General features: G+C 70.5%; 50 protein-coding genes (2 of these 50 cut by a window edge). 22 read left to right on the top strand and 28 right to left on the bottom strand.

Annotation, left to right across the window (positions count from 1 at the left end):
- Positions 1 to 231 carry the 5' end (the start) of a dihydrolipoyllysine-residue acetyltransferase gene (locus I596_RS06595; RefSeq protein ID WP_067645684.1) on the bottom strand. The gene continues 1,173 nt to the left of window position 1, outside the view, so 231 of the gene's 1,404 nt are visible here — the first part of the coding sequence; the start codon lies at positions 229 to 231; the stop codon falls past the left edge of the window.
- A 228-nt stretch (positions 232 to 459) separates the two neighbouring features.
- On the opposite strand from I596_RS06595, the gene I596_RS06590 reads away from it, so the two are divergent.
- From I596_RS06590 to I596_RS06575, 4 genes are all read left to right on the top strand, one after another.
- On the top strand, positions 460 to 1,350 hold the full coding sequence (locus I596_RS06590; RefSeq protein ID WP_067645683.1) for an ABC transporter ATP-binding protein: 891 nt from the start codon (positions 460 to 462) through the stop codon (positions 1,348 to 1,350).
- Between the two features lie 10 nt (positions 1,351 to 1,360).
- Entirely contained in the window at positions 1,361 to 4,939 is a 3,579-nt protein-coding gene (locus I596_RS06585) for an ABC transporter permease/M1 family aminopeptidase (RefSeq protein WP_067645682.1), read from the top strand.
- 119 nt (positions 4,940 to 5,058) lie between these two features.
- Positions 5,059 to 6,060, top strand: a complete 1,002-nt coding sequence (locus tag I596_RS06580; RefSeq protein WP_067645681.1) for a glycosyltransferase family 2 protein — start codon at positions 5,059 to 5,061, stop codon at positions 6,058 to 6,060.
- Positions 6,057 to 6,485: a CBS domain-containing protein gene (locus tag I596_RS06575; protein ID WP_067645680.1), complete on the top strand. Its 429-nt coding sequence runs from the start codon at positions 6,057 to 6,059 to the stop codon at positions 6,483 to 6,485. The genes I596_RS06580 and I596_RS06575 overlap by 4 nt, the downstream gene beginning before the upstream one ends.
- Before the next feature lie 15 nt (positions 6,486 to 6,500).
- Here the strand turns inward: I596_RS06575 and I596_RS06570 are convergent, their stop codons facing one another.
- From I596_RS06570 to I596_RS06555, 4 genes are all read right to left on the bottom strand, one after another.
- The gene (locus tag I596_RS06570; protein ID WP_067645679.1) at positions 6,501 to 7,154 is read right to left on the bottom strand and encodes a class I SAM-dependent methyltransferase; all 654 of its coding nucleotides are present in this window, start codon (positions 7,152 to 7,154) and stop codon (positions 6,501 to 6,503) included.
- Positions 7,155 to 7,335: 181 nt separating this feature from the next.
- The gene (locus I596_RS06565) at positions 7,336 to 7,791 is read right to left on the bottom strand and encodes a hypothetical protein (protein WP_150132053.1); all 456 of its coding nucleotides are present in this window, start codon (positions 7,789 to 7,791) and stop codon (positions 7,336 to 7,338) included.
- 129 nt (positions 7,792 to 7,920) lie between these two features.
- Positions 7,921 to 10,086, bottom strand: coding sequence for a bifunctional 23S rRNA (guanine(2069)-N(7))-methyltransferase RlmK/23S rRNA (guanine(2445)-N(2))-methyltransferase RlmL (gene rlmKL, locus I596_RS06560; RefSeq protein ID WP_067645677.1), 2,166 nt, complete (start codon positions 10,084 to 10,086; stop codon positions 7,921 to 7,923).
- Between the two features lie 2 nt (positions 10,087 to 10,088).
- Positions 10,089 to 10,601 carry an alpha/beta hydrolase gene (locus I596_RS06555; RefSeq protein WP_067645675.1) on the bottom strand — a complete coding sequence of 171 codons (513 nt, stop codon included), beginning with the start codon at positions 10,599 to 10,601 and terminating at the stop codon, positions 10,089 to 10,091.
- A gap of 67 nt (positions 10,602 to 10,668) precedes the next feature.
- On the opposite strand from I596_RS06555, the gene I596_RS06550 reads away from it, so the two are divergent.
- From I596_RS06550 to I596_RS06535, 4 genes are read left to right on the top strand one after another with little or no spacing between them, the layout of a single operon-like run.
- On the top strand, positions 10,669 to 11,250 hold the full coding sequence (locus tag I596_RS06550; protein ID WP_067645667.1) for an N-acetylmuramoyl-L-alanine amidase: 582 nt from the start codon (positions 10,669 to 10,671) through the stop codon (positions 11,248 to 11,250).
- 46 nt (positions 11,251 to 11,296) lie between these two features.
- Complete coding sequence (locus I596_RS06545) at positions 11,297 to 12,160, top strand: acyl-CoA thioesterase (RefSeq protein ID WP_067645665.1); 864 nt, start codon at positions 11,297 to 11,299, stop codon at positions 12,158 to 12,160.
- Positions 12,161 to 12,166: 6 nt separating this feature from the next.
- The gene (locus I596_RS06540; RefSeq protein ID WP_067645662.1) at positions 12,167 to 12,556 is read left to right on the top strand and encodes a hypothetical protein; all 390 of its coding nucleotides are present in this window, start codon (positions 12,167 to 12,169) and stop codon (positions 12,554 to 12,556) included.
- A 54-nt stretch (positions 12,557 to 12,610) separates the two neighbouring features.
- Entirely contained in the window at positions 12,611 to 13,339 is a 729-nt protein-coding gene (locus I596_RS06535) for an arginyltransferase (RefSeq protein WP_067645656.1), read from the top strand.
- On the opposite strand, the gene purT is transcribed toward I596_RS06535, so the two are convergent.
- Complete coding sequence (gene purT / locus I596_RS06530) at positions 13,326 to 14,510, bottom strand: formate-dependent phosphoribosylglycinamide formyltransferase (protein ID WP_067645655.1); 1,185 nt, start codon at positions 14,508 to 14,510, stop codon at positions 13,326 to 13,328. The two genes, I596_RS06535 and purT, sit on opposite strands and share 14 nt — an antisense overlap.
- Before the next feature lie 122 nt (positions 14,511 to 14,632).
- Here purT and I596_RS06525 point away from each other — a divergent pair, with 122 nt between their 5' ends.
- The 4 genes from I596_RS06525 to alkB all read left to right on the top strand — a co-directional run bounded on the left by I596_RS06525 (position 14,633) and on the right by alkB (position 21,295).
- A complete protein-coding gene (locus I596_RS06525; protein ID WP_067645654.1) occupies positions 14,633 to 17,059 on the top strand; it encodes a winged helix-turn-helix domain-containing protein in 2,427 nt (808 codons plus the stop codon).
- 201 nt (positions 17,060 to 17,260) lie between these two features.
- On the top strand, positions 17,261 to 18,856 hold the full coding sequence (locus I596_RS06520; protein ID WP_067645653.1) for a DUF4394 domain-containing protein: 1,596 nt from the start codon (positions 17,261 to 17,263) through the stop codon (positions 18,854 to 18,856).
- Between the two features lie 56 nt (positions 18,857 to 18,912).
- Entirely contained in the window at positions 18,913 to 20,472 is a 1,560-nt protein-coding gene (locus I596_RS06515; RefSeq protein WP_067645652.1) for a choice-of-anchor Q domain-containing protein, read from the top strand.
- Positions 20,473 to 20,650: 178 nt separating this feature from the next.
- Positions 20,651 to 21,295, top strand: coding sequence for a DNA oxidative demethylase AlkB (gene alkB / locus I596_RS06510; protein WP_067645651.1), 645 nt, complete (start codon positions 20,651 to 20,653; stop codon positions 21,293 to 21,295).
- Between the two features lie 121 nt (positions 21,296 to 21,416).
- Here the strand turns inward: alkB and I596_RS18045 are convergent, their stop codons facing one another.
- On the bottom strand, positions 21,417 to 21,926 hold the full coding sequence (locus I596_RS18045) for an HIT family protein (RefSeq protein WP_083965418.1): 510 nt from the start codon (positions 21,924 to 21,926) through the stop codon (positions 21,417 to 21,419).
- A gap of 493 nt (positions 21,927 to 22,419) precedes the next feature.
- Positions 22,420 to 23,316: an AraC family transcriptional regulator gene (locus I596_RS06500; RefSeq protein WP_067645648.1), complete on the bottom strand. Its 897-nt coding sequence runs from the start codon at positions 23,314 to 23,316 to the stop codon at positions 22,420 to 22,422.
- A 101-nt stretch (positions 23,317 to 23,417) separates the two neighbouring features.
- On the opposite strand from I596_RS06500, the gene I596_RS06495 reads away from it, so the two are divergent.
- The gene (locus I596_RS06495; RefSeq protein WP_067645647.1) at positions 23,418 to 24,170 is read left to right on the top strand and encodes an SDR family oxidoreductase; all 753 of its coding nucleotides are present in this window, start codon (positions 23,418 to 23,420) and stop codon (positions 24,168 to 24,170) included.
- Positions 24,171 to 24,328: 158 nt separating this feature from the next.
- Here the strand turns inward: I596_RS06495 and I596_RS06490 are convergent, their stop codons facing one another.
- From I596_RS06490 to guaB, 7 genes are all read right to left on the bottom strand, one after another.
- The gene (locus I596_RS06490; protein WP_067645646.1) at positions 24,329 to 27,490 is read right to left on the bottom strand and encodes an efflux RND transporter permease subunit; all 3,162 of its coding nucleotides are present in this window, start codon (positions 27,488 to 27,490) and stop codon (positions 24,329 to 24,331) included.
- The gene (locus I596_RS06485) at positions 27,487 to 28,983 is read right to left on the bottom strand and encodes an efflux RND transporter periplasmic adaptor subunit (RefSeq protein ID WP_067645644.1); all 1,497 of its coding nucleotides are present in this window, start codon (positions 28,981 to 28,983) and stop codon (positions 27,487 to 27,489) included. Before I596_RS06485 ends, I596_RS06490 begins: the two co-directional genes overlap by 4 nt.
- The gene (locus I596_RS06480) at positions 28,980 to 30,287 is read right to left on the bottom strand and encodes a TolC family protein (protein WP_083965417.1); all 1,308 of its coding nucleotides are present in this window, start codon (positions 30,285 to 30,287) and stop codon (positions 28,980 to 28,982) included. The genes I596_RS06485 and I596_RS06480 overlap by 4 nt, the downstream gene beginning before the upstream one ends.
- Positions 30,288 to 30,358: 71 nt before the next feature.
- Positions 30,359 to 30,754 (bottom strand): hypothetical protein, encoded by a 396-nt coding sequence (locus tag I596_RS06475; protein ID WP_067645636.1) that lies wholly within the window; start codon positions 30,752 to 30,754, stop codon positions 30,359 to 30,361.
- Between the two features lie 619 nt (positions 30,755 to 31,373).
- Positions 31,374 to 32,939, bottom strand: coding sequence for a glutamine-hydrolyzing GMP synthase (guaA, locus tag I596_RS06470; protein ID WP_067645634.1), 1,566 nt, complete (start codon positions 32,937 to 32,939; stop codon positions 31,374 to 31,376).
- A 4-nt stretch (positions 32,940 to 32,943) separates the two neighbouring features.
- Positions 32,944 to 33,543 (bottom strand): hypothetical protein, encoded by a 600-nt coding sequence (locus I596_RS06465; protein ID WP_150132052.1) that lies wholly within the window; start codon positions 33,541 to 33,543, stop codon positions 32,944 to 32,946.
- 8 nt (positions 33,544 to 33,551) lie between these two features.
- Positions 33,552 to 35,006, bottom strand: a complete 1,455-nt coding sequence (gene guaB / locus I596_RS06460) for an IMP dehydrogenase (protein ID WP_067645632.1) — start codon at positions 35,004 to 35,006, stop codon at positions 33,552 to 33,554.
- 166 nt (positions 35,007 to 35,172) lie between these two features.
- Between guaB and I596_RS06455 the strand changes: the two genes are divergently transcribed.
- The gene (locus I596_RS06455) at positions 35,173 to 35,928 is read left to right on the top strand and encodes a S1 family peptidase (RefSeq protein ID WP_067645631.1); all 756 of its coding nucleotides are present in this window, start codon (positions 35,173 to 35,175) and stop codon (positions 35,926 to 35,928) included.
- Positions 35,929 to 35,957: 29 nt separating this feature from the next.
- Here the strand turns inward: I596_RS06455 and I596_RS06450 are convergent, their stop codons facing one another.
- The 5 genes from I596_RS06450 to folD are packed head-to-tail and all read right to left on the bottom strand — an operon-like array spanning position 35,958 to position 40,502.
- Positions 35,958 to 37,238, bottom strand: coding sequence for a TRAP transporter large permease (locus I596_RS06450; protein ID WP_067645629.1), 1,281 nt, complete (start codon positions 37,236 to 37,238; stop codon positions 35,958 to 35,960).
- On the bottom strand, positions 37,235 to 37,738 hold the full coding sequence (locus tag I596_RS06445; protein WP_067645627.1) for a TRAP transporter small permease: 504 nt from the start codon (positions 37,736 to 37,738) through the stop codon (positions 37,235 to 37,237). Before I596_RS06445 ends, I596_RS06450 begins: the two co-directional genes overlap by 4 nt.
- Positions 37,735 to 38,751, bottom strand: coding sequence for a TRAP transporter substrate-binding protein (locus I596_RS06440; protein WP_083965416.1), 1,017 nt, complete (start codon positions 38,749 to 38,751; stop codon positions 37,735 to 37,737). Before I596_RS06440 ends, I596_RS06445 begins: the two co-directional genes overlap by 4 nt.
- An 8-nt stretch (positions 38,752 to 38,759) precedes the next feature.
- Positions 38,760 to 39,617: a TRAP transporter TatT component family protein gene (locus tag I596_RS06435; protein ID WP_067645625.1), complete on the bottom strand. Its 858-nt coding sequence runs from the start codon at positions 39,615 to 39,617 to the stop codon at positions 38,760 to 38,762.
- A gap of 30 nt (positions 39,618 to 39,647) precedes the next feature.
- A complete protein-coding gene (folD, locus tag I596_RS06430) occupies positions 39,648 to 40,502 on the bottom strand; it encodes a bifunctional methylenetetrahydrofolate dehydrogenase/methenyltetrahydrofolate cyclohydrolase FolD (RefSeq protein WP_067645624.1) in 855 nt (284 codons plus the stop codon).
- A gap of 120 nt (positions 40,503 to 40,622) precedes the next feature.
- Here folD and I596_RS06425 point away from each other — a divergent pair, with 120 nt between their 5' ends.
- From I596_RS06425 to I596_RS18720, 8 genes are all read left to right on the top strand, one after another.
- Complete coding sequence (locus I596_RS06425) at positions 40,623 to 41,963, top strand: M12 family metallo-peptidase (RefSeq protein WP_067645622.1); 1,341 nt, start codon at positions 40,623 to 40,625, stop codon at positions 41,961 to 41,963.
- Between the two features lie 81 nt (positions 41,964 to 42,044).
- Positions 42,045 to 42,341 (top strand): DUF1244 domain-containing protein, encoded by a 297-nt coding sequence (locus I596_RS06420; RefSeq protein ID WP_067645620.1) that lies wholly within the window; start codon positions 42,045 to 42,047, stop codon positions 42,339 to 42,341.
- 69 nt (positions 42,342 to 42,410) lie between these two features.
- On the top strand, positions 42,411 to 42,767 hold the full coding sequence (locus I596_RS06415; RefSeq protein ID WP_150132051.1) for a hypothetical protein: 357 nt from the start codon (positions 42,411 to 42,413) through the stop codon (positions 42,765 to 42,767).
- A 144-nt stretch (positions 42,768 to 42,911) separates the two neighbouring features.
- Positions 42,912 to 44,735, top strand: coding sequence for a copper resistance system multicopper oxidase (locus tag I596_RS06410; protein WP_269465540.1), 1,824 nt, complete (start codon positions 42,912 to 42,914; stop codon positions 44,733 to 44,735).
- Positions 44,732 to 45,865, top strand: coding sequence for a copper resistance protein B (locus tag I596_RS06405; RefSeq protein WP_223303928.1), 1,134 nt, complete (start codon positions 44,732 to 44,734; stop codon positions 45,863 to 45,865). The genes I596_RS06410 and I596_RS06405 overlap by 4 nt, the downstream gene beginning before the upstream one ends.
- A 132-nt stretch (positions 45,866 to 45,997) precedes the next feature.
- Entirely contained in the window at positions 45,998 to 46,465 is a 468-nt protein-coding gene (locus tag I596_RS06400) for a MerR family transcriptional regulator (protein ID WP_067645615.1), read from the top strand.
- Complete coding sequence (locus I596_RS06395) at positions 46,462 to 48,870, top strand: heavy metal translocating P-type ATPase (protein WP_425478792.1); 2,409 nt, start codon at positions 46,462 to 46,464, stop codon at positions 48,868 to 48,870. The genes I596_RS06400 and I596_RS06395 overlap by 4 nt, the downstream gene beginning before the upstream one ends.
- A 119-nt stretch (positions 48,871 to 48,989) precedes the next feature.
- The gene (locus I596_RS18720; protein WP_190279004.1) at positions 48,990 to 49,166 is read left to right on the top strand and encodes a hypothetical protein; all 177 of its coding nucleotides are present in this window, start codon (positions 48,990 to 48,992) and stop codon (positions 49,164 to 49,166) included.
- 33 nt (positions 49,167 to 49,199) lie between these two features.
- Here the strand turns inward: I596_RS18720 and moeB are convergent, their stop codons facing one another.
- The 8 genes from moeB to I596_RS18040 all read right to left on the bottom strand — a co-directional run.
- Entirely contained in the window at positions 49,200 to 50,360 is a 1,161-nt protein-coding gene (gene moeB, locus I596_RS06390) for a molybdopterin-synthase adenylyltransferase MoeB (RefSeq protein ID WP_067645611.1), read from the bottom strand.
- Between the two features lie 5 nt (positions 50,361 to 50,365).
- A complete protein-coding gene (locus tag I596_RS06385) occupies positions 50,366 to 51,364 on the bottom strand; it encodes a glycosyltransferase family 2 protein (RefSeq protein WP_067645606.1) in 999 nt (332 codons plus the stop codon).
- On the bottom strand, positions 51,361 to 52,623 hold the full coding sequence (locus tag I596_RS06380; RefSeq protein WP_067645599.1) for a molybdopterin molybdotransferase MoeA: 1,263 nt from the start codon (positions 52,621 to 52,623) through the stop codon (positions 51,361 to 51,363). Before I596_RS06380 ends, I596_RS06385 begins: the two co-directional genes overlap by 4 nt.
- Positions 52,598 to 53,203 carry a molybdenum cofactor guanylyltransferase gene (gene mobA, locus I596_RS06375; protein ID WP_067645597.1) on the bottom strand — a complete coding sequence of 202 codons (606 nt, stop codon included), beginning with the start codon at positions 53,201 to 53,203 and terminating at the stop codon, positions 52,598 to 52,600. Before mobA ends, I596_RS06380 begins: the two co-directional genes overlap by 26 nt.
- A gap of 22 nt (positions 53,204 to 53,225) precedes the next feature.
- Positions 53,226 to 54,626, bottom strand: coding sequence for a ribosome biogenesis GTPase Der (der, locus tag I596_RS06370; protein ID WP_067645593.1), 1,401 nt, complete (start codon positions 54,624 to 54,626; stop codon positions 53,226 to 53,228).
- Between the two features lie 97 nt (positions 54,627 to 54,723).
- Positions 54,724 to 55,923, bottom strand: a complete 1,200-nt coding sequence (gene bamB / locus I596_RS06365) for an outer membrane protein assembly factor BamB (RefSeq protein WP_150132050.1) — start codon at positions 55,921 to 55,923, stop codon at positions 54,724 to 54,726.
- Positions 55,923 to 56,582: a YfgM family protein gene (locus tag I596_RS06360; RefSeq protein ID WP_067645589.1), complete on the bottom strand. Its 660-nt coding sequence runs from the start codon at positions 56,580 to 56,582 to the stop codon at positions 55,923 to 55,925. The genes bamB and I596_RS06360 overlap by 1 nt, the downstream gene beginning before the upstream one ends.
- A gap of 132 nt (positions 56,583 to 56,714) precedes the next feature.
- Positions 56,715 to 57,461, bottom strand: partial view of a helix-turn-helix domain-containing protein gene (locus I596_RS18040; RefSeq protein ID WP_190279003.1) — the 3' portion only. It continues 192 nt past the right edge of the window; only the last 747 of its 939 coding nucleotides appear in the window; its start codon lies beyond the right edge, outside the window; its stop codon occupies positions 56,715 to 56,717.

The raw sequence follows: 57,461 nt of genomic DNA, 5'->3' as shown, positions 1-57,461 counted from the left end.
TTCGATGATCGCGACCACCGAGCCCTCGCTGACCGTGTCGCCGATCTTCACCGTGATCGCCTTGACCACGCCCTCGGCCGACGAAGGCACTTCCATCGTCGCCTTGTCCGACTCCAGCGTCACCAGCCCCTGGTCCTTGCGCACGCTGTCGCCCGGCTTGACCAGCAGCTCGATGACGGGGATGTCGGTGTAGTTGCCGATGTCGGGGACTTTGACTTCTTGGCTGGCCATCAAAACTGCTCCGGAAGATCGCCGGCGCGGACGCGTTCGGCGGTGCACGATCCGGCTATTGTGGCGCCGAAGGGCGGCCCCGCCAACCGCGAGCCGTCCGTCCCGGGTCCGGAGCCACTGGACGCGAGCCGGGAAGCACCGCAGCGGCCTGCCATGACGTCCGGCCAATGCCGCGGTGCGATAGAGCGGTTATGGTCACCGCCTGCGTCCATCCAGGAGACCTCCCGCATGCTGGCGATCCGCGATCTATCCAAGACCTACGCCAACGGCGTCCAGGCGCTCAAGAATGTCTCGTTGGACATCCCCAACGGCATGTTCGGCCTGCTCGGCCCCAACGGTGCCGGCAAGTCGACCCTGATGCGGACGATCGCCACGCTGCAGGACGCCGACAGCGGCAGCGTCACCCTGGACGAACTGGACGTGCTGGCCAACAAGGACGAGGCCCGGCGGCGGCTGGGCTACCTGCCGCAGGAGTTCGGCGTCTACCCGAAGGTCCGCGCCGAGGACATGCTCGACCATTTCGCGATCCTCAAGGGCGTGGTCGACCGCAAGCAGCGCAAGGAGGTCGTGCAGGGCCTGCTCAAGCAGGTCAACCTCTGGGACGCCCGTGCACGCAAGCTCGGCGGCTTCTCCGGCGGCATGCGCCAGCGCTTCGGCATCGCCCAGGCGCTGATCGGCCAGCCCAGCCTCATCATCGTCGACGAGCCGACCGCCGGCCTCGACCCGGAGGAGCGCAACCGCTTCCTCAACCTGCTCGCCGAGATCGGCGAGAAGGTCGTCGTGATCCTCTCCACCCACATCGTCGAGGACGTGACCGACCTGTGCCCGCGCATGGCGATCATCGCCAGCGGCCAGGTCCGCCTGGCCGGCCAGCCGCACGAGACGATCCGTTCGCTCGACGGCCGGGTCTGGCGCAAGACCGTGCGCAAGCAGGAACTCGAAGCGATCCAGGCGGCGCACACCGTGCTGTCCACGCGCCTGGTCGGCGGTCAGCCGGTGATCCACGTGCTGAGCGACAGCTACCCCGGCGACGGCTTCGAGGCCGTCGCGCCGGACCTGGAAGACGTCTACTTCGGCGAGCTGCGCCGCCAGGCCGCGCCCGTCGCGGCCGCGGCCTGAGGACCGGCTGATGCTGAGGCACCTCCTGCAGTTCGAACGCCGCCTGCTGCTCGGCAGCGGCCTGTTCTGGATCGTCGCCCTGGTCTACGGCGCGATCGGCTTCGCGACGATGGCGTCGGACAACGTCAGCTTCGGCGGCGGCGTCGGCAACGTGCTGCGCAACGCGCCGGCCGTGGTCGTCACCGTGCTCGGCTCGTTCAGCGTGATCAGCGTGCTGCTGGCCACGATCTTCGTCGCCGGCATCGCGCTGCGCGATTTCGAGCAGGGCACGGCCGAGCTGTTCTTCGTCACGCCGATGAAGCGGCGCGACTACCTGCTCGGCCGCTTCGGCGGCGGCCTGCTGGCCTCGGTCGGCATCATGGTCACGCTGGCACTGGGCCTGTGGGTCGGGACGCTGATGCCGTGGCTGGACGCGGCCCGGCTGGGCCCCACGCCGTGGAGCGCGTACCTGTGGTCGTTCGTGGTGCTGGTGATACCGAACCTGCTGTTCGTCTCGGCGCTGATGTTCCTGCTGGCGACCGCGACCCGGTCGATGCTCTACACGTACCTGGGCGTGATCGCGTTCTTCGTGCTGTGGCAGATGTCGGACTTCCTGACGCGCGACCTCGACTCGCGCTGGATCGCGGCACTGGTCGACCCCTCGGGCAGCAACGCGATCTACGACCACATGCGCTACTGGTCCAGCGCCGAGCTCAATTCGAAGCTGCCCGACCTGACCGGCCTGCTGCTGGCCAACCGCGCGCTGTGGCTGGTCGTCACCGCGCTGATGCTGGCCGCTGCGTTCGTGCTGTTCCGTTCCGATCGCGAAGGGCTGGTCCTGCGCCGCCGCAAGGCGGTCGACACCGCCCCGGCCGCCAGCGCCGCCGTGGCGGTCGCGCTGCCGCAGGTGGTGCTGCGGACCGACCGCGCGGCGCAGTGGAAGCAGTACCTCCACCAGGCCGCATTCGACCTGCGCGGTGCGCTCACCGGCGCGCCGTTCCTGGTGATGCTGCTGCTCGGCCTGCTGCTGACGTTCAGCGTGCTCAAGTTCAGCGGCATGATGTACGGCACCGAGGTCTATCCGGTCACGCGCCAGATGCTGACCACGATCAGCGGCAGCCTCAACCTGTTCCTGATCATCATCGTGACGTTCTACGCCGGCGAGCTGATCTGGCGCGAACGCACGATGCGCGTCTCCGAGGCGACCGACGCGTTCCCCGTGCCCAACTGGGTGCCGCTGGCCGGCAAGCTGACCGCCCTGCTCGGCATCGTCGTGGTGTTCTTCGCCGCCGGCAGCCTGTTCACGATGGGCTACCAGGTCGCCCAGGGCTATACCCAGCTCGAGCCGCTGCTGTATCTCAAGGGCCTGCTGCTCGAAGCGCTGCCGTTCGTGCTGATGGCGGTGCTGGCGGTGTTCCTGCAAGTGGTCAGCGGCAACAAGTTCCTTGGCTACCTGCTGATGATCGTCTACCTCGTCGGCCGCACCGCGCTGGCGATGAACGACTTCGACCACCTGCTCTACCGGTACGGCGGCGCCTCGCCCACGCCGTATTCGGACATGAACGGCTATGGCCACTTCATCGGCCCGCACCTGTGGTTCCGCGCCTACTGGGGCGCCTTCGCGCTGGCGCTGCTGGCACTGGCCGCGGCGTTCTGGCCGCGCGGCACCTCGCTGGCCTGGAAGGACCGGGTCCGCGAGGCGCGGGCACGGCTGCGGCACGGCCCGGGCCGCTTCGTGCTGGCCGCGGGCCTGGCGGCCTTCGTCGCGCTCGGCGGCTGGATCTTCTACAACACCAACGTCCTCAACGACTACGTGCCCGGCGACCTGGCCGAGCAGCGCCAGGCCGACTACGAAAAGACCTACCGCCAGTACAAGGACATGGCCAAGCCGCGGATCACGGCGATCCGGTCGGACGTGGACATCTACCCCGACGCACGCAAGGTCGCGATCCGCGGCCACTACACCCTGGTCAACAAGACCGCCGAGACGATCAGCGAGCTGCACGTGACGCTGGACCCGCGCGTGGAGGTCAAGCGGCTGGACTTCGGGCCGCACAGCGTCGTCAAGGCCGATACCGTGCACGGCTACACCATCTACCGGCTGGACACGCCGCTGCCGCCCGGTGCGTCGATGGACTTCGCGTTCGAACTGGCCAGCGAGCCGCACGGCTTCCCGCTCAACGGCGGCGACACGCAGGTGGTCGACAACGGCACGTTCTTCAACAACATGGCACTGCCGCAGTTCGGCTACGCCGAGGGCCGCCAGCTCACCGACCGCAACGACCGGCGCAAGTACGGCCTGCCGGACCTGCCGCGCATGCCCAAGATCGACGACGAGGCCGCCCGCGCCAACACCTACATCAGCGACAGCGCCGACTGGGTCGACTTCGAGACGATCGTCTCGACCGCCGGCGACCAGATCGCGCTGGCGCCGGGCTACCTGCAGCGCGAATGGACCGAGGGCGGCCGCCGCTTCTTCCACTACAAGTCCGAGGCCAAGCTGCTGCCGTTCTTCTCGTGGCTGTCGGCACGCTGGCAGGTCAAGCGCGACGCCTGGAACGGCATCCCGATCGAGATCTACTACGACGCCAAGCATCCCTACAACGTCGATCGCATGATCGAGTCGACGAAGAAGTCGCTCGAGTACTTCACGCGCAACTTCTCGCCGTACCAGTTCCGCCAGTTCCGGATCCTGGAGTTCCCGGGCTACGCCAGCTTCGCCCAGGCCTTCGCCGGGACGATCCCGTACTCCGAGTCGATCGGCTTCATCGCCGACCTGCGCGACAAGGAGGACATCGACTACGTGTTCTACGTGACCGCCCACGAGGCTGCACACCAGTGGTGGGCGCACCAGGTGATCGGGGCCAACGTCCAGGGCGCGACGATGCTGTCCGAATCGCTGGCCCAGTACTCCGCCCTGATGGTCATGGAGCACGAGTACGGCCCGCAGAAGATGCGCAAGTTCCTCAAGTACGAGCTGGACCGGTACCTGATGAGCCGCGCCACCGAGCGCGTCGAGGAACTGCCGCTGGCCCTGAACGAGAACCAGGACTACATCCACTACCGCAAGGGCTCGGTGGTGTTCTACGCGCTGCGCGACATGATCGGCGAGGACACCCTCAACGCGGTGCTGGCGCGCTTCCTGAAGGACAAGGGCTTCCAGCAGCCGCCGTACACGACCACGCGCGAGTTCCTGGCCTACCTGCGCGAGGGTACCGACCCGAAGTTCCACCCGTTCATCGAGAACCTGTTCGAGAAGATCACCTTCTGGGACAACCGGGCGGTCGAGGCGAATGCGGTCAAGCGCGAGGACGGCAAGTACACCGTCACGCTCAAGCTGCATTCGGCGATGCTGCAGACCGACGGCAAGGGCGCCGAGACCGAGGCCACGCTCGACCAATGGGTCGACATCGGCGTGTTCGCCCGCCCGCCGGGCGGCAAGGAGTCGGACGAGACCGTGCTGTACCTGCAGAAGCACCACGTCACCGAGAAGGAAACCACGCTGGAGCTGGTCGTCGACGGCGAACCGTTCGAGGCCGGCATCGACCCGTACAACAAGCTGGTCGACCGCAGCTCCGAGGACAACCGCAAGCGGGTGTCGATCAAGTAGCGCCGTCCCGACCCGCCGGCCGCAGCGGCTGAATCGCCGTTGCGGCCGGCTCCGGTCACGACATTCCACCGCAACCGACGCTCGGCTACGATGCGCAGGTCCCTCCTGCGGGTGTGCCCATGTCCTCCCTGGCCGTCGTCGTCCCTGCCTATAACGAGAGCGAGGGTCTCAACACCTTCCACCAGCGCCTGGCCGCGACGTTCGACACGCTCGACCTCGACTGCTCGGTGCTCTATGTCGACGACGGCAGCCGCGACGACACCTGGCAGGTGATGGAGGCGCTGCGCGCGCGCGACCCGCGCGTCGCCACGCTGCGGCTGTCGCGCAACTTCGGCAAGGAGCTGGCGCTGACCGCCGGGCTCGACCACGTCGACGCCGATGCGGTGGTGGTCATCGACGCGGACCTGCAGGATCCGCCCGAGCTGATCGGGACCTTCATCGAGCACTGGCGCGAAGGCTACGACGTGGTCTACGGCACCCGTGCCTCGCGCGCCGGGGAGACCGGCTTCAAGAAGCTCACGTCCTCGGCGTTCTACCGCGTCATGGACCGCCTCAGCCAGACGCCGATCCCGCGCGACACCGGCGATTTCCGCCTGCTTTCCCGGCGCGCCCTGGCGGCCCTCGGCCAGGTGCGCGAGCGCCAGCGCTTCATGAAGGGGCTGTTCACCTGGGTCGGCTATCGCCAGAAGGCGGTGGTCTACGACCGCGATCCGCGCTTCGCCGGCGAAAGCAAGTGGAACTACTGGCGCCTGTGGAACTTCGCGCTCGACGGCATCACATCGTTCTCGAGCGCACCGCTGAAGATCGCCACCTATTTCGGCTTCGCGGTGGCGCTGGTGGCCTTCGTCTTCGGCGCCTGGGTGCTGTTGAAGGCGATCCTCTACGGCGACCCGGTCCAGGGCTATCCGTCGCTGATGGTGGTGATCCTGTTCCTCGGCGGCGTCCAGCTGATGGCGCTCGGCGTGCTCGGCGAATACATCGGCAGGCTCTACGTCGAGGCCAAGCAGCGCCCGCTGTATTTCATCGACGTCTGGCATCCTCCGCACGAGGCCGAGGACGGCACCGCGACGCGCAGTAGTAGACTGTCACCCGACCCAGTACACGCGAGGGAGGTCCCATGATCCTGGTCAGGCAGCTTCTCAACGACAAGGGCAACGCGATCTACTCGGTCGCGCCGGATGCCCCGGTGCTGGCGGCGATCCGCACGATGGCCGAGCACAACGTCGGCGCCCTGCTGGTGCTGCGCGACGGCGTCATCGTCGGCATGGTTTCCGAGCGCGACTACACGCGCAAGATCATCCTCAAGGGTCGCTCGTCGGCCGATACGCCGGTCTCGGACATCATGTCGTCCCCGGTGATCACCGTATCCTCGGCCGACAGCGTCGGCCACTGCATGCACGTGTGCACGCGCAGCCACGTGCGCCACCTGCCGGTGATCGACGACGGCGAGATCGTCGGCGTGCTGTCGATCGGCGACCTGGTCAAGGCGGTCATCAGCGAGCAGGCCGAGGAAATCGAGCAGCTGCAGCGCTACATCGCCGGCTGACGCCGCTGCCCGGGCTCAGCGCGGCGCGGCCGCCTGCGCCGGTATCGCCGTGGAGCGGCTGCGCGTATAGGTATAGACGGTCGCCGGCGGCACGTTGATCCAGGCCATCGTCCCGCGTCGCGCGTGCAGCCCCAGCTCGCCGAGCAGCTCGCGCGAGACCGGGCTGACCGGCCCGTAGGTGAACTGGATGAAGCGGCCGTGCGGGGCCAGCACCGAGAACGCGGCGTTCAGGATGTCGCGCTGCATGCCGCGGGACATCGACAGCAGGCCCAGGCCGCTGACCACGGCATCGGCCGGGCCTTCTTCGAGGAAATGCTCGCCGGCCGCCAGTTCCGTGAGCCGGCGGGCATCGCCGCGGACCACGTGGACGCCGGGAAAGCGGTGCTGGAGCAGCCGGTGCAGGGGCTCGTTGAGTTCGACCACCAGCAGGTCCGACGCGCGGATGCCGTGGTCGAGCAGGGCGCGGGTGAACACGCCGGTCCCGCCGCCCAGCTCGACGATGCGCCGGGCGCCCGGCGGCAGCTGGGAAACCATCGCACGTGCGAGCTGCTTGCCCGATGGCGAAAACGCCGCCATCGAAAGCGGGTTCTTCAACCATTGCCGAAAGAACGTCCAGGCCACGGGCGACTCGGCGGCCGCGGTGGCGTTCTTGCGGCGGAAGTGGCTCATTCGCGATTCCGGTGGCTGGGAGGCGGCATCATACCGCCGCGGCTCATACCGGTTGCAAGCGGCATAAAAAGAAGGCCCCGCGATGATCAGGGGAAATCATCGCGGGGCCGAACGCCGGGCGGCATGAAGGGGAGGAGCCACGCCGGCGTTGAACCGGAAAACCTGGAAGGACCGGGCCGGATCAGCGGTCGTAGTAGCGCGCGCGGCGCCCGTAGTCCCGATCGCGGTAGTAGCGGTCGTCCGAATAGCGGCGGCCGCCACGATCGTCGTCGTAGTACACCGTGCGGTGCACCACGCGGCGCACGACCGGACGGTCGCGGTAGACCACGCCGTAGCTCGGGTAGTAGCCGCCGTAGTACGGGTCGTCGTACCGGTACGGGCCGCCGTAGTGGCGCCCGCCGTAATAGCGCGGATAGGCGTTGACGTACCCGCCCCAGTAGCCGCCGCGGTGGCCGTCCACGTAGCTGAGGCCGATACCGGGCAGGCCGATGCTGACGCCCCACCCGCCGTGGTGGCCGTGGCCGTGGCCGTGGTGATGGCGGCCACCCGCCTGGGCAGCCGGCGCCGCCAGCAGCAGGGCGGCCAGGACGAGGGCTGCCATGCCGAATGACGCGCGCTTGGATACCTGCACAGCCATGAATCTGTCTCCACATTCGCTATCCGAACGGCCGCATGCTGGGGCCGAGGCGCTGAATGCGGACTGAGCATCGGCGTTCAGGAAAACCGCTGTAAAGCGGCTGCGCAGCGTCGTTTCCCAGGCCCCGCGCTAGCCCGCGTGACGCAGCTCGAAGCACTGGTGGATGCGCGGGTTGCGTGCGAAATCGAACGGGATCGTCGCGGCGGTGATGTCCCGGATCGCCAGGCCGGGAAGCGCCTCGGCGTCGAGCCGGAAGCGCCGGTTGTTGTTCGAGAACACGATCAGGCCGTCCGGCGCCAGCCGCTGCCGGCACAGCTCCAGCAGGCGGACGTGGTCGCGCTGGACGTCGAAGTCATCGGCGCGCTTGGAGTTGGAGAAGGTGGGCGGGTCGACGAAGACCAGGTCGTAGTGGCCGCGGTCGTGCGCCAGCCATTGCATCGAATCGGCCTGCAGCAGGCGATGCGACGGGCCGCCGATGCCGTTCAGCGCGAAATTGCGGGCGGCCCAGTCCAGGTAGGTGGCCGACAGGTCCACGCTGGTGGTCGCGGCGGCACCGCCGCCCGCGGCGTGGACGCTGGCCGACGCGGTGTAGCAGAACAGGTTGAGCACGCTCCGTCCGCGTGCCTCGGCCTGGATGCGCAGGCGCACCGGGCGGTGATCGAGGAACAGGCCGGTGTCGAGGTAGTCGTGCAGGTTGACCAGGAACTTCAACCCGCCCTCCTCCACCACCAGGAACTCGCCGCGCGCGTCGTGACGGCCGTACTGGCTTCCGCCCTTGGCGCGGTAGCGGGTCTTGGTCGCGATGCGCTCGCGCGGGATGTCCAGCGCGCGTCCGGCGCCGCGCACCAGGTCGGCCAGGCGCGTGCGCGCCACCGCCTCCGGGATCTCGCGCGGCGGCGCGTACTCCTGCACGTGCAGGTAGGCCTGCGCGGCGGTCGCCGGCTGGCCTTCCGGCTGGCCGACGTAGACGTCGATCGCCGCCGCGTACTCGGGCAGGTCGGCGTCGTAGACGCGCCAGCAGTGCACGGCCTCGCGCTCCAGACGCTTGCGCAGGTGGCGCGCCGTCTTGGTCACGCGATTGGCGACCGCCTCGGCGCCGGGACCCAGCGGCTTGTCCGGCTGGGCGCGCGGCGCCGCCTCGCCGCCGAGCCCGAACACGAACAGGCGGCATTCCAGCGCCCCGTTGAACAGCACGTAGCGCTTGTCGGCACGCAGGCCGATGGCGTGGGCCAGGCCGTCGTCGGAGGTGATCACCGCCAGGCGCCAGCCGTCGAATCCGGCCAGCGCATGGGCGCCCAGGGTCCGATAGACCGGCACCAGCGCCTCGTGCTGGCCGATGCGTTCACCGTACGGCGGATTGCAGATGATCAGCCCCGGCGCATCGCCGCCTTCCGGGCGCTCCAGGTGGGCGACGTCGCGGCGGGCCAGGTGCACGAAGCCGGCCACGCCGGCCTGCTGGGCGTTGCGCTTGGCTTCCTCGAGCACCCGCGCATCCTGGTCGTAGCCGAAGAACACCGCCGGCAACGCCGACAAGCCGGCGTGCGCGCGGGTCTCCGCCTCGGTCTTCAAGCGTGCCCAGGTTTCGGCGTCGTGGCCGCGCCAGCCGAGGAAACCGAAGTAGCTGCGCCGGAGGCCGGGCGCGGCGTCGGCCGCCATCCATGCCGCCTCGATCAGCAAGGTGCCCGAGCCGCACATCGGATCGACCAGCGCGCCGCCGGCGGCGAAGATCGCCGGCCAGCCCGCGCGCAGCAGCAGCGCACAGGCGAGGTTCTCCTTGAGAGGTGCCTCGCCCTGGCCGACGCGATAGCCGCGCCGATGCAGCGGCGTGCCCGACAGGTCCAGCGACAGCGTCGCCCGGTCCTTGCGCAGCAGCAGGTTCAGGCGGATCGACGGCTCGCGCGTGTCGACGCCCGGACGCGCACCTTCGCGATCACGGAACTGGTCGACCACCGCGTCCTTGACGCGCTGCGCCAGGTAGCGCGTGTGCCGGAGCGCATCGGTTCCGCCATGCGCATCGACCGCCAGCGTGGCGTCCACGGCCAGGTGCTCGGACCAGTCGATCGCGGCCACGCCGTCGTAGAGCGCGTCCTCCGTCGCCGCGCCGAACTCGGCCAGCGGCATCAGCACGCGGCTGGCCAGGCGCGACCACAGGCAGGCGCGGTAGCCGGTCTCGAGCGGCCCCTGGAAATGCACGCCGGCCAGGCCCTCGCGCACGGCCTCGGCGCCGAGCGCGACCAGTTCGTCGCGCAACAGGTACTCCAGGCCTTTCGGGCAGGTCGCGAAGAAGCGGCGCATGCTCAACCGAGCGTCCGCAGCAGGCGGTCGAACGCATCGGCGCAGTAGTCCACGTGCGCGCCGAGCCGGTGGTCGTCCGCGACCAGGTGCAGCGTGTCGCCGCGGCCGCGCGCGAACGCGATGGCGTCCTCCACCGGGCACAACTCGTCCTGCCAGGCGTGCACCAGCACGGTCGGGATCGGCGCCGCCGCGAACGGGTGCGGATAGTCCGGGATCGCCACCGGCAGCGCCATCAGGAACAGGGCCTCGGCCGGGCGCCGGCACGAGGCGAAGCCGGAAACGAACGCGCCCATGCTCGAACCGGCGAACACGATGCGCCCGGAAGCCGGCGCGTGGTCCAGCGCGCGCGCGATGCGATCGTCGATCGCCAGCGGATCGCGCGTGGCGTCGATGTCGCGGTAGTCGGGCCGGACGCTGCCCCAGCCGTGCGCAGCGGCCACCTCGGCCAGGGCCGACACCTTGCTGGCCTGCGGGCCGCTGTCGAGCCCATGGGAAAGAATGACCGTGCCTTTCATCGCTGCCGCCGCGTGCAAAGTCGGGCATGCTAACACCCGTTGCGTCCCCACCCGGATACCGGCCGCCATGTCCGTCCCGCCCATCGAAGACTGGCTGCTGCCGTACACCGCCCGGCTGGCCCCGCGCCCGGACGATGCCGTCGACCTGGTGGTGATCCACTGCACCGAGCTGCCGGACATGGCGATGGCGCGGGCGTTCGGCGAGCAGGTCCGCTACCCGGCCAGCGGCACCGGCAACAGCGGCCACTACTACCTCGACCGCGACGGCCGCTGCTGGCGCTTCGTGGAAGCGGCGCGCATCGCGCATCACGTCTCCGGCTGGAACGAGCGGTCGGTCGGCATCGAGCTGGTCAACCGCGGCCGCTACCCGCACTGGACCGACTCGCGCCACCAGCGCTTCGAGGAGCCCTACCCGCCGGCGCAGATCCAGGCGCTGACCGGCCTGCTGCGCCAGCTCGCCGCGGCGCTGCCGAGCCTGCGCTGGATCGCCGGCCACGAGGACCTGGACCGCCGGCTGGAACCGGCCAGCGACGATCCGGCGATCCTGCTGCCGCGCCGCCGCGATCCCGGACCGCTGTTTCCGTGGGATGCCGTGCTGCCGGCGATCCCGCTCGAACGCTGGCACGGCGACGGCGCGCCGCTGCCGTAGGTGCGCACCGCTATACTCCGGCCCTTCGCCCGCTGCCGTACCGCCCATGAGCCATACCGTCGTCGCCGAACTCGTCGAGCTGCTCCAGCTGGAACGGCTGGAAGACAACCTGTTCCGCGGCCAGAGCCGCGACATCGGCACGCGCTGCGTGTTCGGCGGCCAGGTGCTCGGCCAGGCCCTGTCGGCCGCCCAGCAGACGGTGGCGGCGGACCGCGCCGCGCATTCGCTGCACGCCTACTTCCTGCGGCCCGGCGACATGGAGGCACCGATCGTCTACAACGTGGAACGCACCCGCGACGGCCAGAGCTTCTCGGTGCGGCGGGTGGTCGCGATCCAGCACGGCCAGCCGATCCTCAACGGCACGGTGTCGTTCCACATCGCCGAGGACGGCGTCGAGCACCAGGCGTCGATGCCCGACGTGCCCGGCCCGGAAGACCTGGAGCCGCCGCCCCTGCCCTCGCCGGAGGAGTTCGAGAAAGCGCCGGCCAAGGTCCAGCGCTGGCTGGCGCGCCGGGGCCCGTTCGAGTTCCGCCCGGTCTATCCGCGCAGCGACCTGCATCCGCCCCGGCGCCCGCCGTACCAGCCGGTGTGGTTCCGCCTGGTGGGACCGGTGGCCGACCACGCCGTCCTGCACCGCACGCTGCTGGCGTACGCGTCGGACTTCCACCTGATCGGCACCACGCTGTTCCCGCACGGCGTCTCCTACCTCCAGCCCAACGTGACGGTCGCCAGCCTCGACCACGCGCTGTGGTTCCACCGGCCGTTCCGGGTCGACGAGTGGCTGCTCTACTCGTGCGACAGCCCCACCGCGCAGAGCGCGCGCGGCCTGGCGCGCGGCCAGGTCTTCTCGCGTGACGGGCGGCTGGTCGCCTCGACGGCGCAGGAAGGCCTGATCCGGATGCAGGACTGAGCGTCGATGCGCCAGATCTATACCTCGCCCCGGGCCGAGAACGTCGAGCGTGTCGTCGCGCTGATGCAGCAGCACGGCATCGAGACCACCACGGTCAACCGCAGCGGCTGGCGCGGCGGCAGCTGGAAGCGCTTCAGCTACAGCGCGGGCGGCCGCGACCGCGACGACTGGCCGCAGGTCTGGGTGGTCCGCGCCGACGACCAGGTCCGGGCGCGTCAGGTCCTGCGCGATTCGGGCCTGGAGCCGGCGATCCGGTTCGCCGACGAGCTGGCCGCCTCGCGCGGCACCATCGAGCCCGGCCGCCACGGCGCCGTGTCCAAGCGCATGAAGCTGGTGCTGCTGGGCCTGATCGCCGGTGTCGTGGTGCTGATCGTGCTGAACCGCCTGGCGAGCTGAACGCCCGCTGCGGATGCCCCCGCGGCGGCGCCCGCCGATGGATAGAATCGGCGCATGCGCTCGGATGTCGTCCGCCTGTTCCAGACCCTTCCGCACCGCTGCGGCTACTACGAGGCCCGCAGCGCGCAGAACCTCGTGATCGACCCGAGCGTGCCGCAGCTGCCGCAGCTGTACGACTTGGCGCTGAGCCGCGGCTACCGGCGCGCCGGCGGCCACGTCTACTTTCCGCACTGCACCGGCTGCCGCGCCTGCGTCGCCTGCCGCATCCCGGTCGACCGCTTCACGCCCGACCGCGGCCAGCGCCGCTGCATCCGCCGCAACGCCGACCTGGAAGCCGACGTCCAGCCGGCCGGCTACAGCGACGAGCGCTTCGCGCTGTACCAGGACTACCTGCGCTCGCGCCACCTCAACGGCGGCATGGACGATGCGACGCCCGAGGACTTCGCGCGCTTCCTCTACACCGACTGGAGCCCGACGCGCTTCGTCGAGTGGCGCCTGCGCGGCCGCCTGGTCGCGGTCGCCGTCACCGACTTCTGCACCACCGGCCTGTCGGCGGTCTATACCTATTTCGACCCGGCCGAGCAGGACCGCGGGCTGGGCACGTTCGCGATCACCGAGCAGGTGCGGATCGCGCGCGAACGCGGCCTGCCGCACCTGTACCTGGGCTTCTGGATCAACGGCCACCCGAAGATGGACTACAAGCGCCGCTACCGCCCGCTCGAACTGCTGCGCTCGGGGCGCTGGGTCGCCGACGAGAGCCGCGCCGCCGTCACGCCACCGTGACGGACAGCCGCGCCGCGGCCGCGACCGCCTTGGCGCGCGCCGCCTCGATCGTGTCGGCCCGGGCCAGCGTGACCGCCATGCGCCGCCGGCCCTTGACCTCGGGCTTGCCGAACAGCCGCAGCGCCGTGTCGGCCTCGGCCAGCGCATCGGCCACGCCGGCATAGCGGATCGTCCGCCCGTCGCCCTCGGCCAGCACGGCGCACGAGGCCGACGGCCCGGCCGCGCGGATCGCCGGGATCGGCAAGCCGAGGATCGCACGCGCATGCAGCGCGAACTCCGACAGGTCCTGCGAGATCAGCGTCACCAGGCCGGTGTCGTGCGGCCGCGGGCTGACCTCCGAGAAGATCACCGCGTCGCCGCGGACGAAGAACTCCACGCCGAACACGCCACGGCCGCCCAGCGCGGCGGTGACCGCCTGTGCCTGGCGCTCGGCCTCGGCCAGCGCCACCGCGCTCATCGGCTGCGGCTGCCAGGACTCGCGATAGTCGCCGTCCTCCTGGCGATGGCCGATCGGCGCACAGAACGCGGTCCCGCCGACGTGGCGCACCGTCAGCAGCGTGATCTCGTAGTCGAACGCGACGAAGCCTTCGACGATGCAGCGCCCGCGGCCGGCACGGCCGCCCGATTGCGCGTAGGCCCAGGCCGCCTCCGCCTCGTCCGCGCTGCGGACGATGCTCTGCCCCTTGCCCGACGAGCTCATGACCGGCTTGATGACGAACGGGAGGCCGATCTCGGCGACGGCCGCGCGGTACTCATCGACCGTATCGACGAAGCGGTACGGCGAGGTCGGCAGCCCCAGTTCCTCCGCGGCCAGCCGGCGGATACCCTCGCGATCCATCGTCAGCCAGGCCGCGCGCGCGGTCGGCACCACGGTGAACCCCTCGCGCTCCAGCTCGATCAGGGTCGGCGTGTGGATTGCCTCGATCTCGGGCACGATCAGGTCGGGCTGCTCCTGCTCGACCAGGCGGCGGATCGCAGCGCCGTCGAGCATGTCCACGACGTGGCTGCGGTGGGCCACCTGCATCGCCGGCGCGTCGGCGTAGCGATCGACCGCGATCACCTCCACGGCGAAGCGCTGCAGCTCGATCGCGACCTCCTTGCCGAGCTCGCCCGAGCCGAGCAGCATCGCACGGATCGCAGTGCCGGTATGCGGCGTGCCGAACGGTTTCATCGCGGGTCTCCTGGAAGCGGACGGCGATTGTAGCGGCCGATGCCGCACCGCAGCGCCTGCGCGGCGCTGCGCGCGGCAAGCCAGGGTGTACACGGCAACGGCGCGCCGCCTATCCTGCGACGATGAGCCGCTACGCCATCCCCTCCGCCGACTGCACGGTCGACCTGATCGCGCGGGAATGCCGGCGCAACGGCGTATTGCAGCCGCTCTCGCCCAAGGTCTTCGACGGCCTGGCCTACCTGATCACCCACCGCGAACGCGCGATCGGACGCGACGAGCTGATCGCGGCGGTGTGGGGCAAGGCGGACGTCAGCGACGACCTGCTCGGCCAGCTGGTGGTCAAGATCCGCCGCACGGTCGGCGACTCCGGCGGCGAACAGGCCCTGGTCCGGACCATTCCGGGATTCGGCTACCGCTGGGTCGGCGCGATCGAGCCGCTGTCCGCCGATGCGCCACCGCTCGCGGCTTCTGCACCGGCACCGGCATCAACGCCGGCATCGACGCCGGAGCCGTCCTCCGCGCCGGCCCTGCCGTCGCCCGTCGTGTCGCCACGCCGCCACCTGCGCCTGGCCGCGGCCGGCCTGCTGCTGGCGATCGCGGGCGTGGCCGCGGTTGCGGTGTGGAAACCGGGCGCTCCCGGACCTGTACGCGACGCGGCGCCGGCCGCCTCCGCACCGCAGCCGCTGCCGACCGCCGATGCCCTGGCGGTGGTGCTGCCGGTGGCGGTGAACGCCGACGGCGACTGGGACTGGCTGCGCCTGGGCATGATGGACCTGATCGCCGGCAAGCTGCGCCGCGGCGGCCTGCGCGTGGTGTCCAGCGACGCGGTGGTATCGCTCAGCCGCATCCGGCCAGACGACCTGCCGCAAGCAGCCCACCTGGCCACCGGCGCGCAACTGGTCTTCACTCCGGAAGCCGAACGCCAGGGCGGCGCCTGGAACGTGCGCCTGACGGTCAGTGCGGCAGACGGCCGCCGGCTGTTCCAGGCCGCGGCCGGCGACGGCGACGTGACGACGGCCGCCTACCAGGCCGTGCAGCAGGCGCTGGTCCGGCTCGGGCGCGGCCCGATCGCCGACGCGGTGGATCCCGCATCGGGCATGCCGGTGCACGAGCGCCTGTCGCGGATCGAGTCGGCGATGCTGGCCGACGACCTGGCGACGGCGCAGCGCCTGATCGACGCGACGCCGCCGGCGCTGATGGAATCGCCGGAAATCCGCCTGCGGCTGGCCGACATCGACGAGCGCCTCGGCCGCTACGGCGAGGCGCACCAACGCCTGGAACGCCTGGCTGCCGAAGTCCCGGCCGAACGCGACCCGGTGCTGCGCGCGCAGATCCTCTACCGGTACGGCATCGTCGCGGTGCGTCTGGACCACCCCGACGAGGCGCTGCAGCACTTCGCGGAGGGCCTGCCGCTGCTGGACGGCCGCAACCAGCCGGGCATCACCGGCAAGCTGCTGGCCGGCCGCGGCATCGCCCATGCGCTGCAGGGCAAGTACGACCAGACCGAGGCCGACTTCTCCAAGGCCCGCGTGGCCTACGAGCTGGCCGGCGACCTGTTCTCGCTGGCGGCGCTGGAATCGAACGTCGGCAACCTCGAGATCCTGCGCCACCGGCCGGCCAATGCCTTGAGTGCGCTCGACCAGGCGATCGGCCGCATGCAGTCGATCCGCACCTTCAACGGCCTGCCGCAGGCCTACGCCGCCAAGGTCCAGGCCCAGTTGCTGCTGCTGTCGCCGGCCGATGCGCTCGCCACCGCCGAGGAGTTCGCGGTGCGCTACCCCGATGCCCCGGACGTACCGGCACGGATCGGCCTGGACATGATCACCGCCTACGCGCTGGCCGCCAACGGCAAGATGGACCGGGCCCAGGCCTTGCTCGGGCGCCTGGAAGCCGACCCGCGCGTGCTCGCCAGCGGCGACCTGCAGGGGCGGGTGCAGACGATGCAGGCGCAGATGCAGCGGGAAACCGGGGACCCGGCCCGGGCCGTGCGCCTGGCGCAGGCCGCACTGGCGCGTTTCACGCAGGCCGACGACAGCGGGCCGCGCAGCAATGCCTGGCAGGAGCACGTGGACGCATTGCTGGCGCTCGGCCGGATCGAGGAGGCCCGGGTCGAGGCGGAGGCCTTCGCCGACTGGGCCGATGCCGGCGGCGACGACCGTGCCCGGATCAAGGCCTGGCTGGTGCTGGCCCAGGCCGCCGATGCCGCCGGGCAGGCCGAAAGCGCCGCGTCCTGGTTCGACAAGGCTTTGCAGCTGGCCCTGCAGCTGGGGGTGCCCGCCTATACCGCGGAAGCGGCCCTCACCTATGCCAATGCCCTGCTCGACCACGACCGCACCGGCCCGGCCACCGAGATCGCCAGTCGCGTCTTTCCCTGGGCCGACCGCGATTTCGACTGCGCGCTGCTGAAACTGCGGCTCTACCACCGCCTCGCGCAGGCCGACGGCTGGCGCAAGGCGCTGATCCAGGCCCAGGCACTGGCCGGCGAACGCCCGATTCCCTCGCCGCTGGCGGTTTCGCCCGATGCCGTGAAGCCGCCCGCGCCCCGCTGAAGCGGCGTCCCCGCATCCGGCGGCGGTGTCCGCGGCACGCGCAACTGTCCGCCGCCGCTGGCTTTTCATGCAGCCGTCATGCGTCGCTCATGCCGCGTTCTTGCAACGGCCATGCAATGTTCTTGTCGCAGCTTCGTCGCTGGCGGAGGCTGCAGGGGTCCGCCGCCGTCCCGCCCGCCTTCTGCCGAGAGAGACCGATCGATGTTTCGTACCGCCTTCCTGCGGATGCTGCTGCTCGCGCTGACGAGCCCCCTGATCGCCGGCACCGCCGCCGGCCAGTCGATCGACCTGTACGTGACGCTCTACCACGTCGAGTACCCGTTCGAGGCCCCGCGCTACTGCGCCTCGCTGACCAACGACGCGCAGGTGACCGCGCTGGCCGGCGACTACTACAACCTGTGCTTCATCGTCCGCAACCAGTCCGGCACGCCGCTCACGCACCACGAGTTCCGCGCCGACGGCGTCCTGATCAAGACGATCGACTACACGATCGCCCAAGGCGGCCTGGAGATCACCTACGAGCAGCGCATGCTCGCCACCCGCAACATGGACGTCACCTACACGGTAACCTCCTCGGCGGGCGCCGGCGGGCCGTCGTACACGTCGACCGCACGGCTCCGGCTCGACACGCAGGTGCCGGAGATCGCGCTCAGCCGCACGGCGGTGGCGGTGACGACGGTCGCCGGGCGCGTCGCCAACGATGCCCTGACGATCACCAACCTCGGCCGCGGCGCGCTGGCCTGGCACCTCGGCGAAGCGCAGGCCGCCGACGGTCCGCAAAGCGACACCGCGCCGGCCGGCGGTACCCCGGCGCCGCGGACCGCCTATGCGATCGAATCGATCGGCGGACAGCAGCGCCACGTCCGGTTCGACCTCGAATCGCCGCAGGTCTCCACGCCGCTGACCGCAACGCTCGCCGACATTCGCGCCGGCACTTTCGTCGACGGCGACTTCAGCCGGCAGATCCTGCTCGACGGCAGCGGCCAGATGCTCGCGCTCGACCTCGCCAGCGGCCAGACCAGTGTGCTGTCGACCAACACGCGCCCGGTCGCCGCCGACCAGGCCTGGCGCGGCCTCGCCTGGGATCCGGTCGAGCGCCTGCTGTACGGGCTGTCGGCGCGCGACGACGCCGCCTCGATCTACCGCATCAACCCGGCCACCGGCGCGGCCAGCCGCGTCGGCAACATCAACGTCTACCGGCGCGCGATGCGCGGCATCTACGGCGCCATCACGGTCGACAGCGACGGCCGCATCTACGCGATCGACACCGCCAACGACCTGCTGATCCGCATCATGTTCGACCCGTATGCGGAGCCCGGCAACGTCAGCGGCTACACGGTCGGCCCGCTGGGATTCGACGTCGAGGACATCGCCGGGCTGGCGATCGACGCCGCCGACCACAGCCTCTACCTGTCGGCGCTCGACGCCGGCACCGGCCAGGCCGGCATGTACCGCGTCGACACCGCATCGGGCGCTGCGACACCGGCCGCGACGCTCGCCTCGGCGAGTCCGCGCATCGCGATGGCCGCGGTCGGAACCGCGCGGCCGTGCAGCACCGAGCAGGACGTGGCCTGGCTGTCGCTGAGCCCCTACACGGCGGTGCCGCTGGCGCAGGGACAGTCGAGCGAGGTCCAGCTGTTCCTCGATGCGCGCCGCCTGCCCGCCGGCGTCTACGAATCGCACGCCTGCATCCACAGCAACGATCCGCGACGCAACAAGATACCGGTGCCGGTCCGCCTGACGGTCCTGCCCGAAGCCCAGGGCGACCCGATCTTCGCCGACGGATTCGAACCATGAGCCGGCCGCCGTCCGATGTCTTGCGCCACCGGTCCCCGAACACGACGAGCCCTGCGATGAAACCGACGCCGACCTCCTTTGCCTCCCTGCCGCGACGCACCGCGCTGGCCACCTGCCTCGGCGCGATCATCGCCGCCGCCGGCACCTGCGCACCGGTGACGGCCGCCGCCCGGCCGCTGGCCGGCGCCAGCCCCGCCGAGACGCTCGCGCTGCGCCGGCAGCTGTTCTCGGCGCCGCGCGCGCCGCGCGCGGCACGGCATCCGGCACCGGCCGGCGGAACGACGCGGCCGGTCACCAGCTGTGCCGACGACGGCAGCCCCGGCAGCCTCCGCGCGGTCGTCGCTGGTGCCGGCGACGGCGACACGATCGACCTGAGCGCGCTGACCTGCTCGACGATCACGCTCGCCGGCGGCGAGATCGTCGCCACCGCCGAGAATCTGACGCTGGTCGGTCCCGGCAGCGCCGCCCTGGCGATCGACGGTGACGGCCAGGGACGCGTGCTGGTCCACCAGGGCGAAGGCCAGCTGGCCGTGTCCGGACTGTCGCTGGTCAACGGCGTGGTCGCCACCGGATCGGACTACGAGGGCGGCTGCCTGTGGTCCTACGGCGACGTCGCGCTCGACCAGGTCACGATCAGCGGTTGCCGGATCACCGATGCACCGTTCGGTATCGGCGCCGGCGTGCGCGCGCTCGGGAGCGTCAGCGCGACCGACACCACGATCAGCGACTGCCGGATCCTGGTGGGCGGTGCCGCCGGCGCCTCGGCGATCTCCGCCGAGGAGAACGTCACCCTGGTCGACAGCCGCCTCAGCGGCAACATCGTGGCGGTGACGGGCACCTACGACTACGGCTACATCTACTTCGGCGCGGTCAACACCTGGGGCCAGCTGACGATGACGCGCAGTACGGTCAGCGCCAATCGCTCCTACCTGACGAACCCCGACCTGTCGGACAGCCACGTCTGGGGCGGCGGTGTCACCACCCATGGCGGCGGCACCATCGTCGCCTCGACGATCGACGACAACCATGCGCGCGATCTCGGCGGCGGCGTCACGATCGACGGCTCGCAGGGGTTGACGATCATCAGCAGCACGATCTCCGGCAACTCGGCCGCCCGCGGCGGCGGCGTGCTGGTGATGCCGCTGTCGCGATCGGTGGCGATCCGCAACAGCACCATCACCCGCAACACCGCCCAAACCGGCGGCGGCGTCTACTTCGACGAGCCCTACGACCCGCTGCTGGTCGAGCTGCAGAGCACGATCCTGGCCGGCAACACCGCACCCGGCGGTGCCGACATCGGCAAGCGCGACCGCCTGTCGATCTACGGCGCGAACAACCTCGTCCTCGCCGTGGGGAACGGCGTCGTGCTGCCGGCCGACACGCTGCAGGCCGATCCGAAGCTGGCACCGCTGGCCGAGAACGGCGGCCCGACGCGCACGCACGCGCTGGCCGCCGGCAGCCCCGCGCGCGACGCCGGCAACGACTACTTCGGCCTCGGCACCGATCAGCGCGGCCCCGGCCACGCCCGTGTCGCCGGCGCCGAAGCCGACATCGGCAGCTACGAGGCGCAGGCCGCCACGGACGCGATCTTCCGGTCCGGGCTCGACGCGGACTGAGCGAGCGGCGCCGCCCCCACCGCCCGATCGCGGCGACGGGCGGCCACGCGCGGGAACGTCTCGCGCTCCCATCGACCTCCACCGGCGCCGGCCACCTCGCCGGCGCGTGCGCGACATCGCGTGCCGCGCGGCATACTCGCAGGCTCGCACTGCCGTGCCGCGTGCGGAGGAGCGCGCAATGCCGGACCTGTTCGCCGCCATCGACGAAGGCCGTATCGAGGCCATCGGCCCACGCGCCTGCGTGCTGCGCGGCTTCGCGCTCGCGCAGGCCGATGCACTGGCAGCGGCGGTCGTCGACGTGGCGCGCGCCGCGCCCTTCCGGCACCTGGTGACCCCGGGCGGCTACACGATGTCGGTGGCGATGACCAATTGCGGCGCGCTCGGCTGGATCGCCGATCGCCGCGGCTACCGCTACGCGGCCGTCGATCCGCAGACCGGCCGTCCCTGGCCGGCGATGCCGCCGGTCTTCGCGCACCTGGCCGGCACGGCCGCGGCCGCGGCCGGTTTCGCCGGCTTCGCGCCGGATGCCTGCCTGATCAACCGCTACCAGCCCGGCACGCGCCTGTCGCTGCACCAGGACCGCGACGAGCGCGACTACGCGGCGCCGATCGTGTCGGTCTCGCTCGGCATGGACGCGGTGTTCCTGTTCGGCGGCCTGGCCCGCTCGGACACGCCGGCCAAGGTGCCGCTGCGGCACGGCGACGTCGTGGTCTGGGGCGGCGAGGATCGCTTGCGCTTCCACGGCGTGCTGCCGCTGCGGGACGATCCCCACCCACAACTCGGCAGCCAGCGCATCAACCTGACGTTTCGCAAGGCCGCCTGAGCCGGTTGCAGGCCGGATCGCCGCGACCGGACGGCCGTGGCACTGTTGGGCCGCCACCGGCGGGTACCTCCCCCAAGCCCGCCGCAGCCAACACCTGAGCCGGATCGCCACGACGCTCCAGCTACTCCGGTAGATTCGAACGAATCAGGTCCGCAGTTTCGGCAAGTTGCCTGGCAGAAACCTGAACTCGCTCTCGGCGCCGTGCATCCCCGCTTGGATCGTGCGGGATACCCCGTTGGCGTCCGGCGCCATCGAATGTCGCGAGCTGCGGCGGACCTATACCCCAGTCACTGCCCTGCTGCCGAGGCACGACATGGAAATGGAAGTGCGGCGTTTCCTGTCCGCTGAAGACGCCGTTGTTCTGGAACGTAAGTATTCCGAGGGGGCGATACGTCTTGACGAGCGCCTCTGCGACTCTCTTGGCCGAGGCCAGTATGGCCCCGCACTCGTGGTCAGAGAGATCGAGTAGCGTCGCGATGTGCCGGCGTGTGATGACGCAGCACTGGCCAACCTCGAATTGCCACGGATTGATCACGGTCAAGGTGTGTTCGCCTTCGTCGATGATCTTCCAGCGTTCTTCGCGAGCTGCCACACAAAGGTCGCACGGATCTCTTATGGGAAGTTCGATCATCTGTCCTCTCCGAATCAGCCGGTTTGCCCAAGCGGCCCAACTGTAACGCGCTCGGGCGTGACGATCCGACGGATCACGACCGGCAACGGCTCACCCTGCGTTTCGCACGCCTTTGCCGAGGCCGCCCCCCACGGGGTCTGAAGCATGTCCGCATGCGCCCCGGCACGCCTCGTACCAGCAGCAAGGCCGAGCGCTTCATCCAGACCGCCCTGCGCGAATGAGCGAATGTGACTTCATTCGAGACTTCGGCTCAGCGCCAACAGGCACTGGATCACTGGCTTCATCACTGCAACTGGCGCCGGCCGCATACCGCTGCAGCGGCCTGACACCTGTCTCCCGACGGGGGCCGAGCCGAAACGACCTAGTGAAGCTTCATCGCCAGTCCGCGCCTGCCCCGCTCTGGACGGTATCGCCGGGACCGTCGGCAGGAGCCACCGGCGGCGCGACTTAGCTGCGACCCTGGCGGCTTCGCACCGAACGGCGCACTCGTGCGCTAGTCCATGCGTGCGTACCGGCTCGGCGATTGCCCGACGTGCCTGGCGAACGCGACGCTGAACGCACTCGTGGACCCGTACCCCACGCGTTCGGCCACCTCGGATACCGCCAGGCCATCGGCACGAAGCAACTCCTTGGCGATCGCCATGCGCCATGCCAGCAGGTACGCCATCGGCGCCACCCCGACCCGGCGCGTGAAGCGCTCGAAGAACACGGAACGCGAAAGTGCCGCGATCTTCGCCAACTGGTCGATGGTCCACGGCCGCTCCACCTGGGCATGCAACTGCCGCAGGGCGCGTGCCAGCCGCTCGTCGCCCAGGCCCCGTAGCAACCCCGGCGGCGCGCTTCCGGCCGCGGCCGCACGCATCGCCTCGACCAGCAGCAGTTCCACCAGCCGCGAGCGCATGAACTCGCTGCCCGGCTTCGGGTCCGCCGATTCCTCGCCCACCATCTGCACCAGCTGCGACAGCCGCGCCGAACCCTGGACGTGCACGACGATCGGCAGCAGCGACACCAGCAATCCCGGATCCACGCAATCGAACACGAACGCGCCGCCCAGTGAACGCATGTCCGGTTCGCCTTCCGGCTCGCCGTAGCGCAGCTCGCCCTGGCCGCCGGCGACCTGGTCGGGATCCAGGTGCACCGGCGGCGCCGGCGCGAAGCTCGACAGCGTGAAGGCCGGCGTCGTCGGCAACAGGACGAAGTCGCCGGCGCCGATGGCGACCGGCTGGTGCCCGTCGATCGCCAGCAGGCAACGCCCGTCCAGCACGATGCAGAAGCTGGGTTTTCCATACTCGGAATAGCGCACGGCCCAGCTGCCTTTGCCGCTGATGACGTTGGCGAACACCGCACGGGGCCGCAAAAGCCGGACCACCTCGGATAGCGGATCGCTCATATCAGGACTATTGCTAAACTAATAAGGACTTTACATCATCGATCATCCTTCGATGTGCGTCTATCGTTCGCTCCGAGTCCACCCAACCTCGGAGCTGAAAAATGAAGACCGTACTGATCACCGGCTGTTCGTCCGGCTATGGCCTGGAAACCGCCCGCCGTTTCCTCGCGCAGGGCTGGAACGTCATCGCCACGATGCGCACGCCGCGCGAAGACCTCCTCCCCGCATCCGACCGGTTGCGTGTCCTGGCACTGGACGTCACCGATCCCGACAGCATCGCGCGCGCGCTGGAAGCCGCCGGCCCGATCGACGTGCTGGTGAACAACGCCGGCATCGGCCTGTTCGGCGCATTCGAGGCCACGCCGATGGCGACCGTGCGCGAGATCTTCGAGACCAATACCTTCGGCGTGATGGCCCTGTGCCAGGCGATCATCCCCGCGTTCCGCCAGCGCCGCGCCGGCACCCTCGTCAACGTCACGTCGAGCGCGACGCTGGCTCCGTTTCCGCTGGTCGCCGCCTACACCGCCAGCAAGACCGCGATCGAAGGATTCACCGCCTCCCTCCGGCACGAACTCCAGGGCTTCGGCGTGCACGTGAAACTCGTCGAACCCGGTTACGGCCCAACGACCCGCTTCACCGCCAACGGCCAGCAGCGCATGCAGGGATTGATTCCCGAAGCCTACGCGCCGTTCGCACACAGCGTGTTCGCCGGCTTCGCCAAGGTCACGGCGACGACCGAAGCGGCCGACGTCGCCGAAGCGGTCTGGAGCGCAGCCAACGATGCCTCGGGCCACCTGCACTTTCCGGCCGGTGCCGACGCCGTTGCGCTGGCCGGGCAGCGCCGGCTCTGCTGAGTTCGTGGGCATGGCCGGTCGGACTGCAGTGCCGGTGAAGAAACGTGCCGATCAGTTCGCTGGGATGGTCACTGTGCTTCCGGTCTCCAGGAAGGGATACGACTGGGCGAATCCTGACGAATCTCCAACCGAACGAAGCGAGCAATCCAACGCTTCGCTCACGTTGCGGTCTCTGCCGGCGATCCGGCCGACGCGGAGCGGGACAAGGTGCGCCCACGCAGCAGGCGGTACGCCGCCGGGATGACCAGCATCGACAGCAGCGGCGCGGTCACCATGCCGCCGAGCATCGGCGCGGCGATGCGCTGCATCACTTCCGAGCCGGCGCCGGCGCCGATGAACAGCGGAAACAGGCCGGCCAGGATGACCGCGACGGTCATCGCTTTCGGGCGCACCCGCAGCACCGCGCCCTCGCGAATCGCCGCCTCCAGCGTGGCGATCGTGGCCGGTTCGCCCGCAGCCAGTCGGCGCTCCCAGGCCTGACGCAGGTACAGCAGCATGATCACGCCGAACTCGGCGGCGACGCCGCCCAGCGCGATGAAACCGATCATCGTCGCGATCGACGTCGCATGGCCCAGCATCCAGATCAGCCAGAGCCCGCCGACCAGCGCCAGCGGCAGGCTGAGCAGGATGATCGCGACCTCGCCGACGCGGCGGAACACCAGCCAGATCACCAGGAAGATGATCGCCAGCGCCGACGGCACCACCCATTGCAATCGCGCCTGGGCGCGCTGCAGGTATTCGTACTGGCCCGACCACGCAATGCCATAGCCCGAAGGCAGCTGCACCTGCTGGCCGACCGCGCGCTGCAGGTCGGCCACGACGGACCCCAGATCGCGGCCTGCGACATCGACATAGACGTAGCCGACCAGGCGGCCGTTGTCGCTCTTGAGCATCGGCGGCCCCGGACTGAGCGACACGTCGGCCACCTGCCCGAGCGTCAACTGCACGCCGCCGGGCGCAACGAGCGGCAGCTGCGCCAGTGCGGCCAGCGAGTCGCGCTGACCGCGCGGGTAGCGCAGCACGATCGGGTAGCGCTCCCGGCCTTCGATGGTCTCGCCGATCGGTTCGCCACCGACCACCGTCGCGATCAGTTGCTGCAGATCCGCCTGGCTCAGGCCATAGCGCGCCGCGACCTCGGGACGGATGCGCACATCGACATAGCGCCCACCGGTGACACGTTCGGCCAGCGCCGAGCTCACGCCCGGCACGGTCTTGGCGACATGCTCGACCTCGCTGCTGAGCCGCTCGATGACGCCGATGTCCGGCCCGGACACCTTGATCCCGATCGGGCTCTTGATGCCGGTGGCGAGCATGTCGATGCGATTGCGGATCGGTGGTACCCACAGGTTGGTCAGGCCCGGCACCTTGACCGCGGCATCCAGTTCCTGGCGCAGCTTTTCCGGCGTCATGCCCGGCCGCCACCGGCTGCGCGGCTTGAAGGTCACCGTGGTCTCGAACATCTCGATCGGCGCCGGATCGGTCGCGGTCTCGGCTCGACCGGCCTTGCCGAACACGTGCGCGACCTCGGGCACGGTCTTGATCATGCGGTCGGAGAGTTGCAATAGCTGTCGGGCCTTGTCCGCCGACAGGCCCGGCAAGGCCGTGGGCATGTACAGCAGCGTGCCCTCCTCCAGCGGCGGCATGAACTCGCTGCCGACGCGCAGGTACGGGATCAGCGTCAACGCCAGCACGAGGCCGCTCAGGCCCAGGGTCAGCCACGGGTGCCGCAGCACCCGGTCCAGCACCGGCCGATAGCCGGCGATCAGCCCGCGGCTAATCGGGTTGTCCTGCTCCGGGCGGATCCGGCCACGGATCAGATACCCCATCAGCACCGGAATCAGGGTCACCGACAAGCCGGCGGCGGCCGCCATCGCGTAGGTCTTGGTGTAGGCCAGCGGCGCGAACAGCCGGCCCTCCTGCGCCTGCAAGGCGAACACCGGCACGAACGACAGCGTGATCACCAGCAGACTGGCGAACAGCGCCGGACCGACTTCGGTGGCCGCTTCGCCCATCAACTGCCAGCGCGCTTCTCCTTCGGGCTCTCGGCCGTGCTCCTGGCGCCAATGCTCCAGGTGCTTGTGCGCGTTCTCGATCATCACCACCGCCGCGTCGACCATCGCACCAATGGCGATCGCGATGCCGCCCAGCGACAGCAGGTTGGCGGTGATGCCCTGGTGGCGCATCACGATGAAGGCGACCAGCACGCCCAATGGCAGGGTGATCACCGCGACCAATGCCGAACGCAGGTGCCACAGGAACAGCGCGCACACCAGAGCGACGACCAGAAACTCCTCGCCGAGCTTGCGGGTGAGGTTGCGCACGGCCTCATGGATCAGCTCGGAACGGTCGTAGACCGGCACGATCTCCACACCGCCGGGCAGGCCGGCCTGCAGTTCCTTCAATCGCGCCTTGACGTTCTCGATCGCGGTCAACGCGTCCTTGCCGGTGCGCAGCACGATCACCCCGCCGGCCACTTCGCCTTCGCCATCCAGTTCGGCGACACCTCGCCGAAAGGTGGGGCCGCGGGTGATGGTGGCGACCTCGCCCAACAGCACCGGCACGCCGTCCGCGCTGACCACCGGCACCTGCTCGAACGCAGCCTGGCTGCGCAGGTAGCCCTCGCTGCGCACCATCAGTTCGGCTTCGCCCTGTTCGACGACCGAGCCGCCGGTGGCGCCATTGGCGGCATCGACCGCGTCGATCAGTTGCACGACGGTGAGGCCGCGAGCGGCCAACGCCTGCGGGTCGGGCACGATCTGCCAAGCGCGTATCGCGCCGCCGACGCTGGCCACCTCGGCCACGTCCCGGACCGTCTTGAGTTCGTAGCGCAGGAACCAATCCTGCAACGACCGGAGCTGCCCGACGTCGTGCTGGCCGGTGCGATCGACCAGCGCGTACTGGTAGATCCAGCCCAGCCCGGTGGCGTCCGGACCCAGGGCGGGGCTCACGCCTTTCGGCAACCGGTCGCGGACCTGGCTCAGGTACTCCAGCACGCGCGAACGGGCCCAGTACGGGTCGGTGGAATCGTCGAACAGGAGGTAGACGAACGAGTCGCCGAAGAACGAAAACCCGCGCACGGCTTTCACGCCTGGCACCGACAGCATCGTGGTGGACAGCGGATAGGTGACCTGGTCCTCGACGATGCGCGGGGTCTGTCCGGGCCACTGCGTGCGGATGATGACCTGCGTATCGGACAGATCCGGCAGCGCGTCCAACGGCGTGTGCCGCACCGACCACAGCCCGGCGATGACCAGCAGCAGCGCCGCCATCAGCACCAGCACGCGGTTCGCGATGCAGGCGTGGATCAGGCGCGCGATCATGGCTGCTTCTCCAGACTGGCGGAGGGCACATCGCGGACGGTGCAGTCGGGGGCCGCGCCCGGTGCGAATTTCGGCACCAGTTGCATGTCCATGAAAGGCGACGTGCCGGACTGGTCGAAATGCTGGTCCGGCTTCATCGGGTCGTACCAGTACTGCACGGGGCACGAGCGCGCGGATGCGGGCGCAGCGATCTTCGCCGGCGCCGGTACGGGAGCGGTCTCCGGTGCGTTATCCGGTAAGGGCGCCTCCAGGGGCGTTCCCGGAGGCCCGGCTTCTGGCGCTCCCAGGCGCTCCATTGCACCCGACAGGCTGGCCTCCGAGTCGATCAGGAACTGGCCGGACACGACGACGCGCTCGCCGCCGGCGAGTCCGGCGATGACCTCGGTACGTCCACCGCCACCGCGCCCGGTACGCACCCGCACAGGGCGGAAACTGCCGTCCGCGTCTTGCACGATCACCCGGCTGTCGGTTCCCGTGGCGATCAATGCCTCGGTCGGCACCCAGGGCAGCGGTACATCGGCCTGCGGACGCAACGTCACCTCGGCAAACATGCCCGGTGCGAGCACGCCGTCCGGATTGCGCACTACGATGCGTGCGCGTTGCGTACGGTTGGCGGCATCGACCTGCAGCAGCAACGCTTCGACTTCGCCGACGAAGGTCTGCCCCGGCACGGCGCTGACCGACGCTTCGACCGGCGTTCCGGGTTTCAGGCGCGCCACGCCGGCCTGCGGAATCGCCGCTTCCAGCCACAACGTGGCGGTGCCGTTGATACGGAACAGCGGCGTACCCGGCAGGACCGCCTGCCCCTCTCGCGCCAGCACCTCGGTGACGACGCCCTGGCTCGGCGCGCCAAGCGTCACGCTACCGTCGCGGCCCACGCCGCCAGCGGGAATCCCGAGCACGCGCAGGCGGTGCTGCGCGGCCGATTGCAGGTCGCGCGCCGCGGGCGACTGCACTTGCCGCAACGCCTGCGCCTCGGCCAGCGCACTGCTCCAACTCGGAACCCGCAACGAAACCAGCGGCTGGCCGCGCACCACCGACGTGTACGGCGCCCTGACCTGCACCCGGGTGACGACGCCCTCGGCGCGGGCGCTGACTACCGTTTCCTGACGCAGGTCCCAGGTCAACGTGCCGGGCGCATGCACGATCGATATCCACGGCGCCACCTCGACCTGAGCGGTGCGAATGCCCACGCTCTGTTGCAGACCGGCATCGATGCGCACGCCACCGCCGGCGACCTCATCGGCGTACTTCGGCACCAGTTGCATGTCCATGAAGGGCGACTTGCCGGGTCGCTCGAAGTGCTGGTCGGGCACCATCGGGTCGTACCAGTACAGGACCCTGCGCTCGGCCGTGGTCGTCGCCGATGCGGCGGCCTGGTCCGTGCCACGGTGCGTGCCGCCTTGCGCCCACCAGTAGCCGCCGGCCAAGCCCGCGACCAGCAGTGCGAGCGCGGCGGTGGCCATCGTCAACCACGTCTTCGTGCGCGTCATGGCGAAATCTCCTTCTCCGGCAGCAGATAGGCCAACGCCGCCCAGGCGCGGCCGAGTTCACCCAGATGACGGGCGTGTTCGACGTGCAGTTCGAGCTCGTCGCGGCGCGCTTCCAGCCACGGCTGCAGATCGCCGCCGCCCGCGTAGGCGGCCAGCGCTGCCTGGGCACGGTCATGGGCGAGTGGGAGGCTTTCGGTTTCCTTGCGCGCGACCTGCCGCGCAAGGCCCTGCCATGCGGCCAAGGTGCGGCGCACCGCTTCGGCCTGCGTGCGCCGGGCGTCTTCGCGTTCGGCCGCCACGGCGTCGAGTTCGGCGCGCCGTGCCGCCACGCCACGGTTCTGCCGGTTGCGCGGGAACAGCGGCAGACCGACACCGACTTCGACCATCAACATGTCACTGCGGCGCCTGCCAGTCGGCGTCCGATCGCGTTGTCCGTAGGTCACGCCGAGGCTCCAATCGGGGCGCTTCTCGGCCAGCGCGGCATCGACTTCGGCTTCGGCCACTGCCTCGCGCGAACGCCACGGCAGCAGCGGCCCTTGGCGATCGATCGAGCTCAGCAGCTCGGCCGGGGCGACGGGCAGTTCCGCCAACGCGGGCGGTGCGTCCTCGGCCTCCAGATCCGCCGGCTCCTCACCGAGCCAGCGCGCAAGGCCGGCACGGGCAGCCTCCACGGAAGCCTCGGCGGCATCGATCCGGTTCTCCAGATCGAGCGCAGCCGCTTGCGTGGCCAGGGTGCCGGTCACCGTGTCGGCGCCCCCCGCCAACCGCGCCTTGGCGGTGCTTACGGCCATGGCAGCGGGTTCTCGCAAAGACCGCAGAGCAGCGACCTCGCGCTGGGCCGCCCACAGCGCGATCCAGGCTTCGGCGACGCCGCGCCGCACTGCCAACTGCTCCGCCGTCGACAACGCCTGCGCCTCCTCAATACCTCGATCGGCCACGACCTGACGCGCGCGCCGCTTGGCGCGCGCCGGGATTTCCTGCATCACGCCGATTTGCTTCATGGTCATGTCGTCGGCGCGGAAGTCGAACGCGTCGGCACCGGTGACCGGCCAGTTGCCGAGGCCGAACGTCAGTTTTGGATCGGGCAAGGCGGCGGCGCGAACGGCTTCTTCCTGCGTGGCTGCGACCTGCGACCGACGCGCCTGAAGCATCGGGGCGCGCTCCGCCCCCAGGCGCTGCGCGTCATCGAACGAGACGTCAGTCGCGAAGGACCAGACGGGGGAGAGGACGACGCCGAGAGCCAGCGTCCACGCGTACCAACGGCGAATGCCGCACCGACGGTGCAGCGAGAATGGAAAGGACATGAGACCTCCGAACACGCAACGACGAGCGCGCCACCGGGATCGGCAGCGCGGGAATGGGTCGCGGTCGGGGCCTAGATCTGCAGGCTACAGAAGCGCTGCGCCGGTGGCGGGTCGGACCGGCAGATCGGCACGTCTTCGTAGTACTGGGCCTGCACTGCCGGCAGCAGGGCCGCAGTCAGCGCGAAGTGCAGCGGCGCCAAGGCCAGCGGCGGCACCTGCGGCGTCTTGGAATCGGGATTGGTGATGTGATCGCGCTGGCAATGCTGGTCGCAAAGCACCGGCGCCTCCGGGTCCGGCATCGCCATGCCTTCGCAACCAGCCATCCTCATCGTAAGTTCCGGTGGAACCTCGGCGATCGGACACGCGTAAGCCGCGAGGGCGAACTGCTGGAACAGCAGCGCCAGCAGGGCCAGCGAGGTGAACCGCAGGCGCAGGCGGCGGCCGCGAATGGTGCGCAGCAGGTTCACCGTCCACCCCCGCAAGGCGACGCCCCACCCTCGCGGCGCAAGCGCACCACGGCAGCGGACAACCTCGAAGGAGCGACCAGTCCATGCATAGAGGGGCGAGTGTACCGCTTACAGCATGCTGAATCGGGGCGGTGGCGAAGCACCCTACCCGATCGGCTCCGAAACCTTCGAGTCCTTCCCGGGCTGCCAGTGTGCAAGCTCATCCGCACGCAAGTAGCTGCGGTATCGCCAGAAATCGGACGACTGGCTTTCCAGGTCCGACATTCATCCTGGGTCGTGGACCTAGCCTTGAGGTTACGCAGCGCGGTGTCGGTAAGCAGTGGAGTTTCTCCTGCATTCGTGACGGCTTTTACCGTCAGGAGCCGGGAGACCTGCTGATGCCCGGAAAGCCGCACAAACGAGCTTTCCCGAGGAGAAATTTACCGTCAACGACCGGTTTGGTCTGGATAGCAAACGGCAGGGTCTCAATGCGATCTTCGCCTCTTACCACCACTTCCACCGCCAGCCTGTCCCGCTGGCCGGCGATGGGCACCGATAACTGTCGCGACGTATCTATCCTTGAAACAACACGTTGCGGCAGTTTTTCGATAGCGGGCGATAGTCTTCGAGGGACGTCAATTCATTCCCACTCGATCGTCGCCGGCGGCTTGCCGGAGATGTCGTAGACCACGCGCGAGACGCCGCGCAGCTCGTTGATGATGCGGTTGGAAACCGTGCCGAGGAACTCGTACGGCAGGTGCGCCCAGTGCGCGGTCATGAAGTCGATGGTCTCCACTGCGCGCAACGCGATGACCCACTCGTAGGCGCGGGCGTCGCCGACGACGCCGACGGACTTGACCGGCAGGAACACCGCGAAGGCCTGGCTGGTCGTGTCGTAGAGGTCGGCCTTGCGCAGCTCCTCGATGAAGATCGCGTCGGCGCGGGCCAGCAGCTCGGCATGCTCGCGCTTGACCTCGCCGAGGATCCGCACGCCCAGGCCGGGACCCGGGAACGGATGGCGGTAGACCATCGTGCGCGGCAGGCCGAGCTCGACGCCCAGGCGCCGCACCTCGTCCTTGAACAGCTCGCGCAGCGGCTCGACCAGGCCGAGCTTCATGTGCTCGGGCAGGCCGCCGACGTTGTGGTGGCTCTTGATGACGTGCGCCTTGCCGGTCTTGCTGCCGGCCGATTCGATCACGTCGGGGTAGATCGTGCCCTGCGCCAGCCACTTGGCATTGGAGAGCTTGGCCGACTCCTCCTCGAAGATCTCGATGAAGAGGTTGCCGATGATCTTGCGCTTGGCCTCCGGGTCGGTGACGCCGGCGAGTGCCGCGAAGTAGCGCTCGGCCGCGTTGACGCGGATCACCTTGACGCCCATGTGCTGGGCGAACATCGCCATCACCTGGTCGCCTTCCTGCCAGCGCAGCAGGCCGGTGTCGACGAAGACGCAGGTCAACCGGTCGCCGATCGCCTTGTGCAGCAAGGCGGCGACCACGGAGGAATCGACGCCGCCCGACAGGGCGAGCAGCACCTCGTCGCCGCCGACGCGTTCGCGCACGCGCGCGATCTGATCCTCGATGATGTTGGCGGCGGTCCACAGCGTCCGGCAACCGCAGATGTCGACCACGAAGCGGCGCAGCAGGGTCTGGCCCTGCAGCGTGTGCGTGACTTCGGGATGGAACTGCACGCCGTACCAGCGCTTGGCCTCGTTGGACATCGCCGCGACCGGGATGCGGTCGGTCGTGGCAGTGACGGTGAAGCCGGGCGGCGCGGCGGACACGTGGTCGCCGTGGCTCATCCAGACGTCGAGGCGGGCGGCGCCGCCGTGGTCGGAGAGGCCGGCGAGCAACGCGTCGGGAGCGACCACGTCGACCTCGGCATGGCCGAACTCGCGCTGGTCGGCCGCTTCGGTGGCGCCGCCGAGCTGGGCGGCCAGGGTCTGCATCCCGTAGCAGATGCCGAGCAGCGGCAGGCCGCCGTCGAACACCACCTGCGGTGCGGCCGGCGCACCGGGCAGCGTGGTCGATTCCGGGCCACCGGACAGGATGATGCCCTTGGCGCCAAAGGCGGCGATCTCGGCCGGGTCGTGGTCCCAGGCCCAGATCTCGCAGTACACGCCGATCTCCCGGATACGGCGCGCGATCAGCTGCGTGTACTGCGCGCCGAAATCGAGAATGAGGATCTTGTCGCTGTGCAGGGCGGTCACGCGGTCAGAACTCCAGGGTCTGGGCCAGTTGCTTGCGCATCGCGACGAACTCGGCACTGGCTTGGCCGTCGTCGGTCAGGCTGTCCTGCAGCAGCAGGAGCACGTCGCGGGAGCGCCCCTCGATCCGGTACGCCTCGTTCCGGATCCGGCTGGAGGCCAGCGTCACGGTCATCGCGACGCCGTCGATCGGACCGTTGCGCGTCGCCAGCAGGATCGATTCGCGCGGGGCCGGGCGCTTGGACTTCAGTGTCTGCGCGATGCCGTCGAGCACCGCATCGGGGTCCGCGCCCTCGCCCTTTTCGGCACCGAGCACGATGATGACGGCGCTGTTGCCGTCCAGCGTCCAGGTCGCGGGCGACTCGAATTCCCACGGGAAATGCCGCGGATAGTCGAAGGCGATGCCGGCTTCGGCGAACCGGCGGAACGGCAGCTCGTCCACGCGCAGGCTCACCGGCTTGCCGTCGATGCGGACCTCGACGGACTGGCCGGCGTCGAGGCGGATGTCCTGGTCGCCGAGACGGACACGCAGCTGCGTGGGCGGCTCGGCGCAGATGCCGGCCGATGCGGTGGCGGCCGCGACGATCAATGCCAGCACCCTATGCATGGTCGACCTCAGGTCAGGCGGTAGTTGGGTGCTTCCTTGACGATCTCGATGTCGTGCGGATGTGCTTCGCGCACACCGGCGCCGGTCACCTTGACGAACTGCGGCGTACTGCGCATCTGCTCGATCGTTGCGCAGCCGCAGTAGCCCATCGAGGCGCGCAGGCCGCCGACCAGCTGGTGGACGATGTTGCGCAGCGGCCCCCGGTACGGCACGCGCCCCTCGATACCTTCCGGGACGAGCTTCTCCGGGTCGGAGGCGTCCTGGAAATAGCGATCGCTGGAGCCCTTTTCCATCGCGCCGATGGAACCCATGCCGCGATAGCTCTTGTACGAGCGCCCCTGGTACAGCTCGACCTCGCCGGGTGCTTCCTCGGTGCCGGCGAACATGCTGCCGAGCATCACGGTGGAGGCGCCGGCGACGATCGCCTTGGCGACGTCGCCGGAATAGCGGATGCCGCCGTCGGCGATCAGCGGGATCTCGTCCTTGAGCGCGTTGGCGACCAGGTCGATCGCGGTGATCTGCGGCACGCCGACGCCGGTGACGATGCGCGTGGTGCAGATCGAGCCGGGGCCGACGCCGACCTTGACCGCATCGGCACCGGCGTCGCGCAGCATGCGCGCGGCGTCGCCGGTGACGATGTTGCCGCCGATGACCTGGGTGTCCGGGAAGTGCTTCTTGACCCAGGCGACGCGGTCGATGACCGACTGCGCGTGGCCGTGCGCGGTATCGACGATGATGACGTCGACGCCCGCCTCGACCAGCGCCTCGACGCGCCGCTCGGTGTCGCCGCCGACGCCGACGGCGGCACCGACGCGCAGGCGCTCGGATGCGTCCTTGGCCGAATGCGGGTTGTCGCGCGCCTTCTGGATGTCCTTGACGGTGATCAGGCCGCGCAGCTGGAACGCCTCGTTGACGACCAGCACCTTCTCGATGCGGTGCTTGTGCAGCAGCGCCAGTACGTCCTCGTCGCTGGCACCCTCGCCGACCGTGATCAGGCGGTCCTTGCGCGTCATGATGTTCTTGACCGGATCCTCGGGCTTCTTCTCGAAGCGCAGGTCGCGGCTGGTGACGATGCCGACGAGCTGGTCGCCGTCGACGACCGGCACGCCCGAGATGCCGTGTTCGCGCGTGATGCGGAGCACGTCGCGGATCGAGGTATCCGGCCGCACCGTCAGCGGATCACGGATCACGCCGGCCTCGAACTTCTTGACCTGCCGCACTTCCGCGGCCTGCTGCTCGAGCGACATGTTCTTGTGGATGATGCCGATGCCGCCGCACTGGGCCATCGTGATCGCCAGGCGCGATTCGGTCACCGAATCCATGGCCGCCGACAGCAAGGGGATGTTGAGGCGGATCGAGCGGGTCAGGCGCGAGGACGTATCCACCTCGCGCGGAAGGACGGTGGAATGTCCGGGAACGAGGTAGACGTCGTCGTAGGTGAGCGCTTCGGCCAGGATGCGCATGCGGGACTCCGCGAGCGGCGATGGAAGCCCGCCATTTTACCGGGTTCCGGCGGTCCGGCGCCATGGCCGCCTTGGATGCGCTCCCGGGAGGCAGGCGGTGACGTGGCAACGGCGGCACCACCGGCTACGATGCACGCCCCCGAAATCGCCCGACGGAGCCTGCCCGATGCGCCCCCTGCCCCTGCTGGCCGTCCTGCTGGCCCTCTCCGGCCCCGCGGCCGGTGCCGACGAAGCGCCGACGATCGTCGGCGGCGAGCTTTCCGCCCGCTGGCCCGGCATCGGCGCGCTGATGCACGGCCCTCTCTTCGGCTGCACGGCGTTCCTGGTCGGCCCGGACCTGGTCATCACCGCGGCGCACTGCATCGGCTCGGACACGGTGGCGCCGCCGGACGTCTTCTTCACCGGGCCGGACCGCGACCACGTGCTCAACAGCTATCCGATCGCCACGATCACGCCGCACCCGGCCTACGACCCGGCCACCGCCGCGTTCGACCTGGCCGTGATCCGGCTGGCCGAGCCGGCGGTGGAGGCCGTGATCGAGGTCCGCACGACGCCGCTGACGAACGCCGACATCGGCCTCCCGGTGTGGATGGCCGGCTACGGACGCGACGAGAACGCCCAGTCGGAGCGCAAGCGCATCGGTGCGACGACGATCGCGGAGCTGATCCCCGACAATGTCGTCGTCGACGGCCTGCCGCAGGGATGTTTCGGCGACAGCGGCAGCCCGCTGTTCACGGCCGGGGGCGGTGCGCAGCCGGTGGCGCTCGGCGTCGCCAGCTTCATCAGCCACGAAAACTGCCGCGGCAGCACCTACTACCAGCGGATCGACCGGGCGCTGCCGTTCCTGCTCGGCTTCGAAGGACTCTGCGTCGAAGGCAGCCTCTGCAGTGACGCGCTGTTCGCCGACGATTTCGGCGGCTGATCCCCGCCGGCCGCGGCCGGCGGGAGCGCTCAGACCAGGGCCAGCGACAGCCCCGGCCAGTACGTGATGATCAGCACCGCCAGCAGCAGGATCAGGAAGAACGGCAGGCTGGCGCGCACCAGGGTCATCACCGGCCGGCCGAAGCGCAGGCTGGCGATGAACAGGTTCAGGCCGACTGGCGGCAGGAAGATCGCCAGCTGCAGGTTGGCCAGGAAGATGATGCCGAGGTGGATCGGGTCGATGCCGTAGCCGAGCGCGACCGGCAGCACCAGCGGCACCAGGATCACGATGGCCGGAAAACCTTCGAGCAGCATGCCGAAGACCAGCAGGAACAGGTTCAGCACCAGCAGGAACGTGGTCTTGCTCTCGATGCTGCCCTTGATCGCGTCGAACAGGCGCTCGGGCACGCCGGTGTCGATCAGCCAGTTGGTCAGCGCCAGCGAGAAGCCGAGGATCACCAGGATCGAGCCGACCAGGGTCATCGCCTCGCGCAGCACCGCCGGCAGCCGCCGCAACGGGATCTCCCGGCGGATCACCACGGTGACGACCAGCACGTACAGCGCCATCACCGCTGCCGCCTCCGAGGCGGCCAGCACGCCGGTATAGATGCCGATCAGGATCACGAACGGCAGCGGGATTTCCCAGGCGGCGTCGCGCAGCGCGGCGGCCAGTTCGCGGCCGCTGGTCGATCCGGTGACGACACCGGCCCGGCGCGCGTGCCAGACGCTGTAGACCGACAGCAGCACGACCATCAGCGCACACGGCAGCACGCCGGCACGGAACAGGGCGTCGACGGTGACCGGCGGCGTGGTGTGGAACTGCTGGGCGACGACGCCGTAGAGGATCAGCGGCATCGACGGCACCAGGATCAGGCCCAGGCTGCCGGCCGCGGTCAGCAGGCCCAGCGAGAACCGCTCGCCGTAGCGCGCCTGCATCAGCGCAGGGAACAGCACCGCGCCGAGCGCGACGATCGTCACGCCGGTGGCGCCGGTGAACGCGGTGAACAGCGCGCAGGCGATGATCGCGACGATCGCCAGGCCGCCGGGCAGCCAGCCGAGCAAGGCGTTGCTGACGCGCACCAGGCGCTTGGGCGCGCCGCTCTCGGCGAGCAGGTAGCCGGCCAGCGTGAACAGCGGGATCGCGACCAGGGCCGGCATGTCGGCCAGCCGGTAGAACTCGATCGCGACGACGGCGCCGTCCTGCCCGGCGAAATGGAAGCCGACCAGGGCGATCGCCGCGATCAGCGCGAACAGCGGTGCACCGGCCAGCGCCAGCAGCAGCAGGACGAGCACGAGCAGCACGGTGGTCACGGCGCGATCTCCGGGACCGGCGCATGGTTCGGCGGCGGCAGCAGCGCCTGCACCGCCAGGCGCAGCGCCAGCAGCGCGAAGCCGACCGGCAGGATCGCCTCCACCAGCCACACCGGCACGCCGGCGAATGCCTTCGCGCCGGAATCCAGGTCCAGTTGCACCAGGGTGATGCTGTACCAGGCCATCAGGCCCGAGAGCACCGCGGCGAAGCCGAGCGCGATCACGCGCAGCACGCGCGCGAACCGGCCGCGCGCGAAATAGGTGACGATGTCCAGGCCGATGTGGCGGTTCTCGCGGGCCGCGGCCAGCGCGCCGAGCATCGCCGTCCACAGCACCAGCGCGCGCAGCATCGGGTCGGCCCAGGCGATGCCGGTCTCGAACAGGTTGCGCAGGACGATCTGCGCGCCGGCCACCAGCACCAGCACCAGCACCGCGACGGCGATCAGGCCGTCCTCGAACCGGTGCAGCCAGGCGAGGGCCCGGCGCGCGCCGGGGCTCACCGGGCGGCGCCGCGCACGGCGGCCAGCGCCGCTTCGAGCTGGCGCTGCATGTCGGCCGTGATGCCGCCCTGGCGGATCAGCTCCTGGTACGACTCGTGGCCCAGGGCCTCCCAGCTCTTGCCGTCGGCCGCAGCCGGCTGGTTGATCGTCATGCCGGCTTGCTTGAGCGCATCGAGCGCGGCGGCGTTGTCGAGCCGGTTCTGCGCATCCAGGCGCTTGAAGACGGCGGCGAATTCCTCGCTGACGACCTGCCGGTCGGCCTCGGCGATCTTGTCCCAGCTCTTGCTGTCGACGACCAGGAAGCCGGTCACGTAGCTCAGCGGCAGGTCGATCATGTACTTGAGCTTGGTGTGCCACTGGAAGGCGATGGCACCGGCGGTGGTGTTGGCGGCCGAATCGATCAGGCCGGTCTGCAGGCTGGTGTAGACGTCGGACAGCGCCAGCGGAATCGGCGTGATGCCGGCGGTCCTGAACGCCAGCTCGGCGATCTTGTCGCCCTGCGGAATCCAGACCTTGGCCGCCTTGAGGTCGTCGCGGCTCTTGAGGTCGCGCGTGCTCATCAGGTAGGCGAAGCCGCCACCGCTGATGCCGAGCGGCTCGAAGCCGGCGGCCCGGATCGAGGCCTGGAGGGCCGGGTCGAGCTTGGCGCGGACCTGGTCCACCTCGTCCTGGTTGCGGAACAGGAACGGCAGGCTGTAGATCTGCACGTCCCTGGCCACCTCGGCCAGTTCGCCGGCGGTGAACGCGCCGCCCTGCAGCTGGCCGACCTTGACCTTGCGCAGGACCGTCAGCGAGTCGCCCATCACCCCGCCGGGGAAGTACTTGATCTCGACACGGCCCTCGGTCTTCTGCTTGACCGCATCGGCGCCGGCGCGCATCTCGCGCATCCAGGCGGTGCCGTCGGGCGCGAGGGTCGCGATACGGATCGTCGCGGCCTGCACGGCGGTGCCGGCCAGGGCCAGTACCGCGGCCGCGGCGAGACGCAGCCAGGCCGGGCGGATCGGAAGTTTCATCGTCGCTCCTAGAAGTAGTCGTTGCCGGAGGCCAGCAGCGCAGCGGCCCGCTGCTGCGCCAGCGTGTTGATCAGGGTCAGGCCGGGCGCGTGCGGGTCCGCGTCGATCGCCTCGTTGAGCAGGCGGTCGTGCAGGTCCCGGTCGAAGACCAGCCGTGCGTACTTTTCGGCATACAGAACGCGCACCATCTGGTTGCGCCCCTGCGACAAGGCAAGGGCCTTCTCGAAAAAGGCCTTGCCCTGCTCGGGTTGGCCGCCGAGCGAGGCCGGCCGCAGCGTGGCCAGCACGCCCAGGTACAGGTACGGCTCGCCGCCGGCATGGTTCGGGTCGATCGCGACGACGCGGTCGAGCAGCGCCTGCACCTTCGGGATGTCGGCGATGGCGTTCCAGTCCTCGGCGTTGGCCTGGATGCGGCCGGCCCAGCTGCTGGCCAGCGCGAACAGCAGCGCCGGGTCGCGGGCCTTGGCGACGGCCGCCGCGAACGGCTCGAACGGCTGGTCCAAGGCGGCGCACAGCGGCGCATCGGTGATGCAGGCGGCCCGCCGCGCGTAGTCGAACGCGTGGCCGGACAGGCGCTTGGCGCGAGCCGCGTCCTCCACCAGGCCGCCGCCGTAGGCGCCGTAGAGGCGCGCGCCCGCCAGCAGCAGGCCCGGGTTCTTCGGGTCGCCCTGGATCAGGCCGTCGATCAGCAGCAGGTAGGCCGGGATGCCGTCGCGCGCGGTGGCGACGTCGTCCTGGTTGAGGATGCCGGCCGTCAGGTTGTCGGCCATCCGCTGGCTGGCACGGTTGACGATGCTTGCGCAGCCGGATGCGCCGAGCAGGACGGCGCACAGCAGAAAGGCGTTGAGCGATCGGCGACGAGGCATGGCGCTGGCGTTCCGGTGCGGTGGGGTCGTTCAGGAAAAGAAGGTTTCGGCGGCTTCGAGCGTGTTTTCCATCAAGGTCGCGACCGTCATCGGGCCGACGCCGCCCGGTACCGGCGTGATCCAGGACGCGCGCGCCGCCGCGGCATCGAACTCGACGTCGCCGGTCAGCCGGCCGTCTTCGAGCCGGTTGATGCCGACATCGATCACGACCGCGCCGGGCTTGATCCATTCGCCCTTCACCAGCCCCGGACGCCCGGCGGCGACCACGACGATGTCGCCCTGCGACACGTAGCGCGCCAGGTCGTCGGTGAAGCGGTGGCAGACGGTGGTGGTCGACCCGGCCAGCAGCAGCTCCAGCACCAGCGGCCGGCCGACATGATTGGAGACGCCGACGACGACCGCATGACGGCCGCGCACCGGCTGGTCAGTATGCGCCAGCAGGGTCATGACGCCCTTGGACGTGCACGGACGCAGGCCGCGCTGGCGCAGCAGCAGGCGGCCGACGTTCTCGGCCTGGAAACCGTCGACGTCCTTGCGCGGGTCGATGCGATTGATCAGCGCCGGAGCGTCGACGTGCGCCGGCAGCGGCAGCTGGACCAGGATGCCGTGGACCTCCGGGTCGGCGTTGAGGCGGTCGACCAGGGCGATCAGGTCGCCCTCGGGCGTGGCCGACGGCAGGTCGTAGGCATGCGACGTGAACCCGACGCGCTGGCAGGCACGCCGCTTGTTGCGCACGTAGACCGCCGAGGCGGCATCGTCGCCGACCAGGATCACCGCCAGGCCCGGGCGCGAGCGGCCGCTCTCGACACGGGCCGCCACCCGTACCGCAATGCGGTCGAGCAGTTCGTCGGCGATGCGTTTGCCGTCCAGCAGCCTGGCGCTCATCTGAATGCGTGTCCCGGAAAACCGGCGATTATCCATGTCCGCGAATCCGGTCTCAAATTACCCCCGGGGATTGTCGGACGCTCTCGTAGACTTTGCCGGCCGCGACGGGAGCCCACGAACATGCGCGCACTGATTCTGAACCTGCTGCTGGCGAGCTGCTGCAGCGCCGTCGCCGCCGACCGTCCCGGCACCTCGCTGCTCGATCAGGCCACGCGCGAGCGGCTCGCGCAGGCGCCGGCCGGCACCACGGTCGAGCTGGCGGCGTTCCCGCTGGGCCCGGACGCCTCCGGACCGATCCGGTTCCGCCGCATCGAGATCTACGCAGCCGATGCGCGCATCTACGTAGTTGATGCCGACGGCACGCGCGAGATACCGCGCAGCCGCCGCGTGCACCTGCTCGGTGCCAGCGCCGACGGCGCCACCCGGGTGGGGCTGTCGTTCGACCCGGCATCCGCCGAGCCGCCGACCGGCAGCGGCACCGGCCCGGCCGGCCCGTTCATCCTGACCGCCCGGCGCGACGGCGGCGACTGGGCCCTGCAGGCGGTGTCGCCCGAAGCGGCCTTGCCCGAGGGCGTGGCGCCGGTCTTCACGCCGAACGAGGATACGGCGATCGGGCCCGAATACGTCGCGCCGGTGCTCGACCTCGCCGGCGCGGTTCCGACCGGTACCGGCTATGCCAGCGTGGCCGTCGTCGCGGTCGATACCGACACCGAGCTGCTCGCCGAGCGCTTCTCCGGCAATACCGTCCAGGCCACCGCCTGGATCGCCGACCTGTTCGCGCAGATGAACATCACCTACCAGCGCGACCTCAACGTGGCGCTGAAGCAGGGAACGACTTTCCTGCGCACCGCGAACGACCCCTACAACAACACCGACAGCCCGGCCAGCCAGGCGCAGCTGACCGAGTTCGGCAACTACTGGCAGGCCAACTACAGCGCCGGTGCCACGGCCGTCGCGCGCGGATTCGCGATGCTGCTGTCGGGCAAGTCCCCCAGCGGGAACAGCGCCTCGGGAATCGCCTGGCTCAATGCCTATTGCCGCACGACGAGCAGCGGCGGCAGCTACAGCGTCAACCAGGTGTTCACCAATCCCGGCATCGGCATACCGCTCAGCGCGTTCATCGTCGGGCACGAGCTCGGCCACAACTTCGGCGCGCACCACACCCACTGCGCCAGCACCAGCAACGGCAGCGGCCCGACCGGGACCAACACGATCGACCGCTGCTTCAACGGCGAGAGCGGCTGCTATACCGGCACGCCGACCTGCCCCGCCAGCGGGCCCGGCGCACCGCGCGGCAGCCTGATGAGCTATTGCCACATCGGCGCGCCCAACGGCGCCAACTGCGGGCAGAACGAGCTCCAGTTCCATCCCACCCACGCCATCCAGCTGCGCAGCCTGGTCGCGGCCAACACGCCGAGCTGCCTGCGCTCGGAGCTGATCTTCGCCAACGGCTTCCAGTAGGGCGTCCGGTGACGCCCTGCGTCGATCCATCGGGGCACCGGCTACACTGCACGGCGAACCACGCCCAACCGGAGCCCCGCGATGAGCGACATCACCACCGAGATCGAAGCGGCCGCGTTCCGCCGCCTGCTCGAGCACCTGGACCGGCGCAAGGACGTGCAGAACATCGACCTGATGATCCTGGCCGGCTTCTGCCGCAACTGCCTGGCCGACTGGTACCGGGAGGCGGCCGAGGCCCGCGGCGTGGAGATCGGCCGCGAGCAGGCGCGCGAACGGATCTACGGCGAGCCGTTCGCCGAATGGAAGGCACGCCATCAGCCCGAAGCCACGCCCGAGCAGCTCGCCGCGTTCGAGGCGGCGCGCAAGCAGGCCCATTGAGGCCGGCGGGCCGATACGGCGCCCCTTGAAACCAATCGCCGTCGGTTGCAGTCTGTAGCGGCCATGTCCGTGTCCGCCGTCCTCCTGCGCCTGCTGCTCGCGATCGCCCTGATCGCGAACGGCGTCGGCGTGCCGGTGGTCCCGTCCGCCCAAGCCGGCCCGGCCCGGGACGCGCAGGACCTGCCGTGCCACGGCGCGGCGGCCACGCCGGAAGCACCCGGCACCGCCACCGACCGGCCGGCGCCGGACGATCCCCACGGCTGCTGCCTGAGCGGGCCCTGCGCCTGCCTCCATGCCTGCCCCGCCCTGCCGGCCGCCCTGGCCGCCGCTCCCCCGCTGCCTCCGCGTGTCGCCGGCAGCGCGCTGCCCGGACCGGACTACCGCTTCGAGCCGGCCGACCGGCTGCACCGCCCGCCCATCGCCTAGCGCGGCGTGCCGTCCGCGCGCACCCTGAATGGGTGCCGGCGTGGATACCCATGGGAAACCGGCGGTTGCGCCGGCTTCCGCTGCAGACCTTCCGTGAAGCGGAAACCGGCGCGCCGTGCCGTGCCGGTTCCAAGGAGTTCTCCCGTGAAACACCCCGTTTTCCCGAGCCTGCCCGATGGCGGCCTCGACCTGCGCCGGCGGCGCTTCGTACAAGGCCTGGCGCTCGGAGGCGCCGCAGGCCTGGGCCTGATGCGCGTACCGGCGTTCGCCCGGACCGGTGCCTCGGCACCCACGGCCCTGACCGGCTCGGTGATCGACCTGTCGATCGGCGAGCTGCCGGTCGACTTCACCGGCCGTGCACGGCGCGCGGTCACCGTCAACGGCTCGCTGCCCGCGCCGCTGCTGCGGTTCACCGAGGGCGACAGCGTCACCATCCGCGTCCGCAACACGCTCGACGAGGACACCTCCATCCACTGGCACGGCATCATCCTGCCGGCGAACATGGACGGCGTGCCGGGCTTCAGCTTCCACGGCATCCGCCCGCGCGAGACGTTCACCTACCGCTACACGCTGCGCCAGAGCGGCACCTACTGGTACCACAGCCATTCCGGCTTCCAGGAGCAGAAGGGCCTCTACGGCCCGCTGATCGTCGACCCGCGCGAGCCCGACCCGGTGCGCAGCGATCGCGAGCACGTGATCCTGCTGTCGGACTGGACCGACGAGGACCCGTACCGGATCTTCGCCAAGCTGCGCAAGAACGCCGAGTACTACAACCGCAACAAACGCACGGTGGGCGATGCGATCGCCGACATCCGCCGCCAGGGCTGGGGTGCCACGCTCGACGACCGCCGGCTGTGGGGGGCGATGCGGATGTCGCCGACCGACCTCGCCGACGTCGGCGCCCTGACCTACACCTACCTGGCCAACGGCGTGACGCCGGCCGGCAACTGGACCGGCCTGTTCCGTCCGGGCGAGCGCGTGCGGCTGCGTTTCATCAACGGCTCGGCGATGACGTTCTTCGACGTCCGAATCCCCGGCCTCAAGATGACCGTGGTCGCCGCCGACGGCCAGAACGTCCATCCGGTGACGGTGGACGAATTCCGCATCGGCGTGGCCGAGACCTACGACGTCATGGTCGAGCCGTCCGGGCAGGACGCCTACACGATATTCGCGCAGTCGATGGACCGCGGCGGCTATGCGCGGGCGACGCTGGCGGTCCGGGACGGCCTGGCCGCGCCGGTGCCGGCGCCCGACCCGCGGCCGCTGCTGACGATGGCCGACATGGGTCACGGCGGGCATGGCGGGCATGGCGGGCATGGAACGGCAACGGCCCCGGGCATGGACCACGCCTCGCACGGCACGGCCCATGCCGGCATGGACCACGCGGCCATGGGTCACGGTGCGATGCGCGGCGGCCAGGCCGCCGCCGCGGGCATGCAGGCACACCCGGACAGCGAACGCGGCAACCCCGGCGTGGACATGCAGACGATGACACCCTCGCCGCGCCTGGATGATCCGGGCATCGGCCTGCGCGGCAACGGCCGCCGGGTGCTGACCTATGCCGACCTCCGGAGCCGGTTCGCCGATCCGGACGGGCGCGATCCCGGACGAACGCTCGAACTGCACCTGACCGGCCACATGGAACGCTACATCTGGTCGTTCGACGGCATCCGCTTCGGCGACGCCGAACCGTTGCGCCTGACCTACGGCGAACGGCTGCGCATCGTGCTGGTCAACGACACGATGATGGAGCATCCGATCCATCTGCACGGCCTGTGGAGCGACCTGGAGGATGCCGATGGCGCCTTCATGGTGCGCAAGCACACCGTCAACATGCCGCCGGGCACGCGGCGCAGCTATCGCGTGACGGCCGACGCGCTCGGACGCTGGGCCTACCACTGCCACCTGCTCTACCACATGGACGCCGGCATGTTCCGCGAGGTACGCGTCGAGGAGGCACGGCCATGAAACCGCGCAGCGCCTGCATCGCCCTGGCGATCGCCGCGGCCGTGGCGACGATGGTCCCCGCCGGCCCGGCCGCCGCCACCGATCCGGTGGATTCCGCGAAGACCCCGGCCGCGAAACACGGTGCCTCGAAGGACCATTCCACGAAGGACCACGCCTCGACGGATCACTCCTCGATGGATCACTCCTCGATGGATCACTCCTCGATGGATCACTCCTCGACGGATCACTCCTCGATGGATCACTCCTCGATGGATCACTCCTCGATGGATCACTCCTCGATGGATCACTCCTCGATGGATCACGCCTCGATGGATCACGCCTCGATGGATCATTCCTCGATGGATCATTCCTCGATGGATCATTCCTCGATGGATCACGCCTCGATGGACCACGCCTCGCACGGTTCACCGGCGGGTCCGGTCATGCCGCCGGTCAGCGATGCCGATCGCGCGGCGGCCTTCCCGGACCTCGGCGGCATGCGCATGAGCGACCACATGGACGACGATCCGGTCCTGGCCTACCTGGCCTTCGACCGCCTCGAATGGCAGGACGCCGACGGCGGCGCGTCGGCCTGGGCGGCCAAGGCCTGGATCGGCCGCAGCTTCGACCGGGTCTGGCTGCGCAGCGAGGGCGAGCGCAGCGGCGGCCGGCTGGAGGACGCCCAGGTCGAACTGCTCTGGGGACATGCCGTGCACCCCTGGTGGGACCTCATGGTCGGCGTCCGGCACGACTTCAAGCCGGGAGCCTCGCGCGACTGGCTTGCGTTCGGCGTCCAGGGATTGGCGCCGTACAAGTTCGAGACCCAGGCCACTGCCTATGTCGGCAACGGCGGCCGTCTCGCCGCGACGCTGGAGGCCGAGTACGAGCTGCTGCTGACCAACCGGCTGATCCTGCAGCCGCTGGTCGAGGCGAAGCTGTATTCGCGCACCGACCGCGCACGCGGCACCGGATCGGGCCTCGACACGCTGGAGGCGGGCCTGCGCCTGCGCTACGAGATCCGGCGCGAGATCGCCCCCTACGTCGGCGTGGCCTGGCACCGCCGCTATGGCACCGGCGCGGACCTGGCGCGCGGGCACGGCGAGCCCGTGGAGGACACGCGCCTGGTGGCCGGCATCCGCTTCTGGTTCTGAGCGACGCGCGCCCTGACGGACCCCGCCTGCGGGCGGGGCCGTCACCGGCGCAGGCCGCGCTGGCCCGCCGCCGGCCGGTCGCGACACGGCGGGCTTGACCCTGGACACGACTCCAGGGTTTAGGCTGTCCGCATGAAGACCCTCCCTTCCCCCTCCATGACGATCGGTGCGCTGGCGCGGGCCAGCGGCGTCGGCATCGATGCGATCCGCTTCTACGAACGCGAAGGCCTGTTGCCGCGGCCGGCCCGGCGCGCCTCGGGCTACCGCGACTATCCGCTCGATACCGTGCGCCGCCTACGCTTCATCCGGCGCGCGAAAGCGCTCGGCTTCAGCCTCGAGGAGATCGGCGAACTGCTGGCGCTGTCGTCCGATCACGAGCACGGCGTCGAGGGCATCCGCCAGCGGGCCGCCACGCGCCTGCGGATGATCGACGAGCGCATCGCCGAGCTTCAGCGTGTCCGCCAGGGCCTGCAGGCCCTGGTGGGGCAATGTCCCGGCGAGGGATCGCCCGACCGCTGCCCGATCCTGCAGGCGCTGGGCGACGAGGACAGCGCCCCGGCCACCCTCTCTTCTTCCCTCCCCGAACGGCCTTCCCGATGAAACAGTCCAATCCTCCCGCGTGCTGCGGCACGCAGGCACCCCCGCCGGCCGGACCGGCGCACGGCGCCGCTCACTGCCATGGCAGCCACGCGGCCGCCGCGCCCCCCGAGGTCAAGGATCCGGTCTGCGGCATGACGGTCGACCCGGCGACCGCCCGCCACCAGGCCGAGCACGCCGGCCGGACCTGGCATTTTTGCTCGGCCGGCTGCCGCGAGCGCTTCGTCGCCGATCCGCAGCGCTATGCCGGCGACCGCCCGGCCCCGGCGCCGGTGGATGACCCGAGCGCGATCTACACCTGCCCGATGCACCCGCAGATCCGCCAGCAGGGGCCTGGCCATTGCCCCTTGTGCGGCATGGCGCTGGAACCGCTGCTGCCGTCCGCCGACGGCGACGACGGCGAGCTGACCGCCCTGGGCCGGCGCCTGGCGGCTTGTGCGGCACTCACCGCGCCGGTGTTCGCGATCGCGATGGGACCGCACCTGTTCGGCTGGCACCTGCCCGCGCCGTGGGCCGGCATCGCCGGCTGGATCGAGGCGCTCTTCTCGACGGTCGTCGTGCTCTGGGGCGGTGCCGGGTTCTTCGTGCGCGGCGCGCGCTCGCTGCGTCCCTGGGCGCCCAACATGTACACGCTGATCGCGCTCGGCACCGGCGTCGCCTGGCTCTACAGCGCGATCGCCTTCGCGGCGCCGGCCGTGTTCCCGGACGCGTTCCGCGATGCCCACGGTGCGGTGGCCGTGTACTTCGAGGCGGCGGCGGTCATCGTCACCCTGGTGCTGCTCGGGGATTTCCTCGAACTGCGCGCACGGCGGCGCACCGGGGCCGCGCTCAAGGCCCTGCTCGGCCTGGCTCCCAAGACCGCGCGCCGCATCGACGCCACTGGCGAGGAAACCGACGTCCCGCTGGATCAGGTGGCGGTCGGCGACACCCTGCGGGTGCGGCCCGGCGAGAAGGTCCCGGTCGACGGCCGCGTGCTCGAAGGCACCGGCCATGTCGACGAGGCGATGCTGACCGGGGAGCCGATGCCGGTGGCCAAGATGGCCGGCGATGCGCTCAGCGGCGGCACGCTGAACCGAGACGGTTCCCTGGTCATGCGTGCCGAGCGGGTCGGCGCCGACACCTTGCTCGCCCAGATCGTCGGCCTGGTGGCCGAGGCACAGCGTTCGCGCGCGCCGCTGCAGCGCGTGGCCGACCGCGTCGCGGCCTGGTTCGTCCCGGCCGTGGTCGCCGTCGCGGCGGTGGCGTTCGCCGTGTGGGCGGCGGTCGGCCCGGAGCCGCGCCTGGCGCATGCGCTGATCGCGGCCGTGTCGGTGCTGATCATCGCCTGCCCCTGCGCCCTGGGGCTGGCCACGCCGATCTCGATCATGGTCGCCAGCGGCCGCGGCGCACAGAGCGGCGTGCTGTTCCGCGACGCCACCGCGATCGAGACGCTGCGCGAGATCGACACCCTCGTCGTCGACAAGACCGGCACGCTGACCGAAGGGCGGCCGTCGCTGCGGACCGTCGTTCCACGCGGCGGCCGGACCGAAGCGGATGCCCTCGCGCTGGCGGCGGCACTGGAACGCCCGAGCGAGCACCCGCTGGCCCGTGCCATCGTCGGCGCGGCGCAGGCGCAAGGCCTTGCGATCCCGGCCGCCGGCGACTTCGTCGCGCTGAACGGCCTCGGCGTCCGCGGCACGATCGGCGGACGGACCGTCGCGCTCGGCAACGCGCACCTGATGGCCGAGCACGGCGTCGTCCTGGACGAGGCCGACCGCGAGCAGGCCGAAGCCTTGCGCGCGAACGGCGCGACGGTGGTGTTCCTGGCCGACGACGGCCGGCTGGCCGCGCTGCTGGCAGTCGCCGATCGCATCAAGCCGACCACGCCGGCGGCGATCCGGCGCCTGCATGCGGCCGGCCTGCGCATCGTCATGCTGACCGGCGACATGCCGACCAGCGCACGCGCGGTGGCCGCGGAACTGGGCATCGACGCGGTGCACGCCGAGGTCTCGCCGGCCGGCAAGGCCGCGGTGATCGAGGCGCTCCGGCGCGAAGGGCGCCGCGTCGCGATGGCCGGCGACGGCATCAACGACGCGCCTGCCCTGGCGGCGGCCGACATCGGCATCGCGATGGGCGACGGCACCGACGTGGCGATCGAGAGCGCCAAGCTCACGCTCGTCAAGGGCGACCTCAACGGCATCCTGCGTGCCCGGGCCTTGTCGCAGGCGACGGTGCGCAACATCCACCAGAACCTGGCGTTCGCGTTCGGCTACAACGCGCTGGGCGTACCGATCGCCGCGGGCGTGCTGTATCCGGTCGCCGGCTGGCTGCTGTCGCCGATGCTCGCCGCGCTGGCGATGAGCCTGTCGTCGGTGTCGGTGGTCGGCAACGCCCTGCGCCTGCGCAAGGCGCCGCTGCCGGGCAGCTGATGGCGCAGGGACGCCGCCATGACAGGCGTCACCTGCGATCGCTGACGGCCGGGGCTGCCGCGGGCCCGGCCGCCGGCCGATCATGCTCCCGCACCACAGGCGGTGCTGGAGGAGCAACGATGAACGTCACCGATCGGCTGTCGCCGTCGAATCGCACCCTGATCGAGAAATGGTTGCCGGTCCTGCTCGCGGTCGGCGTCGTCTGGCTGTTCGCCCGCGGCCTCAAGAACCTGTTCTGGACCGGCTTCGGCCTGTTCTGGGCGTTCTGGTGGACCGGCCACTGGTTCCTGCGCTGAAGCGGCGCGCGCCGGACGCCGGCAGACGCATCGTCAACCGGCGGCGGCGCAGATCCGCGCGATGTCCTCGTAGCCGGTGAACACCGCACCGCTGCCGCAACCGGGGCAGTCCGGATCGCGCGGCAGGGCCAGTTCGCGGAACGTCGCCGCCAGCGCGTCGTAGCAGAGCAGGCGGCCGGTCAACGGCCGGCCCGCGCCGAGGACCAGCTTGATCGCCTCGGTCGCCTGCAGCAGGCCGACCGTGCCGGGCAGCACGCCGAGCACGCCGGCCTCGCTGCAATTGGGCGCTTCGGCGGCCGAGGGCGGTTCCGGGAACAGGCAGCGGTAGCACGGCGAGGCCGCATCGCGCGGATCGAACACGCTGACCTGTCCGCTGAAGCGATGGACCGCGCCGTAGACCAGCGGGATGCCCAGGCGCCGCGTCGCCGCATCGAGCAGGTAGCGCACCGCGAAGTTGTCGGCGCCGTCGATGACGACGTCGTGGCCGGCGATCGCCTCCTCGACATTGGCCGCCAGCAGGCGCTCGGACCGCACGCCGATCTCGATGCCGGGATTGAGCGCCGCCAGCGCGATCCGCGCCGATTCGGTCTTGGCCATGCCGATGCGCGCCTCGGTGTGCAGCACCTGGCGCTGCAGGTTGGAGCGCTCGACGTGGTCGTCGTCGATCAAGGTCAGGTGGCCGATGCCCGCCGCGGCCAGGTACAGGCCCGCCGGCGAGCCGAGGCCGCCGGCGCCGATCAGCGCGATGCGCGCACGCAGCAGCCGGGCCTGCCCTGCCACGCCGACTTCCGGCAGTACCAGGTGGCGCGCGTAGCGGTCGCCGGCATCGGCACCGAGCAGGCCCGCCGTTTCGGGCAGGCCCTCGGCACGCCAGCGCGCGAACCCGCCGCTGACCGAACGCACGTCGCGGTAGCCAAGGGCCAGCAGCGTGTCACGCGCGAGCAGCGAGCGCCGGCCGCTGGCGCACAGGGTCAGGATCGGGCGGCCGCGATCGGGCTCCAGCGCCGGAAATGCCGACTCGATCGCGCCGCGCGCCAGGCCGAGCGCGCCCTCCGGCAGGCCGCCGGCGCGTTCGTCGTCCTCGCGCACGTCCAGCAGCAGCGCACCCTCGGACTGCGCCCGGCGTGCCGCCTGCGGATCGATCTCCACCGCTGGCGGGAGCGACGCGCTGCGGCCGGAGGGCACGGCGGCCATCCCGCTCAGCCCGAGCCGACCGAGGCCGCGGAGCGTCCCGTGCGCCGCTCGACCAGGGCCAGATTGGCGGCGATCGCCGGCTGGTCCGGCGCCAGCCGTGCCGCATAGCCGAGCACGTCGAGCGCGGCATCGATGCGGCCGTCGTGGAAGCAGGCCATGCCGTAGAGGTTCAGCGCGTTGAGGTCGTCCGGCCGCTGCACCAGGACGCGTTCCAGGCAGCGGATCGCCAGTGCCAGGTCACCTTCCTTCAGGTGGTGCTGGGCCAGGTAGATCAGCGCCTCGGGCTCGTCCATCCACTGTTTGAACTGCGCCGCCCATTTCTCGCGCATGCGCTGGTAGTACTGCTCGCGCTGCGGCTCGTTGGAATTGGGACCGTAGCCGCAGCCGGAGTCGCCGATCGCGCCGTTCCAGATGCAGGTCGCCGCTTCCACCCACTGGAACGGCGTGCGCGAGGCGCAGTTGATGAAGAAATCGTGATCCTCGTAGACCGGGAAGGTCGGGTCGAAACGGGCGCCCTCCTCGACCAGGCTGCGGTGGAACAGGGTCGCCACCGGCTGGCTGCGATTCTGGTTGTACAGCTGCATGTGATAGCCGGCGCGCCCGCTGTAGCCGATCAGCGAACCGTCGACGTCGTGCACGCGTGCGCTGGAATAGAGCAACCGCACGCCCTCGCCGCGCGGCGCCTCCAGCAGGGTCTGCACGTGCTCGGGCAGCAGCTCGTCGTCGTCGTCGAGGAAGTTCAGCCATTCGCCGCGCGCGGCGTCCAGGCAGGCGTTGGCCGCTTCCGGCCGCGTCAGCCGGCGATCGGGCTCGGGCAGGACCAGGCGCAGCGGCCGGCCGCCGTACTCGGCCGGCAACGGGCGATGCCCGTGCCCGCAGGCCGCGACGACGACGATCTCGACGGCCGGCCAGGTCTGTGCGGCCGCCGAGTCGAGCGCGCGCGTCAGCGTCGGGCGATCCATGCTGCGGATCAGGATCGATACCAGGGGGGTGTCTTGGGTCATGGTGAAAGGCTACCGGAAAGCGTGAAGATCAGGACCGGCACCGCCGTGCCGGCCGCCAGTTCGTGCTGGTCCGCCTCGATGCGCACGAGCGCATTGGCTTCGGCGACGCCGCGCAGCATGCCCGAGCCCTGCCGGTCCAGCGCGACGGCCTCCAGCGTTCCGTCCGCGCGCGGCGCGACGGTGGCGCGCAGGAACTCGGTGCGATCGTGCCGCTTGCGCAACGGCGCGGCCAGGCGTGCATGGGCCGGCAGCACGACCGTGGAAGTCGCCCCCTGCAGCGCGTCCAGGAACGGCAGCACCAGCACGAGGAAGGTCGCGAACGTCGAGACCGGGTTGCCGGGCAAGGCGCAGATCCGCGCCGGGCCGATGCGTCCGCTCAGGAACGGCATGCCCGGCTTCATGCGCACCTTCCAGAAATCGACCGTGCCCAGGTCCGCGACGACGGCCGGCAGCAGGTCGGCCTCGCCGGCCGAGACGCCGCCGCAGGTCAGCACCAGGTCGGCCTCGGCGGCGGCGGCTTCCAGCGCGGCGCGAAGGGCGCGGGCGTCATCGGCGACGTGCCGGTGCGCGCCCCGTTCCACGCCGGCCTGCCGCAACAGGGCGCCGACGCTGTAGGCATTGCTGTTGTGGATCTGCGCCGCCGAAGGCACCTGGCCCGGCATCACGACCTCGTCGCCGGTCGTCAGCAGCACCACGCGCGGACGGCGCACGACCGCGAGCGTCGACCGTCCCAGCGATGCGCAGACGCCGAGATGGGCCGGGCCCAGGCGCTGGCCACGGCCGAGCGCGCGCTCGCCGCTGCGAAAATCCTCGCCCGCCGGACGCACGTTGGCACCGGGCCGCTCGCCGGCGCCGATGATCGCGTGGCCGTCCTCGACGCGGACGTTCTCCTTGATGACGACGCTGTCGGCGCCTTCCGGCAGCGGCGCGCCCGTCATGATGCGCAGGCATTCGCCCGGCTGGACCGGGATCGTCGCCGCGGCGCCGGCCAGCCGCGTGCCGACGATGCGCAGCCGGCGCTCGCCGGCCGCCGGCAGGTCGCTGCCGTGCAGTGCGAAGCCGTCCATCGCCGAGTTGGCGAACGGCGGCACCGGCCGCTCGACGATCAGGTCCTCGGCCAGCACGCGGCCGAGCGCATCGTCCAGCGCCACCGACTCGACCGGCAGCGCCTGCGCGCGCCCTGCCTGCTCGAGGAAGGCGCGCGCCGCGTCGACCGACAGCGGCGACGCAGGTTCAGGAGCGCTTGCGCAGGTGTTCATCGAAAGCGGCGAAGTCTTCGGCGGTATTCAGATTGCCGAAGTGTACGCGGCTCGCGGAGAAATCAACCTCGCGTGCCCCGATCGCGGTCTGCCAGGCATGCACGCCGAGGCCTTGCGCCGCCGCAACGGCGGCCGCGCCGGCCAGGCCGGATGCGTACAGCGCGAACAGCGGCTGGCGCCGCTCGCCGTCATGGGCGACCACGGCCGGGCCACCGGCCGTGGCGGCGGCGCACAGGCGCTCGGCCAGGTCGACCGGCGGAATCGGGCAGTCGACCGGCACGGTCAGCAGCCACGGGCTCGCGCAGGCGGCCAGTGCGGCGGCGATGCCGGCCAGCGGGCCACGATGGCCGGGCAGCGTGTCGCTGATCGTCTCGGCGTGGTGGCCGTAGGCGCGAAGATTGCGGTTGGCGACGATCAGGACGCGCTCCAGCGTCGCCGGCTCCGCCGGCCGCAGCCCCTCGGCTGCGAGGACCCAGGCCACCAGCGGCCGTCCGCCGAGCAGCTCCAGGCCCTTGTCGCGTCCGCCCAGCCGTGTGGCGGCACCGCCGGCCAGGATCGCGCAGGTGATCGCTGCGGTCATCGGCCGTCTCGCGCGCCTTCGCTCAGCGCTTGCCTCGCTTGGCGTTGCGGATCATGCGCTGGCGACGGCGCTGCTGGCCTTCGGTCAGCTCGTTGCGCTTGCCCGCGTACGGATTCTCGCCGTCGCGGAACTCGATGCGGATCGGCGTGCCGACCAGCCGGTAGCGCTTGCGGAAGAAATTCTCGAGGTAGCGGCGGTAGGCGTCGGCCAGGTGCCGGGTGCGCGAGCCGTGGATGACGATGGTCGGCGGATTGGTGCCACCCGGATGCGCGTACTTGAGCTTGGGCGCGTGCCCGCGCACCAGCGGCGGCTGGTAGCCCTCGTAGGCCGCCTCCAGCGCGCGCGTCAGCTCGGAGGAGGTGAACGTCCGGCTGGCGGCGGCATGGCTGCGGTTGACCGCCTTCATCAGCTCGCCGATGCCGCTGCCGTGCAGCGCCGAGATCGTCACCTGCGGCGCCCAGGCGACGAAGTCGAGCTTGCGCGACAGCGAGGTGCGGCACTGCTCCCGATCGTAGGCGGACAGCCCGTCCCATTTGTTGACCGCGATGACCAGTGCGCGCTGCGCCTCGAGCACGTGGCCGATCAGGCCGGCGTCCTGGTCGGTGACGCCCTCCTTCGCGTCGAGCAGCAGCACCACGACGTTGGCCGCCTCGATCGACTGCAGCGTCTTGATCACGCTGAATTTCTCGACCGCATCCTCGATCCGCGCGCGCCGGCGCACGCCGGCGGTGTCGATCAGCGTGTAGCGCTTGCCGTCGCGCTCGAGCGCGATGCGGATCGAGTCGCGCGTCGTGCCGGCCACGTCCGAGACGATGACGCGGTCCTCGCCGAGCAGGCGGTTGACCAGGGTCGACTTGCCGACGTTGGGCCGGCCGACGATGGCGACGCGGACCCCGCCTGCGTCGGCGGCTTCGGCCGGCTCTTCGATCTCGGCCGGCAGCAGCGGCGTGACGGCATCGAGCAGCGGCTGCACGCCGCGCCCGTGCGAGGCGGCCAGCGGCAGCGGATCGGCGATGCCCAGCCGCGCGAACTCGGCCAGTGCCACGTGCTCGTCGAGGCCGTCGACCTTGTTGACGGCCAGCAACAGCGGCTTGGACGCGCGGCGCAGCCGGTCCAGGACCATCGGGTCGCCGGGCAGCAGCCCGTCGCGGGCATCGACCACGAAGACGACGACGTCGGCCTCGTCGATCGCCGCCTGCACCTGGAGCGCGGTCAACCCGGCCAGTCCCTCGTCGCTGTCGGCCAGGCCGCCGGTATCCACGACCATGAACTGCCGCGTGCCCAAGCGGCAGATGCCGTAGTGGCGATCGCGGGTGACGCCCGGCAGGTCGGCGACCAGGGCGTCGCGCGAGCGCGTGAGCACGTTGAACAACGTCGACTTGCCGACGTTGGGACGCCCGACGAGGGCTACGACTGGCAACACCGGGCGCCCTCCGGGAGGCGGATTTGGACGAAAGCCGCCCAGCCGGGGGCGGGCGGCATCGAGAGCCGGGCGACCGCAGCGCGGTCGCCGCGGTAGTTCATTGCGCGGTGCGCCAGGCGCCGAGACGGCCTTCGCTGTCCTCGACGTAGACGGTGTCGCCGTCGACGACGGGCTTGCCGACGATCGGCTTCTTGCCGAGCCGCTCGCGCGCGATCAGCTTGCCGTCGTCGGCCGACAGCCAGTGCACCCAGCCCTCCAGGTCGCCGACGACGATCGCGCCGCCGTGGGCGGCCGGCGCCGACAGCCAGCGGTACTTGAGCTGGTCCTGCTTCCAGAGGTTCGCGCCGCTCTGGCGATCGAACGCCCAGACGTTGCCGTCGGCATCGACCGCCGCGACGACGTTGTTGGTCACCGCGACACCGGCGTAGCTGGACAGGTCGCGCTGCCAGGCGGTGCGGCCGCTGTCGGCGTACAGGGCAGTGACGATGCCGCGGTAGCCCGCCGCGAACAGCTCGTTGCCGTCGACGACCAGTTCGCCGTCGACGTCGGCCAGGCGGTCCACTTCGGTACGGCCCTCACCCAGGCCCACCGTCTGCACCCAGGACTGGGTACCGTCGGCGAGGTTCACCGCGACGATCTTGCCGTTGTCGAAGCCGGAGTAGACCATGCTGCCGGCGATGCGCGGCGTGGAGTTGCCGCGCAGGCTCAGCGGCGGCACGCCCTGGTCGAACACCCAGCGCCGGCTGCCGTCGGCGGCGCTCAGGCCGTACAGGCGGCCGTCGTTGCTGCGGACGACGACGAGGTCGCCGCTGATCGCCGGCGGGGCGATCACCTCGGAGGAGACGTCCACGACCCAGCGCTCGGCGCCGTCGGCTGCCGAATAGGCCGCCACCTGGCCGTCCAGCCCGCCGACCACGACGAGATCGCCGGCGACCGAAGGACCGCCCGACCAGCGCACGCTGGTATCGGTCCGGCGCCAGTACATGCCCGAGCGCTTGCCGCTGTGCACGTTCCACAGCCGCTTGCCGGTCGCCGCGTCGTACGCGGAGAGATTGCCGTCGATGTCGGCCGCATAGAGCCGGCCGTCGGCCACCGCCGGCACCATCGGCACGCCGGACTGGCCCGGACCGTCGCCGACATTGCCGTTCCACACGCGCTGGATCGACAGCGACGGGGCGAACTGCTCGGCCAGCGGCGTCGGCGGCTCGACGTTGTCCTTCTTGCCGATACCGCGGAACCAATTGCATCCGCCCAGCAGGACGGCCAGAACGACGACGGCGACGGTGGAGAACTTCATCACGAGCCCTGCTGCTGTGCGGCGGGCGCGCCACCGAGATCGTCGAGCTTCATCTGGACGAACATCCGGTTCGGCGTCTGCGGATCGAGCTTGGTCAGCGCATCCTGGTAGGCGGCCCGCGCCTCCTCGGCGCGATCGAGCTTGACCAGCGCGTCGCCGCGCAGTTCCGCGACCTGGCCGGCATAGTCTTCCTTGCCGATGCCGTCGAGCAGGCCGATCGCGCCGTTGGCGTCGCCGTCGGCCAGGCGGGCCTGTGCCAGGCGCAGGCTGATCAACTGCTTCAGCGCCGGCACGCTGGCCTTGGACAGCGCCCACTCCAGATCGGCGGTGGCGGCCTTCAGGTCACCCTTGGTGACCGCGCGCTCGGCCTGGCCCAGCGCGGCCATCACCGCATAGGCGGTGCCGGTGTAGTCCTTGCGCAGGGCGGCGGCGATGGCGTCGGCATCCTCGATGCGCTTTTCGTCGACCGCCTTGGTCAGCGCCTGGTACTGCAGGGCCGCTTCGACCACCTGGCGGCCCTGGCGCTGCTTCCATTGCTGCCAGCCGAAGATCAGCAGGAGGGCGAGGACGATGCCGGTCGCGATCGACATCGTGTTCTGGCGAAGCCACTTGCGGACGACCTCGCCCTGCTCGTGTTCGTCAAGAAGTTCAAAAGCCATTGCGTGTACCTGGAAAAGAAGAAGTCAGGCCTGCGGATGCGGACAGGAACGCCCCTGCGTGCAGGCGCGCAAGGGTAGCAGGAAAGCGCGGCCCGGCGGCCGGCGGGCGCCGGCGCCGGGTTATCGAGCGATTCAGGGTTCGATGCGTGCGACGACGGCGCCCGGGCCGAACACCCGTACGTGGGCGACATTCGCACGCCGGTACGGCGTCAGGTCGATGCGCGTGCCGTCGGCCTCCAGCTCGACGCCTTCGGCGTTGCCCAGCCGCACCGCCAGCGGCGTCGCGCTGCGGTAGCTGCGCTCGGTCCCGGCCTGCAGCAGGCCGTACTCCAGGCGCTTGCCCTCCGCGTCGAACACCTCGACCCAGCTGGCCTGGCTGACCTTGAGCACCAGCGCATGCCCCCCCTCGGTCGTGACCGGCGCGGCCGGACGGCTCGGGAACGGCGCCATCGATGCGACCACCGGCGGGGGTGGTGCCTCGATCCGCGGCGTGGCCACGGGCGCGGGCGAAACCTCCACCGGCATCGCCGCGACCGTGCCGGTCGCGGAAGCCGGTGCCGGCAGCGGCAGCGTGGTCGCGGAGGTGTCGAGCGGCGTGGTCCTGACCAGGCTCTGCTCGATCCCGCCGCGCGTCGCGGCGAACCAGACCGTAGGGCCCAGGATCAGGCCTGTGAGGATGAGGTAGGTCGCCGTGACCGAATAGCGGTCGAGCAGGTAGCGCGATCGCGGCACCGTGCCGGTGGCGACGATCGGCGTCGCCTCGGTGTGCTGCTCGGCGACCTGCTCGGCCGACTCGATCGGCAACCCGAGCAGCCGCGAGTAGCTGGTCAGGTAGCCGCGCAGGTAGACCCCTTGCGTCATGCCGCCGTAGTCGTCCGC

It is taken from the genome of Dokdonella koreensis DS-123 (assembly GCF_001632775.1).
GTDB lineage: Bacteria > Pseudomonadota > Gammaproteobacteria > Xanthomonadales > Rhodanobacteraceae > Dokdonella > Dokdonella koreensis.
The sequence above is the reverse complement of the archived record's forward strand: the minus strand, read 5'-3'. Positions and strand labels throughout refer to the sequence as shown.

Bases quoted from the DNA above. Each gene is read 5' to 3' on its own strand.
- I596_RS06590 (WP_067645683.1), top strand. From the start codon at position 460: ATGCTGGCGATCCGCGATCTATCCAAGACCTACGCCAACGGCGTCCAG.
- I596_RS06585 (WP_067645682.1), top strand. From the start codon at position 1,361: ATGCTGAGGCACCTCCTGCAGTTCGAACGCCGCCTGCTGCTCGGCAGC.
- I596_RS06580 (WP_067645681.1), top strand. From the start codon at position 5,059: ATGTCCTCCCTGGCCGTCGTCGTCCCTGCCTATAACGAGAGCGAGGGT.
- I596_RS06575 (WP_067645680.1), top strand. From the start codon at position 6,057: ATGATCCTGGTCAGGCAGCTTCTCAACGACAAGGGCAACGCGATCTAC.
- I596_RS06570 (WP_067645679.1), bottom strand. From the start codon at position 7,154: ATGAGCCACTTCCGCCGCAAGAACGCCACCGCGGCCGCCGAGTCGCCC.
- I596_RS06565 (WP_150132053.1), bottom strand. From the start codon at position 7,791: ATGGCTGTGCAGGTATCCAAGCGCGCGTCATTCGGCATGGCAGCCCTC.
- rlmKL (WP_067645677.1), bottom strand. From the start codon at position 10,086: ATGCGCCGCTTCTTCGCGACCTGCCCGAAAGGCCTGGAGTACCTGTTG.
- I596_RS06555 (WP_067645675.1), bottom strand. From the start codon at position 10,601: ATGAAAGGCACGGTCATTCTTTCCCATGGGCTCGACAGCGGCCCGCAG.
- I596_RS06550 (WP_067645667.1), top strand. From the start codon at position 10,669: ATGTCCGTCCCGCCCATCGAAGACTGGCTGCTGCCGTACACCGCCCGG.
- I596_RS06545 (WP_067645665.1), top strand. From the start codon at position 11,297: ATGAGCCATACCGTCGTCGCCGAACTCGTCGAGCTGCTCCAGCTGGAA.
- I596_RS06540 (WP_067645662.1), top strand. From the start codon at position 12,167: ATGCGCCAGATCTATACCTCGCCCCGGGCCGAGAACGTCGAGCGTGTC.
- I596_RS06535 (WP_067645656.1), top strand. From the start codon at position 12,611: ATGCGCTCGGATGTCGTCCGCCTGTTCCAGACCCTTCCGCACCGCTGC.
- purT (WP_067645655.1), bottom strand. From the start codon at position 14,510: ATGAAACCGTTCGGCACGCCGCATACCGGCACTGCGATCCGTGCGATG.
- I596_RS06525 (WP_067645654.1), top strand. From the start codon at position 14,633: ATGAGCCGCTACGCCATCCCCTCCGCCGACTGCACGGTCGACCTGATC.
- I596_RS06520 (WP_067645653.1), top strand. From the start codon at position 17,261: ATGTTTCGTACCGCCTTCCTGCGGATGCTGCTGCTCGCGCTGACGAGC.
- I596_RS06515 (WP_067645652.1), top strand. From the start codon at position 18,913: ATGAAACCGACGCCGACCTCCTTTGCCTCCCTGCCGCGACGCACCGCG.
- alkB (WP_067645651.1), top strand. From the start codon at position 20,651: ATGCCGGACCTGTTCGCCGCCATCGACGAAGGCCGTATCGAGGCCATC.
- I596_RS18045 (WP_083965418.1), bottom strand. From the start codon at position 21,926: ATGATCGAACTTCCCATAAGAGATCCGTGCGACCTTTGTGTGGCAGCT.
- I596_RS06500 (WP_067645648.1), bottom strand. From the start codon at position 23,316: ATGAGCGATCCGCTATCCGAGGTGGTCCGGCTTTTGCGGCCCCGTGCG.
- I596_RS06495 (WP_067645647.1), top strand. From the start codon at position 23,418: ATGAAGACCGTACTGATCACCGGCTGTTCGTCCGGCTATGGCCTGGAA.
- I596_RS06490 (WP_067645646.1), bottom strand. From the start codon at position 27,490: ATGATCGCGCGCCTGATCCACGCCTGCATCGCGAACCGCGTGCTGGTG.
- I596_RS06485 (WP_067645644.1), bottom strand. From the start codon at position 28,983: ATGACGCGCACGAAGACGTGGTTGACGATGGCCACCGCCGCGCTCGCA.
- I596_RS06480 (WP_083965417.1), bottom strand. From the start codon at position 30,287: ATGTCCTTTCCATTCTCGCTGCACCGTCGGTGCGGCATTCGCCGTTGG.
- I596_RS06465 (WP_150132052.1), bottom strand. From the start codon at position 33,543: ATGCATAGGGTGCTGGCATTGATCGTCGCGGCCGCCACCGCATCGGCC.
- guaB (WP_067645632.1), bottom strand. From the start codon at position 35,006: ATGCGCATCCTGGCCGAAGCGCTCACCTACGACGACGTCTACCTCGTT.
- I596_RS06455 (WP_067645631.1), top strand. From the start codon at position 35,173: ATGCGCCCCCTGCCCCTGCTGGCCGTCCTGCTGGCCCTCTCCGGCCCC.
- I596_RS06440 (WP_083965416.1), bottom strand. From the start codon at position 38,751: ATGAAACTTCCGATCCGCCCGGCCTGGCTGCGTCTCGCCGCGGCCGCG.
- I596_RS06435 (WP_067645625.1), bottom strand. From the start codon at position 39,617: ATGCCTCGTCGCCGATCGCTCAACGCCTTTCTGCTGTGCGCCGTCCTG.
- folD (WP_067645624.1), bottom strand. From the start codon at position 40,502: ATGAGCGCCAGGCTGCTGGACGGCAAACGCATCGCCGACGAACTGCTC.
- I596_RS06425 (WP_067645622.1), top strand. From the start codon at position 40,623: ATGCGCGCACTGATTCTGAACCTGCTGCTGGCGAGCTGCTGCAGCGCC.
- I596_RS06420 (WP_067645620.1), top strand. From the start codon at position 42,045: ATGAGCGACATCACCACCGAGATCGAAGCGGCCGCGTTCCGCCGCCTG.
- I596_RS06405 (WP_223303928.1), top strand. From the start codon at position 44,732: ATGAAACCGCGCAGCGCCTGCATCGCCCTGGCGATCGCCGCGGCCGTG.
- I596_RS06400 (WP_067645615.1), top strand. From the start codon at position 45,998: ATGAAGACCCTCCCTTCCCCCTCCATGACGATCGGTGCGCTGGCGCGG.
- I596_RS06395 (WP_425478792.1), top strand. From the start codon at position 46,462: ATGAAACAGTCCAATCCTCCCGCGTGCTGCGGCACGCAGGCACCCCCG.
- I596_RS18720 (WP_190279004.1), top strand. From the start codon at position 48,990: ATGAACGTCACCGATCGGCTGTCGCCGTCGAATCGCACCCTGATCGAG.
- moeB (WP_067645611.1), bottom strand. From the start codon at position 50,360: ATGGCCGCCGTGCCCTCCGGCCGCAGCGCGTCGCTCCCGCCAGCGGTG.
- I596_RS06385 (WP_067645606.1), bottom strand. From the start codon at position 51,364: ATGACCCAAGACACCCCCCTGGTATCGATCCTGATCCGCAGCATGGAT.
- I596_RS06380 (WP_067645599.1), bottom strand. From the start codon at position 52,623: ATGAACACCTGCGCAAGCGCTCCTGAACCTGCGTCGCCGCTGTCGGTC.
- mobA (WP_067645597.1), bottom strand. From the start codon at position 53,203: ATGACCGCAGCGATCACCTGCGCGATCCTGGCCGGCGGTGCCGCCACA.
- bamB (WP_150132050.1), bottom strand. From the start codon at position 55,923: ATGAAGTTCTCCACCGTCGCCGTCGTCGTTCTGGCCGTCCTGCTGGGC.
- I596_RS06360 (WP_067645589.1), bottom strand. From the start codon at position 56,582: ATGGCTTTTGAACTTCTTGACGAACACGAGCAGGGCGAGGTCGTCCGC.